Origin of the sequence: Rhodococcus sp. WB1 (assembly GCF_001700945.1) — a bacterium.
GTDB classification, from domain to species: Bacteria; Actinomycetota; Actinomycetes; order Mycobacteriales; family Mycobacteriaceae; genus Rhodococcus; species Rhodococcus aetherivorans.
Genome location: NZ_CP015529.1, coordinates 3,154,240 through 3,210,268, shown reverse-complemented (window position 1 = coordinate 3,210,268; position 56,029 = coordinate 3,154,240). Strand labels below are relative to the sequence as shown.

The 56,029-nt window shown below is 71.0% G+C and carries 53 protein-coding genes and 3 tRNA genes (2 of these 56 running past the window's edge); 30 read left to right on the top strand and 26 right to left on the bottom strand.

Features of this window, described 5'->3' with window-relative positions:
• Together A4U64_RS14210 and acpS are read left to right on the top strand one after the other, a co-directional pair.
• Nucleotides 1-2,425, top strand: the end of a protein-coding gene (locus tag A4U64_RS14210) for a type I polyketide synthase (RefSeq protein ID WP_006937558.1). 6,830 nt of this gene lie to the left of the window's left edge; 2,425 of the gene's 9,255 nt are visible here — the last part of the coding sequence; its start codon lies off the left edge, out of view; the stop codon is at nt 2,423-2,425.
• 40 nt (nt 2,426-2,465) lie between these two features.
• On the top strand, nt 2,466-2,867 hold the full coding sequence (acpS, locus tag A4U64_RS14205) for a holo-ACP synthase AcpS (protein ID WP_006937559.1): 402 nt from the start codon (nt 2,466-2,468) through the stop codon (nt 2,865-2,867).
• A gap of 22 nt (nt 2,868-2,889) precedes the next feature.
• Here the strand turns inward: acpS and A4U64_RS14200 are convergent, their stop codons facing one another.
• Nucleotides 2,890-3,663, bottom strand: coding sequence for a TetR/AcrR family transcriptional regulator (locus A4U64_RS14200; protein ID WP_373566480.1), 774 nt, complete (start codon nt 3,661-3,663; stop codon nt 2,890-2,892).
• Nucleotides 3,664-3,798: 135 nt separating this feature from the next.
• On the bottom strand, nt 3,799-4,674 hold the full coding sequence (locus A4U64_RS14195) for a cyclopropane mycolic acid synthase family methyltransferase (RefSeq protein ID WP_006937561.1): 876 nt from the start codon (nt 4,672-4,674) through the stop codon (nt 3,799-3,801).
• Between the two features lie 184 nt (nt 4,675-4,858).
• Here A4U64_RS14195 and A4U64_RS14190 point away from each other — a divergent pair, with 184 nt between their 5' ends.
• Nucleotides 4,859-6,193, top strand: coding sequence for a dipeptidase (locus A4U64_RS14190; RefSeq protein WP_065923495.1), 1,335 nt, complete (start codon nt 4,859-4,861; stop codon nt 6,191-6,193).
• A gap of 8 nt (nt 6,194-6,201) precedes the next feature.
• Here A4U64_RS14190 and bcp read toward each other — a convergent pair whose 3' ends face one another.
• The gene (bcp, locus tag A4U64_RS14185) at nt 6,202-6,678 is read right to left on the bottom strand and encodes a thioredoxin-dependent thiol peroxidase (RefSeq protein WP_006937563.1); all 477 of its coding nucleotides are present in this window, start codon (nt 6,676-6,678) and stop codon (nt 6,202-6,204) included.
• A gap of 74 nt (nt 6,679-6,752) precedes the next feature.
• Between bcp and A4U64_RS14180 the strand changes: the two genes are divergently transcribed.
• The 3 genes from A4U64_RS14180 to A4U64_RS14170 all read left to right on the top strand — a co-directional run bounded on the left by A4U64_RS14180 (nt 6,753) and on the right by A4U64_RS14170 (nt 8,680).
• Nucleotides 6,753-6,974, top strand: coding sequence for a DUF3618 domain-containing protein (locus A4U64_RS14180; protein WP_006937565.1), 222 nt, complete (start codon nt 6,753-6,755; stop codon nt 6,972-6,974).
• 175 nt (nt 6,975-7,149) lie between these two features.
• A complete protein-coding gene (locus A4U64_RS14175) occupies nt 7,150-7,917 on the top strand; it encodes a L,D-transpeptidase (protein ID WP_006937568.1) in 768 nt (255 codons plus the stop codon).
• 28 nt (nt 7,918-7,945) lie between these two features.
• Nucleotides 7,946-8,680, top strand: a complete 735-nt coding sequence (locus A4U64_RS14170; protein ID WP_231771710.1) for a dienelactone hydrolase family protein — start codon at nt 7,946-7,948, stop codon at nt 8,678-8,680.
• Here the strand turns inward: A4U64_RS14170 and A4U64_RS14165 are convergent.
• On the bottom strand, nt 8,673-9,509 hold the full coding sequence (locus tag A4U64_RS14165) for a mycofactocin-coupled SDR family oxidoreductase (protein WP_006937571.1): 837 nt from the start codon (nt 9,507-9,509) through the stop codon (nt 8,673-8,675). The genes A4U64_RS14170 and A4U64_RS14165 overlap by 8 nt on opposite strands.
• A gap of 249 nt (nt 9,510-9,758) precedes the next feature.
• Here A4U64_RS14165 and A4U64_RS14160 point away from each other — a divergent pair, with 249 nt between their 5' ends.
• Genes A4U64_RS14160 through A4U64_RS14150 form a run of 3 tightly spaced genes read left to right on the top strand, consistent with a single transcriptional unit; the run spans nt 9,759 to nt 11,698 of the window.
• Nucleotides 9,759-10,415 carry a TetR/AcrR family transcriptional regulator gene (locus A4U64_RS14160; protein WP_065922692.1) on the top strand — a complete coding sequence of 219 codons (657 nt, stop codon included), beginning with the start codon at nt 9,759-9,761 and terminating at the stop codon, nt 10,413-10,415.
• A 42-nt stretch (nt 10,416-10,457) separates the two neighbouring features.
• Nucleotides 10,458-11,129, top strand: coding sequence for a hemerythrin domain-containing protein (locus A4U64_RS14155; RefSeq protein ID WP_231385891.1), 672 nt, complete (start codon nt 10,458-10,460; stop codon nt 11,127-11,129).
• Nucleotides 11,129-11,698: an SRPBCC family protein gene (locus A4U64_RS14150; RefSeq protein WP_065922691.1), complete on the top strand. Its 570-nt coding sequence runs from the start codon at nt 11,129-11,131 to the stop codon at nt 11,696-11,698. Before A4U64_RS14155 ends, A4U64_RS14150 begins: the two co-directional genes overlap by 1 nt.
• A gap of 126 nt (nt 11,699-11,824) precedes the next feature.
• On the opposite strand, the gene A4U64_RS14145 is transcribed toward A4U64_RS14150, so the two are convergent.
• Nucleotides 11,825-11,897: transfer RNA gene (locus tag A4U64_RS14145), tRNA-Lys, on the bottom strand.
• Between the two features lie 350 nt (nt 11,898-12,247).
• Here A4U64_RS14145 and A4U64_RS14140 point away from each other — a divergent pair.
• Complete coding sequence (locus A4U64_RS14140) at nt 12,248-13,390, top strand: L,D-transpeptidase (protein ID WP_050036335.1); 1,143 nt, start codon at nt 12,248-12,250, stop codon at nt 13,388-13,390.
• 270 nt (nt 13,391-13,660) lie between these two features.
• Nucleotides 13,661-15,121: a selenium-binding protein SBP56-related protein gene (locus A4U64_RS14135; protein WP_065922690.1), complete on the top strand. Its 1,461-nt coding sequence runs from the start codon at nt 13,661-13,663 to the stop codon at nt 15,119-15,121.
• Nucleotides 15,122-15,268: 147 nt separating this feature from the next.
• Here A4U64_RS14135 and A4U64_RS14130 read toward each other — a convergent pair.
• A tRNA-His gene (locus tag A4U64_RS14130) sits at nt 15,269-15,346 on the bottom strand.
• Between the two features lie 83 nt (nt 15,347-15,429).
• Nucleotides 15,430-16,029, bottom strand: a complete 600-nt coding sequence (orn, locus tag A4U64_RS14125; protein ID WP_029543010.1) for an oligoribonuclease — start codon at nt 16,027-16,029, stop codon at nt 15,430-15,432.
• Nucleotides 16,030-16,112: 83 nt separating this feature from the next.
• Here orn and A4U64_RS14120 point away from each other — a divergent pair, with 83 nt between their 5' ends.
• Nucleotides 16,113-17,861 carry a helicase HerA-like domain-containing protein gene (locus A4U64_RS14120; protein ID WP_065922689.1) on the top strand — a complete coding sequence of 583 codons (1,749 nt, stop codon included), beginning with the start codon at nt 16,113-16,115 and terminating at the stop codon, nt 17,859-17,861.
• 6 nt (nt 17,862-17,867) lie between these two features.
• On the opposite strand, the gene cmrA is transcribed toward A4U64_RS14120, so the two are convergent.
• From cmrA to A4U64_RS14105, 3 genes are read right to left on the bottom strand one after another with little or no spacing between them, the layout of a single operon-like run.
• On the bottom strand, nt 17,868-18,671 hold the full coding sequence (cmrA, locus tag A4U64_RS14115; RefSeq protein WP_043798995.1) for a mycolate reductase: 804 nt from the start codon (nt 18,669-18,671) through the stop codon (nt 17,868-17,870).
• A 26-nt stretch (nt 18,672-18,697) separates the two neighbouring features.
• Nucleotides 18,698-20,725 carry an NADPH-dependent 2,4-dienoyl-CoA reductase gene (locus A4U64_RS14110; RefSeq protein WP_050035028.1) on the bottom strand — a complete coding sequence of 676 codons (2,028 nt, stop codon included), beginning with the start codon at nt 20,723-20,725 and terminating at the stop codon, nt 18,698-18,700.
• Nucleotides 20,722-21,267, bottom strand: coding sequence for a PadR family transcriptional regulator (locus A4U64_RS14105; RefSeq protein WP_065922688.1), 546 nt, complete (start codon nt 21,265-21,267; stop codon nt 20,722-20,724). Before A4U64_RS14105 ends, A4U64_RS14110 begins: the two co-directional genes overlap by 4 nt.
• A 165-nt stretch (nt 21,268-21,432) precedes the next feature.
• Here A4U64_RS14105 and A4U64_RS14100 point away from each other — a divergent pair, with 165 nt between their 5' ends.
• Entirely contained in the window at nt 21,433-22,764 is a 1,332-nt protein-coding gene (locus A4U64_RS14100) for an MFS transporter (protein WP_065922687.1), read from the top strand.
• Here A4U64_RS14100 and A4U64_RS14095 read toward each other — a convergent pair.
• Nucleotides 22,749-23,570 (bottom strand): acyl-CoA thioesterase, encoded by an 822-nt coding sequence (locus tag A4U64_RS14095; protein ID WP_006939009.1) that lies wholly within the window; start codon nt 23,568-23,570, stop codon nt 22,749-22,751. The genes A4U64_RS14100 and A4U64_RS14095 overlap by 16 nt on opposite strands.
• Nucleotides 23,571-23,665: 95 nt before the next feature.
• Here A4U64_RS14095 and A4U64_RS14090 point away from each other — a divergent pair, with 95 nt between their 5' ends.
• A complete protein-coding gene (locus tag A4U64_RS14090; RefSeq protein ID WP_065922686.1) occupies nt 23,666-24,265 on the top strand; it encodes a TetR/AcrR family transcriptional regulator in 600 nt (199 codons plus the stop codon).
• Here A4U64_RS14090 and A4U64_RS14085 read toward each other — a convergent pair.
• Genes A4U64_RS14085 through A4U64_RS14075 form a run of 3 tightly spaced genes read right to left on the bottom strand, consistent with a single transcriptional unit; the run spans nt 24,249 to nt 26,759 of the window.
• A complete protein-coding gene (locus A4U64_RS14085; RefSeq protein ID WP_084648642.1) occupies nt 24,249-25,190 on the bottom strand; it encodes an SGNH/GDSL hydrolase family protein in 942 nt (313 codons plus the stop codon). The genes A4U64_RS14090 and A4U64_RS14085 overlap by 17 nt on opposite strands.
• Nucleotides 25,191-25,194: 4 nt before the next feature.
• Complete coding sequence (locus A4U64_RS14080) at nt 25,195-26,034, bottom strand: alpha/beta fold hydrolase (protein WP_006939012.1); 840 nt, start codon at nt 26,032-26,034, stop codon at nt 25,195-25,197.
• A 23-nt stretch (nt 26,035-26,057) separates the two neighbouring features.
• Entirely contained in the window at nt 26,058-26,759 is a 702-nt protein-coding gene (locus A4U64_RS14075; RefSeq protein ID WP_029543027.1) for a TetR family transcriptional regulator, read from the bottom strand.
• A 95-nt stretch (nt 26,760-26,854) separates the two neighbouring features.
• On the opposite strand from A4U64_RS14075, the gene A4U64_RS14070 reads away from it, so the two are divergent.
• From A4U64_RS14070 to A4U64_RS14060, 3 genes are read left to right on the top strand one after another with little or no spacing between them, the layout of a single operon-like run.
• Nucleotides 26,855-27,967 carry a ferredoxin reductase gene (locus tag A4U64_RS14070; protein WP_029543029.1) on the top strand — a complete coding sequence of 371 codons (1,113 nt, stop codon included), beginning with the start codon at nt 26,855-26,857 and terminating at the stop codon, nt 27,965-27,967.
• A 26-nt stretch (nt 27,968-27,993) separates the two neighbouring features.
• The gene (locus A4U64_RS14065; RefSeq protein ID WP_029543030.1) at nt 27,994-29,199 is read left to right on the top strand and encodes a fatty acid desaturase family protein; all 1,206 of its coding nucleotides are present in this window, start codon (nt 27,994-27,996) and stop codon (nt 29,197-29,199) included.
• A 13-nt stretch (nt 29,200-29,212) separates the two neighbouring features.
• The gene (locus A4U64_RS14060; protein WP_006939021.1) at nt 29,213-29,440 is read left to right on the top strand and encodes a hypothetical protein; all 228 of its coding nucleotides are present in this window, start codon (nt 29,213-29,215) and stop codon (nt 29,438-29,440) included.
• Nucleotides 29,441-29,533: 93 nt separating this feature from the next.
• On the opposite strand, the gene gdhA is transcribed toward A4U64_RS14060, so the two are convergent.
• Both gdhA and A4U64_RS14050 read right to left on the bottom strand, forming a co-directional pair.
• The gene (gene gdhA, locus A4U64_RS14055; protein ID WP_029543032.1) at nt 29,534-30,877 is read right to left on the bottom strand and encodes an NADP-specific glutamate dehydrogenase; all 1,344 of its coding nucleotides are present in this window, start codon (nt 30,875-30,877) and stop codon (nt 29,534-29,536) included.
• Between the two features lie 138 nt (nt 30,878-31,015).
• The gene (locus A4U64_RS14050; RefSeq protein WP_010596353.1) at nt 31,016-31,699 is read right to left on the bottom strand and encodes a GntR family transcriptional regulator; all 684 of its coding nucleotides are present in this window, start codon (nt 31,697-31,699) and stop codon (nt 31,016-31,018) included.
• 152 nt (nt 31,700-31,851) lie between these two features.
• Between A4U64_RS14050 and A4U64_RS14045 the strand changes: the two genes are divergently transcribed.
• A complete protein-coding gene (locus A4U64_RS14045; RefSeq protein WP_043798987.1) occupies nt 31,852-33,510 on the top strand; it encodes an L-lactate permease in 1,659 nt (552 codons plus the stop codon).
• Nucleotides 33,507-34,898 carry an FAD-binding oxidoreductase gene (locus A4U64_RS14040; protein ID WP_065922684.1) on the top strand — a complete coding sequence of 464 codons (1,392 nt, stop codon included), beginning with the start codon at nt 33,507-33,509 and terminating at the stop codon, nt 34,896-34,898. The genes A4U64_RS14045 and A4U64_RS14040 overlap by 4 nt, the downstream gene beginning before the upstream one ends.
• A gap of 137 nt (nt 34,899-35,035) precedes the next feature.
• Here A4U64_RS14040 and A4U64_RS14035 read toward each other — a convergent pair whose 3' ends face one another.
• On the bottom strand, nt 35,036-35,332 hold the full coding sequence (locus A4U64_RS14035; protein ID WP_232334081.1) for a hypothetical protein: 297 nt from the start codon (nt 35,330-35,332) through the stop codon (nt 35,036-35,038).
• A 156-nt stretch (nt 35,333-35,488) separates the two neighbouring features.
• Nucleotides 35,489-35,653: a hypothetical protein gene (locus A4U64_RS28230; RefSeq protein WP_157127585.1), complete on the bottom strand. Its 165-nt coding sequence runs from the start codon at nt 35,651-35,653 to the stop codon at nt 35,489-35,491.
• Between the two features lie 546 nt (nt 35,654-36,199).
• Here A4U64_RS28230 and A4U64_RS14030 point away from each other — a divergent pair.
• Nucleotides 36,200-38,551: a heavy metal translocating P-type ATPase gene (locus A4U64_RS14030; RefSeq protein ID WP_065923493.1), complete on the top strand. Its 2,352-nt coding sequence runs from the start codon at nt 36,200-36,202 to the stop codon at nt 38,549-38,551.
• Between the two features lie 73 nt (nt 38,552-38,624).
• Here the strand turns inward: A4U64_RS14030 and A4U64_RS14025 are convergent, their stop codons facing one another.
• A complete protein-coding gene (locus A4U64_RS14025; RefSeq protein WP_029543039.1) occupies nt 38,625-39,209 on the bottom strand; it encodes a hypothetical protein in 585 nt (194 codons plus the stop codon).
• A complete protein-coding gene (locus A4U64_RS14020; RefSeq protein WP_006946633.1) occupies nt 39,196-39,714 on the bottom strand; it encodes a hypothetical protein in 519 nt (172 codons plus the stop codon). Before A4U64_RS14020 ends, A4U64_RS14025 begins: the two co-directional genes overlap by 14 nt.
• A 179-nt stretch (nt 39,715-39,893) precedes the next feature.
• On the opposite strand from A4U64_RS14020, the gene A4U64_RS14015 reads away from it, so the two are divergent.
• On the top strand, nt 39,894-40,205 hold the full coding sequence (locus tag A4U64_RS14015; RefSeq protein WP_065922682.1) for a DUF6191 domain-containing protein: 312 nt from the start codon (nt 39,894-39,896) through the stop codon (nt 40,203-40,205).
• An 18-nt stretch (nt 40,206-40,223) separates the two neighbouring features.
• On the opposite strand, the gene otsB is transcribed toward A4U64_RS14015, so the two are convergent.
• The 3 genes from otsB to A4U64_RS28520 all read right to left on the bottom strand — a co-directional run bounded on the left by otsB (nt 40,224) and on the right by A4U64_RS28520 (nt 44,187).
• On the bottom strand, nt 40,224-43,475 hold the full coding sequence (otsB, locus tag A4U64_RS14010; RefSeq protein WP_065922681.1) for a trehalose-phosphatase: 3,252 nt from the start codon (nt 43,473-43,475) through the stop codon (nt 40,224-40,226).
• 121 nt (nt 43,476-43,596) lie between these two features.
• Nucleotides 43,597-43,878, bottom strand: coding sequence for a hypothetical protein (locus A4U64_RS14005; RefSeq protein ID WP_006946629.1), 282 nt, complete (start codon nt 43,876-43,878; stop codon nt 43,597-43,599).
• 141 nt (nt 43,879-44,019) lie between these two features.
• Nucleotides 44,020-44,187 (bottom strand): hypothetical protein, encoded by a 168-nt coding sequence (locus A4U64_RS28520; RefSeq protein WP_198163297.1) that lies wholly within the window; start codon nt 44,185-44,187, stop codon nt 44,020-44,022.
• 100 nt (nt 44,188-44,287) lie between these two features.
• Here A4U64_RS28520 and A4U64_RS14000 point away from each other — a divergent pair, with 100 nt between their 5' ends.
• Both A4U64_RS14000 and A4U64_RS13995 read left to right on the top strand, forming a co-directional pair.
• Entirely contained in the window at nt 44,288-44,818 is a 531-nt protein-coding gene (locus A4U64_RS14000) for an NUDIX domain-containing protein (RefSeq protein WP_044476531.1), read from the top strand.
• Nucleotides 44,815-45,684: an SDR family NAD(P)-dependent oxidoreductase gene (locus A4U64_RS13995; RefSeq protein ID WP_006946625.1), complete on the top strand. Its 870-nt coding sequence runs from the start codon at nt 44,815-44,817 to the stop codon at nt 45,682-45,684. Before A4U64_RS14000 ends, A4U64_RS13995 begins: the two co-directional genes overlap by 4 nt.
• 152 nt (nt 45,685-45,836) lie before the next feature.
• On the opposite strand, the gene A4U64_RS13990 is transcribed toward A4U64_RS13995, so the two are convergent.
• A tRNA-Arg gene (locus A4U64_RS13990) sits at nt 45,837-45,910 on the bottom strand.
• A gap of 35 nt (nt 45,911-45,945) precedes the next feature.
• Entirely contained in the window at nt 45,946-46,668 is a 723-nt protein-coding gene (locus A4U64_RS13985; RefSeq protein WP_006946624.1) for a dienelactone hydrolase family protein, read from the bottom strand.
• A gap of 120 nt (nt 46,669-46,788) precedes the next feature.
• Between A4U64_RS13985 and A4U64_RS13980 the strand changes: the two genes are divergently transcribed.
• The 7 genes from A4U64_RS13980 to A4U64_RS13950 are packed head-to-tail and all read left to right on the top strand — an operon-like array spanning nt 46,789 to nt 55,640.
• Complete coding sequence (locus tag A4U64_RS13980) at nt 46,789-47,670, top strand: FAD binding domain-containing protein (RefSeq protein ID WP_006946623.1); 882 nt, start codon at nt 46,789-46,791, stop codon at nt 47,668-47,670.
• A gap of 4 nt (nt 47,671-47,674) precedes the next feature.
• Nucleotides 47,675-48,154, top strand: a complete 480-nt coding sequence (locus A4U64_RS13975; RefSeq protein ID WP_029543050.1) for a (2Fe-2S)-binding protein — start codon at nt 47,675-47,677, stop codon at nt 48,152-48,154.
• Nucleotides 48,151-50,547, top strand: coding sequence for an aerobic carbon-monoxide dehydrogenase large subunit (locus tag A4U64_RS13970; RefSeq protein ID WP_065922680.1), 2,397 nt, complete (start codon nt 48,151-48,153; stop codon nt 50,545-50,547). Before A4U64_RS13975 ends, A4U64_RS13970 begins: the two co-directional genes overlap by 4 nt.
• Nucleotides 50,548-50,575: 28 nt before the next feature.
• Nucleotides 50,576-51,463: an XdhC family protein gene (locus A4U64_RS13965; protein WP_006946618.1), complete on the top strand. Its 888-nt coding sequence runs from the start codon at nt 50,576-50,578 to the stop codon at nt 51,461-51,463.
• Between the two features lie 25 nt (nt 51,464-51,488).
• A complete protein-coding gene (locus tag A4U64_RS13960; protein WP_065922679.1) occupies nt 51,489-52,358 on the top strand; it encodes an AAA family ATPase in 870 nt (289 codons plus the stop codon).
• Nucleotides 52,355-53,575, top strand: coding sequence for a vWA domain-containing protein (locus tag A4U64_RS13955; protein ID WP_065922678.1), 1,221 nt, complete (start codon nt 52,355-52,357; stop codon nt 53,573-53,575). The genes A4U64_RS13960 and A4U64_RS13955 overlap by 4 nt, the downstream gene beginning before the upstream one ends.
• Nucleotides 53,576-53,606: 31 nt before the next feature.
• Nucleotides 53,607-55,640: a cytochrome c oxidase assembly protein gene (locus A4U64_RS13950; RefSeq protein ID WP_029543056.1), complete on the top strand. Its 2,034-nt coding sequence runs from the start codon at nt 53,607-53,609 to the stop codon at nt 55,638-55,640.
• On the opposite strand, the gene A4U64_RS13945 is transcribed toward A4U64_RS13950, so the two are convergent.
• On the bottom strand, nt 55,637-56,029 hold the 3' portion of the coding sequence (locus A4U64_RS13945; protein ID WP_065922677.1) for a tryptophan-rich sensory protein. 441 nt of this gene lie beyond the right edge of the window; only the last 393 of its 834 coding nucleotides appear in the window; its start codon lies off the right edge, out of view — the gene reads right to left on this strand; it ends in the stop codon at nt 55,637-55,639. The two genes, A4U64_RS13950 and A4U64_RS13945, sit on opposite strands and share 4 nt — an antisense overlap.

Genomic DNA, 56,029 nt, shown 5'->3' with positions numbered 1-56,029 from the left:
GCTGCCGGGTTCGCCGAACCGCGGCAAGTTCGGTGGCGACGGCGCCTACGGCGAGGCGAAGGCCGCGCTCGACGCGATCGTCAACCGCTGGCACGCCGAGCGCATCTGGGCCGAGCGGGTCACCCTCGCCCACGCCCTCATCGGGTGGGTGCGCGGCACCGGCCTGATGGGCGGCAACGATCCGCTGGTGGAGGCCGCCGAGGCCGCCGGTGTGCGGACCTGGTCGACCGACGAGATGGCCGTCGAGCTGCTGAAGCTCGTCACCGCCGGCTCCAAGGAGGCCGCCGCGGTCGAGCCGCTGGTGGCGGACCTGACCGGGGGTCTGTCGGAGGCCGACATCGACCTGCCGGCCCTGGCCAAGCAGGCGCAGGAGGAGGCCGAGGCCGCGAAGGACGCCGCGGCGGAGCCCGAGCACGCGACGATCGCGGCGCTGCCCGCACCGCCGCGCCTGGACGCGACGCTGCCGGCACCGGAGTGGAACACGCTCGACGTCGACCCCGCCGATCTGGTGGTCATCGTCGGCGCCGGCGAGCTCGGCCCCTACGGGTCGGCCCGTACCCGCTTCGAGATGGAGGTCGACGAGGAGCTGTCGGCCGCCGGTGTGCTCGAGCTGGCGTGGGCCACCGGCCTGGTGGCGTGGGAGAACGATCCCAAGCCGGGCTGGTACGACGCGGAGACCGGCGAGCTGGTGCCCGAGGCGGAGATCGCCGACCGGTACCACGACGCGGTGGTCGAGCGCTGCGGCATCCGCCGCTACGCCGACGACGGCGCGATGGTCGACAACGCGGCGCCGCTGCTGACCTCGGTGTTCCTGGACAAGGACCTGTCGTTCGTGGTGGGTTCCGAGGCCGAGGCCCGCGCGTTCGTCGACGCCGACCCGGAGAACACCGTCGCGCACTCGGTTCCGGACAGCGGTGACTGGACCGTCACCCGCAAGGCCGGCACCGAGATCCGGGTGCCCCGCAAGATGAACCTGACCCGCACGGTCGGCGGCCAGATCCCGACCGGGTTCGACGTCACCAAGTGGGGCATCCCCGCCGACATGGCCGAGTCCGTGGACCGGGTGGGCCTGTGGAACATCGTGACCACGGTCGACGCGTTCCTCTCCAGCGGTTTCACCCCGTCGGAGCTGATGCGCTGGGTGCACCCCTCGTACGTGGCGAACACCCAGGGCACCGGCATGGGCGGCATGACCTCGATGCGGTCGCTGTACATCGACACGCTGCTCGGCGAGTCCCGCGCGAACGACATCCTGCAGGAGGCCCTGCCGAACGTCATCGCCGCGCACGTGGTGCAGTCGTACGTCGGTGGCTACGGCGCGATGGTGCATCCGGTGGCGGCGTGCGCGACGGCCGCGGTGTCGGTCGAGGAGGGCGTCGACAAGATCAAGCTGGGCAAGGCGCAGCTGGTCGTCGCCGGCGGTTTCGACGACCTCGGCATCGAGGGCATCGTCGGGTTCGGTGACATGTCGGCCACCGCGAAGTCGGACGACATGACGGCCAAGGGCATCAGCGATCGCCGGTTCTCCCGGGCCAACGATCGCCGGCGCGGCGGTTTCGTCGAGTCCGCCGGTGGCGGCACGGTCCTGCTCGCCCGCGGCGACCTGGCGCTGGAGATGGGCCTGCCCGTCCTCGGTGTGGTCGCGTGGGCAGGGTCCTTCGCCGACGGCGTGCACACCTCGATCCCGGCTCCGGGCATCGGTGCCCTCGGCGCCGGTCGCGGCGGGCTCGAGTCGGGCCTGGCGCGGGAGCTGCGCAAGCTCGGCGTCACCGCCGACGACATCGCGGTGATCTCCAAGCACGACACCTCCACGGCGGCCAACGACCCGAACGAGGCGGAGCTGCACGAGCGTCTGGCCGGGTCGCTGGGCCGCAGCGAGGGCGCGCCGATGTTCGTGGTGTCGCAGAAGTCGCTGACCGGTCACGCCAAGGGCGGCGCGGCGGCGTTCCAGCTGATCGGCCTGTGCCAGGTCCTCAGCCAGGGCGTCGTCCCGCCGAACCGCAGCCTGGACTGCGTCGACGACAAGATGGCCGAGTTCGAGCACCTGGTGTGGCCGCGCACCCCGCTGCGCTTCGGCGAGCGGTACGCGCTCAAGGCCGGTCTGCTGACCAGCCTCGGGTTCGGTCACGTGTCGGGGCTGATCGCGGTGGTCCACCCGCAGGCGTTCGTCGAGGCGATCCCGGCGGAGCGCCGGGAGGCCTACGTGGAGCAGGCTCAGGCCCGCGCCGTCGCCGGTAAGCGCCGCCTCGCGGAGGCGATGACCGGGGGTGCGGCCCTGTACCAGCGGCCCGCCGACCGTCGCTTCGGCGGGGACTCGGTGCCGGCCAAGGCGGCACGCCAGCTCGAGGCCGACGTGCTGCTCTCGCCGGAGGCACGACTGGGTGACGGCGACGTGTACCGTTCGGGTCTGCCCGGCTGCAAGTAGCCGCCGGCCGCACGGTCACAGAGAGCGGGTCACGGGACGGATGGGAGTTGCGGGGATCGGGTTCGACCTGGTCACGGTGTCGGAGTTCGAGGAACAGCTGGGCCGGGCAGGCACGGCGATGCTCTCGAACTTCACCCCGGGCGAGCGTCGCGACGCGAACACCCGCAGCTCCCGTCCGGGCCGGCACTTCGCCGCCCGGTGGGCGGCGAAGGAGGCGCTGATCAAGGCGTGGTCGGCGTCGCTGTTCGGCAGCCCACCGGTGCTGCCGGAGACCGTGCACCGGCAGATCGAGGTGGTCTCCGACGCGTGGGGCCGACCCGGGATCCGGCTGCACGGCGACGTCGCCGAGCACCTGACCGGGGTGCGGATCCACGTCTCGCTCACCCACGACGGAGACATGGCCGGCGCGTTCGTCGTGCTCGAGGACGACCCGCAGGCGTAGGAGTCTGCGGGAGAATTCCGCGTCAGGCGGGGGAGGCGTGCGTCTCCTCCGCCTGACGCGTTTCCACCTGGCCGTCGTCCTCCGGGACCGGCCGCTCGGTCTCCTCCGCCCGGGCGGCGGCCTCACGGCGCCTGCGCCGCTTGGCGCTGGTGCGTGACTCCTTCTCCGCCACCATCAGATACGCACCCATCAGCCGCTTGAGCTCGACGACCGCGTCGGCGTGGCTCTGGTCGTCCTGCACGGAGAAGTTCAGCATCGAGTAGACGACGTGCACGAGCACCTCGGCCATCAGCGTGCGACGCTCGCGCGGGGTGTCGGGCATGAGCGGAGCCAGCATCCGCGCGATCTGCTCGGCGAACTCCTTCTCGTGGATCGCGCCGGTCGCCCGGGTCGACGGGGTGGACTGCATCGCGAGCCACACCTCCCGCCGCGAGGGGTCCGACATCCACAGCCCGGCGAGATGGTCGACGAAGGCGTTGAGGAACCGCAGCCAGTCCACGGAGGGGATGACGCCGTCGAACTTGGCGAGCTCGTCCTGCACACCCACCAGGTCCTGCCGGTTCAGTTCACACACGATGACGTACTTGTTGGCGAAGAACTGGTAGAGGGTTCCGATGGGGACATCGGCACGGGCAGCCACCTCTTCGCAGGTGAACGACTCGAAGCCGACCTCGGTGAGCAGTTCGCGGGACGCGGCGAGCAGCGCGTCGAACTTGCGCCGGCTGCGCTCCTGCGTCGGGCGACGGCGCGGCACGAGTTCCTGGGGCGCCGCCTGGACCTCCAGCGCCGGATCGATACGGCGTGGGGTGCGGCCGCGCTTCGTTGCAGACTCCACGCGCCCAGGCTAACCGGAGGTTGTCCGAATTCCGAACTTTTAGCTGTGAGGGCGAGTCTCAGCTAACACCGCCGGTGGCGCCGCGGTCGCCGGCGCTCACTTGACGAGTGTGAACTGCATGACGTCGATGTGGCCCGTGCGGAAGTGTTCGGCGGAACCGTTCAGGTACTTCATGAAGCGCTCGTACATCTCCTCCGACGACAGGGCGACCGCCTCGTCCCGGCGGGCCGACAGCGCCGCGGCCCAGTGTTCGAGGGTGCGGACGTAGTGCGGCGCCAGGGCCTGGATGCGTTCGACCCGGAACCCCGCCCGCTCCGCGCCGTCGACCACCGTCTCCGGCTGCGGCAACTGCCCGCCGGGGAAGATCTCGCGCTTGATGAAGATGTGGAACAGCGCGTTCTCCCGGGTCACCGGGATTCCCCGCTCGCGCAGCGTTGCGAGGCGGTGCCCCACGATGGTGTGCAGCAGCATCCGGCCGTCCGGGGGCAGCATGTCGTGGCACTTGGTGAAGAACCGGTCGTAGCGTTCGCTCCGGAAGTGCTCGAACGCGCCGATGCTCACGATGCGGTCCACGCGCCCGTCGAACTCCTCCCAGCCCTGCAGCCGCACGTCCACGGTGCGGGGGCCGGGCAGCCCCGCCGCGAGGTCGCGGACGTGCTCGTACTGGTTGCGGCTGAGCGTGAGCCCGATCGTGTTCACGTCGTAGTGCGTGGCGGCGCGCAGCATCGTCGAGCCCCAGCCGCATCCGACGTCGAGCAGTGTCATGCCCGGGTGCAGGTCGCACTTGCCGAGCGACAGATCGACCTTCGCGGCCTGGGCCTGCTCGAGCGTCATGTCGTCCCGCTCGAAATACGCGCAGCTGTAGGTCATCGACGGGTCGAGGAACAGCGTGAAGAACTCGTCCGAGAGGTCGTAGTGGGACTGGACCTGCCGATAGAACGGCGTGAGCGCGCTCTGCGGGCTGGGTGGCATCGCTGTGCCTTCCGTTCGAGGGCCGTCCGGCCCCGCTTCCTGGACCGTTCCGCCCGATGGCAACCTCGATATCGCGGAATCTACGCCGGACGCGGCCGCTGCGAGCATGCTTCGATCTCGAGGGGCGGTACCCGTAGCGAAAACGAGACACGACGATCGAGGAGGCGCGGTGGACGTCGCGGACATGCGGGAGCGGGTGCGCCGGCTGATGCCCGGGGCGCGCAGGGACCTCGGGGAACTGGTGGCGTTCCGGTCGGTGGCCGATCCGCGGCTGTTCCCGGCCGAGGAATGCGTCGCTGCCGCCCGATGGGTGCGCGATGCGTTCGCCGCGGTCGGCGTCGACAACACCGCGCTGATCGAGACGTCGGACGGCTCGCTCGCGGTGCTCGGGCACACGCCGGCCCCGGCGGGAGCGCCGACCGTGCTCCTCTACAGCCACTACGACGTGCAGCCCCCGGGCGACGAATCGCTCTGGCACACTCCGCCGTTCACGCTCACCGAACGCGACGGCCGCTGGTACGGGCGCGGCGCCGCGGACTGCAAGGGCAATCTCGTGATGCACCTGCTCGCGCTGCGCGCGCTGCGGGAGCGGGGACCGCTTCCCGTCGGGATCCGGATCGTCGGCGACGGCTCGGAGGAAACCGGTGGCGGCGGGCTCGAGAACCTGGCCCGCGAACGGCCCGATCTGTTCGCCGCCGACCTGGTGCTCGTCGCGGACTGCGGCAACGCCGAGGTGGGACGGCCGACCCTCACGACGTCGCTGCGCGGCCTGGCGAACGTCGTCGTCCACGTCGAAGCCCTCGCCGGGGAGATCCACTCGGGCCAGTTCGGCGGCGCAGCCCCCGACGCGCTCGCCGCGCTGGTGCGCCTGCTGTCGAGCCTGCGCGACGAGGCCGGCGACACCGTGATCGACGGGCTCGACCCCACCGGAATCTGGAGCGGCGAACCGTATCCCGAGGAGGTGTTCCGCGCCGACGCCGGTGTGCTCGACGGGGTCTCACTGCTGTCGGCCGGGTCCGTGGCCGACGCCGTGTGGGCGCGTCCCGCGCTGACGATCCTCGGCATCGACGCCCCACCGGTGGTGGGGTCGGCGGCGGCGGTCGTGCCCCGCGCGTCGGCCCGGCTGAACCTCCGCGTCCCGCCGGGGATGGATCCGGCCACCGCTCAGGACGCCCTCGTCGCCCACCTGCACGCCCACGCCCCGTGGAACGTGCGGGTGCGGGTCGACCGGGAAGGCGTGAGCGAACCGTTCCGGGCCGCGACCGACGGACCGGGATACGCCGCGCTGCGCAGCGCGCTCGGCGCCGTCTACGGACGCGAGGTCGGCACGGTCGGGCAGGGCGGATCGATCCCGCTGTGCACGGTGCTGCAACAGGTGCTGCCGGACGCGGAGATCGCGCTGCTCGGCGTGGAGGAGCCGAGCGCCCGGATCCACGGGCCCGACGAGAGCGTCGACCCGTCCGAGCTCGAGCACATGGCCGTCGCGGAGGCGCTGGTGCTCGCCTCCCTCACGCGGTGAGCCGCCGCTCAGACCGACAGGTCGCGGCGCAGCTTCGCGACGTGCCCGGTGGCGCGCACGTTGTACTGCGCAACCTCGATCCGGCCGTCCTCGTCGACGACGAACGTCGAACGGATCACTCCGGTGACGGTCTTGCCGTACATCTTCTTCTCGCCGAACGCCCCCCACGCCGTGAGCGTGGTCTTGTCCGGATCCGACAGCAACGGAAACGTCAGCTGCTCGGCGTCCCGGAACTTCGCGAGCTTGGCCGGCTTGTCGGGGGAGATGCCCACGACGGCGAGCCCGGCGCCGTTCAGGTCGGCGAGGCTGTCGCGGAAATCGCAGGCCTGCTTGGTGCACCCGGGGGTGCTCGCGGCGGGGTAGAAGTACACGATCACCTTGCGTCCGCGGTAGTCCGACAGCGACACCTCGTTGCCGTCCGCGTCGGGGAGGGTGAACTCGGGAGCCGTATCGCCGGGGGCGAGCCTGCTGCTGTTTTCCGTCACCTCCGAGAGGGTAACGGACCCGTGCGTCCACTACCGTGGTCGCAGCACAGTGCAGCGACCAACTGGAGGATCACGTGGGTAGGGACACCGAGGCCATCGAACGGGACATCGAGAACGCCCGCAACCAGCTTGCGAGCACCCTCGACGAATTGAGTGTGCGCGCCAGCCCGAAGAACGTGATGGCCCATGCCAAGCAGACCGTGATGGAGAAGGTGAACCAGCCCAACGTCAAGTACGCGCTCGCGGCGGTCGGTGTCGTCATCGGCGCCCTGGCGCTGCGCAAGCTGCTGCGCTGACAGCTGATCCGAAGGGCACCGTCGTCCGGTTCGCCGGACCGCGGTGCCCTTCGTCGTTTCCCGGCGTCGTGGTCGTGCCCGCCGGGGGAGTGACAAAGGACCCGTTTCGAGTTCGATCTTGGCGTGGTTGACTGGTAACGAGCCAACCGCGCCATCTTCGAGGGGGCTGACGGCCATGCCGAACGCACAGCGGGTTGCACGACTTCTTCTCGTCTCGATCCTGACCGCCATGGCCCTGCTCGGTTCGGGGGCCGCGGCCGCGGCGGGAACCGTCGGCGGTGCGCCGCCGGCCAGGCTGCCCGCGTCGGCGCTCGAGCCGGCGAACGGCGCGGTGGTGGGGGTGGGACATCCCGTGACCGTCCGGTTCGGCGCACCGGTCGGTGACCGCGCCGCCGCCGAACGTGCCGTCGAGATCACCACGTCGAAGCCCGTGAGCGGCCGTTTCGCGTGGCTCGACGACAGCCGCGTGCAGTGGGTTCCCGACCGCCTCTGGCCGGGGCACACCACCGTGACCGTCGCCGTGGCCGGGGCGCGCACCGAGTTCCAGGTCGGCGACGAGTTCGTCGCCGTCGCGAACCGGTCGACGCACCAGTTCACGGTCATCCTCAACGGCGAGGTGGTGCGGACGATGCCGGCGTCGATGGGCAAGCCCGGCTACGAGACCCCGGTCGGCACCTTCTCGGTTCTGGAGAAGTTCCGCGATCTCGTCATGGACTCGTCCACCTACGGCGTCCCGATCGACTCGCCGGAGGGTTACCGCATCGACACCGAGTACGCCGTGCGGCTCACCTGGGGTGGCATCTTCGTGCACGCGGCGCCGTGGTCGGTGGACTCGCAGGGCTACGCGAACGTCAGCCACGGCTGCATCAACCTGAGTACCGAGAACGCGCAGTGGTACTTCGACCGGGTGAAGATCGGCGACCCGGTGATCGTGGAGGGCTGACCGGCAGGAGGGACGCACCGTGACGGACGTGACCATCCCCACGGAGCGCGGGCCGATGCCCGCCCACCTCGCCACGCCCGCAGGCCCCGGTCCGTGGCCCGGGGTCGTCGTGATCCACGACGCGCTGGGCATGAGCCGCGACATCCGCGCCCAGGCCGACTGGCTCGCCGGCGAGGGCTTCCTTGCCGTCGCGCCGGACCTGTTCCACGGGTCCAGGCGGTCCACCTGCCTGTTCTCTCTCTTCCGGGGCTGGGTGCCGCGCGGCGACCTGGACGCCGCGCGGAACTGGCTCGCGGACCGGCGGGACTGCACGGGCCGCATCGGCGTGATCGGGTTCTGCATGGGCGGCGGCTTCGCCCTCGCCGTCGCGTCCGACCACAACTTCGCCGCGGCGAGCGTCAACTACGGCGGCCTCACGAAGGAAGTCGAGCGTGCCCTGCCGCGGGCGTGTCCGATCGTCGGCAGTTTCGGGACGAAGGACCGATGGCCCGGCGTGCGCGAGGTGCCCGACCGGCTCGAACCGGTACTGACGGCCGCGAACATCGACCACGACATCGAGCGATACCCGAACGTGGGGCACGGCTTCATGAACGACCACGACCCCGGTGATCTGTCGATCGTGGACAGGACCATCGCCAAGGTCGTGGCCGCCCGCTACGACGAGCCGGCCACCCGCGACGCGCGCGCCCGCATCGCCGCCTTCTTCCGCAGGCACCTCGGCGACGCTCCGCGCGCGAGCGACGGGCCCGGGGCGGCTACTTGATCACCGAGCCCGCGTCGATCGGCAGCTGCACGCCGGTGACGTAGCGCCCCGCGTCGCTGACCAGGAACAGGATCGCATTGCTGATGTCGACCGGTTCGACCCATTCGATCGGCAGGGCGTTCATGGCCTTGAACGACTCGGCCGCTTCCTCGCGGGTGATCTCCGACGGCTTCTTGTCCGGCAGGAAGACCGAGTAGGTCTGCTCGTTGTGGATCATGTCTGTGTTCACTGCCGTGGGATGCACCGAGTTCACGCGGATCATGTGGGGAGCGAGCTCGTTGGCGAGTGTCTTCGTCAACCCCACCACTCCGTGCTTGGCGGCGACGTAGTGGGCAAGGTTCGCCAGGCCCTTGATGCCGGCGGTGGAACTGGTGAGCACGATTGCGCCGCCGTCGTCGTTGGCCTTCAGGTGCGGCACGGCTGCTCGCACCGTCTTGAACACCCCCGTGAGATTGATATCGATCATGTCGTCCCACATCTCGTCCGTCAGGTCCTCGACCGGCGCGAAGCTGGCGATGCCGGCGTTCGCGAGGACGATGTCGAGCCGGCCGAGCTGGGCGACGCCCTCGTCGACCGCCGATTTCAGGGCGGCGCTGTCGCGGACGTCGGCCTGGCCGGCGATGATCCGCCGGTCCAGCGCCTCGACCTGCCGGACGGTCTCGGCGAGGTCGTCGGCCGTCGCGAGTGGGTATCCCACCGTGTCGACCTGGGCGCAGAGGTCGACGGCGATGATGTCGGCCCCCTCCTGGGCCAGCCGGACGGCGTGACTGCGGCCCTGTCCGCGTGCGGCACCGGTGATGAACGCGACCTTGCCCTCGAGCTGACCCATGGCGACACTCCTTCGACGGTCGATGTGATCCGCCTCCGAGGCTAGAGGGGTTCGCTGGTGGTCGGACCGAAATCGCAAGGTGGATCGGCATACTCGGCGTCCGGTCCGGTCGTGGAGAACATTCCCGGTGGGCAACGGACGCCGGGCGCCCCGGCGCGGTAGGAGTCTCCGATCGGTGCGGGCAGCGTGCACGAAAGATTTGGCCTGAAGCTACTTGTATTGAAAACGGAACGGTTCTACCGTTGGAGTATGAGCGCAGAAGCGCGCGACGTGGGCCCGGTGGAGGAGAAGCCGCGGCGGTACGACTCGACCCTTCGCCGGCGCCAGGCCGAGCAGAACCGGCGGGCCGTCCTCGACGCCGCCACCACCCTGTTCTCCGAGGGTGGGTGGTCGGTCACGGTCCGAGACGTCGCGCGCTCGGCGGGCACATCGGTCGAAACGGTGTATGCCCACTTCGGTTCCAAGGCGGGACTCCTCATGCAGGTGCTCGACGTCGCCGTTGTCGGGGACGACGAACGGGTGGCGCTGATGGACCGGCCGGAGTTCGCCGCCCTGTCGCAGGGCACCCCTCGGGATCGGGCCGCCGCGGCAGCCGCCCTGGTGACCGGCATCAACCGACGAACCGTCGGCCTGCAGCGCACCCTGCGCGCGGCAGCCGTCGTGGAGCCGGACCTCGCGACATGGCTGGAACAGGCACGGGAGCGCCAGCGCCTGAACGTGCGGGTCGGCGGTGCGATGATGGCCGGCCGTGAACTGAGCCCGGTCGAGGCCGAGGGGCTGTGGGCCGTGCTCAGCATGGAGGTGTACGAGCTGTTGACCGGCAGCACCGGCTGGAGCCCTGAGCAGTACGAGAACTGGCTCACCGGAGCCATCATCCGGCTCCTGGGCCTGGAGAGTGGAAGGTGATGGGCCATGACTACCGACCATGGACCCGCAGACACACGCAGCATGGGAATAGTGCACAGCGCACTTCGCCGTGACCTGGAACGCACCCGGATCGTGCTCACCACCGAGCCGTACCCGGACCCTCGGCGTCGACGCGGACTGGCGGAGCACGTGTTGTGGATGATGCGCTTCCTGCACATCCATCACACCGGCGAGGATGTCGGGCTGTGGCCCTTGATCCGGGTGAAGAACCCCGACGCCGGCGCCCTGCTGGACCAGATGGACGCCGACCACCAGCGGATCGCACCGGCGATCACCGCCCTGGAAGACGCAGCGCTGGCCTACCGCGACGACGCGAACGCTCGGCAACCGCTGCTCGAAGCGCTGGCCGGGCTCACCGACGTGCTCCTTCCCCATCTGCGGCGTGAAGAGCTGGAGATGATGCCGGTCGTGGCCGCGACCCTCACCACCGCCGAGTACCACGACGTGGAACAGGAGTATTTCGTCAGGCCCAAGAGCTTCCTGGAACTCGGCGCGGAGGCCCACTGGGTCATCGACGGGCTCGGCGAGGACGACCGTGAGCTGATCATGCACGTGGTCCCCGCCGTGCCGCGCTTCATCCTGCTGCACGGCTTCGCGCGCACCTACCGGCGCAAGTCCAGCTTGCGGTGGGGCCACGGGCCCGCCGCCGCGCTGCCGTCGCTCAACCTCGCGCTTCTCGAGGGGCGATCCTGATGGGCACCTTGGCGCGGCACGGCAGGACCGAGACGGTGAGCCGCGCCCCGGCGGAGGCGGTGTGGCAGATCATCACCGACGTGACCCGGGTCGGTGAGTGGAGTCACGAATGCCGGGAAGCTCGCCTGCTCGGAAACGCCCGAGCGGCAGCGCCGGGAATCCGGTTCCGGGGCAGGAACCGCTCCGGCGGCCTCCGGTGGAGCCGGTCGTGCGTATTCACCGTTGTGGAGCCGCCGCGGACGCTGGCGTGGCGGACGGCGGGTCTCCTGGGCCGGGCGGACAGCACCGAATGGCGCATCGACCTCGAACCCGTCCCGGGAGGCACCAAGATCGTCCAGACCTACCGTGTGCTCCACGTGGCACCGGGCCTGGACCGGGTCTATTGGCGGCTGGTCAAGGCGCACCGAGACCGGCGCGCGGCACTGGAGGGCGACCTCCGCCGACTCGCCGAACTGGCGGCGGTCGAGGCCGAGTCGCACACGCCGGCCATGCGCCCGCCTCGCGAGGGAAACGCTGTGGCCGACGGTTCCCTCGGCCGCGGTACGGAACGTCGCCGGTACTCGGCGTAGTCCGGGCGGTCCCGCGGAGGCGCGGCCGGTGTTCGAGGCCGCGTCGAAGGCGGGGTGGCTGGTGGGGTGGCAAGGGCGTGGGTAAAGAAAAAGGCCAGACCTCGTGGGGAGGTCTGGCCTTTCTTGTGCGCCATCAGGGACTCGAACCCCGAACCCGCTGATTAAGAGTCAGCTGCTCTGCCAATTGAGCTAATGGCGCTTGGCGGTGCGTCTCCGGGCCGTTGTCCCGGCGACGAAGGAAAGATTACACACCTTCCAGTAGCGCACCAAATCGGCAGGTCATGCCGCATTTCGGTGGGAGCGACACGTAACGCCGAGGGGTCCGGCGGCGATTGGTATTCGAACGTTATTCGCGTCGTCGACGTCGCGACGGCTCCGCCTCGAGCGGGGCTGGCATCATCGAGCGCACACGCATCGACGTGCACTTTTGCGGCCCGGGGGAGGCCCGGAATCGGAGGGTGGAGAGTGGTTGGGAACAGTGCGGCGCCGCGCCGACGGCGGAATCGGCGCGCCGTCGCGGTGGTGCTCGGGACCGTGTTGGTCGGCGTCATGACCTTCGTCACGGCCTGCTCCGGTGCGAGCAGCGCCGGCGGGGCCGAGGAGGTGCCGATCGATTCGAATCCGCTCGCCGCGCTCATCAAGCCCACGGTGTCGGCGAGCGTCGTCGACGGAGGAGTCGGCTTCTCGCCCATCGAGCCCGTGACGGTCTCGGTGGTCAACGGCAAGCTCGAGTCGGTCACGCTGCTCAACCCGGACGGGGAACCCGTCGCCGGGGCGCTCGGCCCGGACGGAGCCACCTGGGCCAACACCGAGCCCCTCGGTTACAGCCGGCAGTACCGGCTCGAGGCCGTCGCGTACGGGCTCGGCGGAGCGACCACGACCGTCGCCTCCTTCGCCACCAGCGCCCCCGGCAACCTCACTCAGCCCTACGTGATGCCGGGCGAGGGCTCGGTCGTCGGCATCGGCCAGCCCGTCGCGATCCAGTTCGACGAGAACATCCCTGATCGCCTCGCCGTCGAGCAGGCCATCACCGTCGTCACCGACCCGCCGGTGGAGGGCGCGTTCTACTGGCTCAGCAACCGCGAGGTGCGGTGGCGGCCCGAGAACTACTGGGCGCCGGGCACGACGGTCACGGTGGACGTGAAGGTCTACGGCCGCGATCTCGGCGACGGTCTGTTCGGGCAGTCGGATGTGCATTCGACCTTCACCGTCGGCGACGCGGTGATCATCACCGCCGACGACAACACCAAGCAGGTCACCGTCAACCGCAACGGGGTCGACGTGATGACGATGCCCACGTCCATGGGCAAGGACAGCACGCCCACCCCGAACGGCGTGTACACGATCGGCGACCGGTTCGAGCATCTGGTGATGGACTCATCGACCTATGGCGTCGCCGTCGACTCCCCGCAGGGCTACCGGACCCCGGTGGACTGGGCGACGCGGATGTCGTATAGCGGCATCTTCTTCCACTCCGCGCCGTGGTCGCTCGGCGATCAGGGTTCCCGCAACGTCAGCCACGGCTGCCTCAACCTGAGCCCGGCCAACGCCAGGTGGATCTTCGACAACACCAAGCGCGGCGACATCGTGATCGTGAAGAACACCGTCGGCGGCATCCTCGAAGGCACCGAGGGGCTCGGGGACTGGAACATCCCGTGGTCGACGTGGAAGGCCGGAAACGCACGCGCCTGATCCGCCGCCGGGCCCCCGGCGGCGGCACCCCGGCGTGTGGCAGGCTGGGGCCGCCTCCTGTGGTAGGGGTTGGCACGAGACCCCCGGGATCGACGATCCCGGGGGTCTTCCCATGTCGAGCGGCGCCTTCCGGGCAGCCCGCCCCCGCGGAAGGTCGACATGCGGTCCTGCGCGGCGGACAATCAGGGAAAGGCATGCCTACCTGTGACGTCGACCGACCGTGGACCACCGAGGGTGGCCCGGCGGACAGGACCGAGTCGAGGAGGATTCATGTCTACGACGACAGATCCCACGTTCTACCGCACCCCGAGTGATGCCGTAGCAGCCGCGCCCGAGCGGCTTGCCTATGTGGCTGCTTTCGATCCGGCCGGCCGGGCGAAGGATGCGATCGCAGTGGTCGATTGCGAGCCGGGTTCGCCGACATACGGTGGTGTGGTCGGCTGGACCGAGTTGCCGACGGCGGGCAACGAGTTGCACCACTTCGGGTGGAACGCCTGCTCGAGCGCGCTGTGTCATGAGGGGCACGGTCATGAGGGGCACGGTCACGAGGGGCACGGCGATCACCACGCCGGGCATCACGGGCAGCCGCTCGAGCGGCGATACCTGGTGGTGCCGGGCATCCGCTCGTCGAGAACGTACATCCTCGACACCAAACCCGACCCGCGGCACCCGGTGGTGACCCGCACGATCGAGGCCGCCGAGCTCGCCGCGAAGGCGGGATACTCGCGGCCGCACACGGTGCATTGCGGACCGGGGGGCATCTTCATGTCCGCCCTGGGAGGCGCCGACGGCGCCGAGGGTCCGGGCGGTGTCGCGCTGCTCGACCACGACACGTTCGACGTCGTCGGAGCGTGGGAGGCGGAGCACGGCGAGCAGTTCTTGGCGTACGACGTGTGGTGGCACCTGAAGTACGACACGGTGATCACCTCCGAGTGGGCCACGCCGTCGATGATCGAGAACGGACTCGACGCCGAGGACCTCCTCGGCCGCAGGTTCGGACACCACCTGGACTTCTGGAGCATGTCCGAGCGCAAGCTGACCCAGCGCGTCGATCTCGGCGACGAGCACCAGATGGTTCTCGAACTCCGCCCGGCTCACAATCCCTCCGAGGCGTTCGGGTTCGTGGGAGTCGTCATCAGCGTGGAGGATCTGTCGGCCTCCGTGTGGATGTGGCACAAGAGCGACGACCGGTGGGTGGTCGAGAAGGTGATCACCATTCCGGCGGAGCCGGCCGAGGCCGACGATCTGCCGCCCGCGCTGAAACCCTTCGGCGCGGTACCGCCGCTCGTCTCGGACATCGATCTGTCGGTCGACGACCGTTGGCTGTACGTCTCGTGCTGGGGCACAGGAGAACTCAAGCAGTACGACGTCGGCGATCCGTTCCACCCGAGGGAGACGGGATCGGTGCGCCTCGGTGGGATCGTGCGGCGCGAGCCGCACCCGGCGGATCCGGGCCTCCGGCTCGCGGGAGCTCCGCAGATGGTGGAGGTCAGTCGCGACGGGCGCCGGGTCTACGCCACCAACTCGCTCTATGCGGCCTGGGACGAGGTCTTCTACCCGGACGGGGTGGGGGCGTGGATGGCGAAGTTCGATGCCGACGTCTCCGCCGGTGGTCTGGTCATCGACCGTGGATTCTTCCCGCACGGCGACGACTTCCGCGGACGCAGGGTGCACCAGACCCGCCTGCAGGGCGGGGATGCGTCCAGCGACTCGTACTGCTTCACCGGGTGATCGCCGTTGCACGGCGGGTCGATCGCGCGATTCGGCGGTCGTCCGCCCAAGCGCCGCATCTCGGGTCGGAGCGCTGGTGCAGAGCTGCGCGACGCCGAAAAAGACGAGTCCCTGACCGGCATCTCTGCTGGTCAGGGACTCGCCCTGTGGGGGTGAGTGACGGGACTCGAACCCGCGACAGCCAGGATCACAACCTGGTGCTCTACCAACTGAACTACACTCACCATCGCATTCGCGATCGGCCTGGGCCGGTTGCGCCTGCGGTACAGATACTAGCCTGACTTTGCCGGAAACGGCGAATCCGCAGGTCAGGCCGGACCCAACTCTTTCGTGACAGCGGCGATCTCGGCCGACGGAGGGCCCGGTGGGGCGACGAACGCGGTCCGCCGGTAGTACCGCAGCTCCCGGATCGACTCCTTTATGTCGGCGAGCGCCCGATGCGACAGGCCCTTCGCCGGCTGCCCGAAGTAGATCCGCGGGTACCAGCGCCGGCACAGCTCCTTGACGGAGCTGACGTCCACCATGCGGTAGTGGAGGTAGGCGTCGAGCTCGGGCATGTCGCGGGCGATGAACCCGCGGTCCGTCGCGATCGAGTTGCCGGCCAGCGGCGCGGTGCCGGCCTCCGGGACGTGGGCCCGGATGTAGTCGAGCACCATCTTCTCCGCCTCGGCGACGCTCACCGTGGACCGGCGCACCTCGTCGGTGAGCCCGGAGCGCTCGTGCATCTGGGTGACGACGTCCGGCATCGCGGCGAGCGCGTCGTCGTCGGCGTGGATGACGATGTCCACCCCGTCGCCGAGCACGTTGAGATCACTGTCGGTGACGAGGGCGGCGATCTCGATCAGCTTGTCGCTGTCGATCCGCAATCCGGTCATTTCGCAATCGATCCACACAAGTTTGTCCTGCACGAAACACAGAGTAGTCAGGCCGGTCGTGGCGATAAGGTCACGGTGACCATTCCGCGGCCGCACGTGGACGAGGAGGACACCGCATGACGGTCGATCCGACACCGCCGGCACCGTCGCCGGCCGAGAAGGCGGCGGCCGCCCGCGCGGCCGCGGAGGAAGCGGCACGGGTCGCCGAAGCGGCCCTGAAGGCGGCCGAGCAGGCACAGCGCGAGGCGGAGGCGGCCGCGCGGGCCGCCGAGGCGACGGACGCCGCGCCCGCCGGGCCGGCCCGGCAGATCGCACCCGCTGGGCCGGCCCGGCAGATCGCCGCGGGATACGCCGCCGCCGGGGTCGCCCTCGAACTCGGTGCGGTCGTCCACGACGGGGTGGTCGATTCGTCGGCCCGGGTACGGATCCCGCTCGCCACGATGAACCGGCACGGACTGGTCGCCGGTGCGACCGGCACCGGCAAGACCAAGACCGTGCAGGGCATCGCCGAGCAACTCTCGGCCGCCGGGGTCCCGGTCGTGATGGCCGACATGAAGGGTGACCTGTCGGGGCTGTCGGCGCCCGGTGAGGACGACGACGGGCTCCGGACCCGCGCCGCGGAGACCGGGGATTCCGGATGGGGACCGACCGCCTACCCGGTGCAGTTCTTCTCGCTCGGCACCGAAGGCTCGGGCGTGCCCGTCCGCGCGACGGTCACCGCGTTCGGTCCGATCCTGCTGAGCAAGGTCCTCGGCCTCAACCCCACCCAGGAATCGACGTTGGGGCTGATCTTCCACTGGGCCGACCGCCAGGGGCTGCCGCTGCTCGACCTCAAGGATTTGCGGCAGGTCGTCACACACCTGACCAGCGACGGGGGAAAGGCAGAGCTGAAAGGTATCGGCGGGGTCTCCCCGGCGACCGCCGGCGTGATCCTGAGGGCGCTCGTCAACCTCGAGGCCGGCGGCGGGGACACCTTCTTCGGAGAACCGGAGTTCGAGACCGAGGACCTGCTGCGCGTCGTCGGCGGCAACGGCGTGATCAGCCTGTTCGAGCTCGGCGCCCACGCGGCGCGGCCGGTGCTGTTCTCGACGTTCCTGATGTGGGTGCTCGCCGACCTGTTCCAGACGCTGCCCGAGGAGGGCGACCTCGACAAGCCGAAGCTCGTGTTCGTCTTCGACGAGGCGCACCTGCTCTTCGCCGACGCCTCGAAGGCGTTCCTGCAGCAGATCGAGCAGACGGTCAAGCTCATCCGTTCGAAGGGGGTGGGAGTGTTCTTCTGCACCCAGCTGCCCACGGACGTGCCCAATGCGGTGCTGTCCCAGCTCGGCGCGCGGGTGCAGCACGCGCTGCGCGCATTCACACCGAACGATCAGAAGGCGCTGGCCAAGACCGTCCGCACGTATCCGGAGACGGAGTTCTACGACCTCGAGGAGGCGCTGACCACCCTCGGAATCGGTGAGGCCGTCGTCACGGTGCTGTCCGAGAAGGGCGCGCCGACGCCTGTCGCGTGGACGCGGATCCGTCCGCCGCGTTCGTTGCTGGACACCGTCGGCGAGGAGGCGATCCGGTCCGCGGCGCGCGGGAGCGAGCTGTACGGCAAGTACGGGCAGACCGTCGACCGCGAGTCCGCCTACGAGAGGCTCACCGAGAAGGTGGCCGGCGCCCCCGACATGGACCCACGGGCGCAGGTCCCGCCGTTGCCGGACCTGCCCGGCACGCCACCGCCCCGGGACGCGGGGCCGAGCATGGTCGAGCAGGTCCTCGGCAGCGCGGCCGTCAAGGGTTTCCTGCGGTCCGCGGCGTCGGCCGCGGGGCGCGAGATCAGCCGCAGCATCTTCGGCACCGGCCGCCGCCGCAGGCGCTGACGGGGGCTACGCGCCCAGCTTCCGGTAGAAGGCGCCGACGATGGGCGCGACGACGCCGCGCGGGGTGTAGTTGCCGGCGACGGACATCGCCTTGCTGATCAGGCCCGGCACGATGCGCATCTTGTTCTCGGCGAGCGCGTCGAGCGACACCTTCGCGGTGTGCTCGCTGGAGATCCACAGGAAGTCCGGCACGAGCTTGTCGACGATCGAGGCCTCCGCCGGATCCGGGGTCTCCGTGCGCACCGGGCCCGGCGCCAGCAGCGTCACGTGCACGCCGCTGTCCTTCAGCTCCCCGCGCAGCGACTCGGAGAAGGTGTTGACGAACGCCTTCGTCGCCGCATAGGTCGCGTTGTGGGGGATCGGCATGTTGCCCGCCGCGGAACCGACCATCAGGATCGCCCCGGAGCGGCGCTCGACCATCTGCGGCAGCACCGCGAGGGTCAGGTCGTGCACCGCGACGGCGTTCAGCTCGACCTGGGCCCGCTCGTAGCCCGGATCCAGCTGGGCCACCGGGCCGAAGGTCGCGATGCCGGCGTTGTTGCACAGGATGCTGATCGGGCGCTCGCCGAGTTCGTCGACGAGCTTCGCCCGCGCGTCGCGGTCGGACAGGTCACACGCGCGGACCTCGACGGTGACGCCGTGCGTCGCCCGCAGCGTCGCGGCGAGCTCCTCCATCACGTCGCCGCGCCGGGCGACCAGGATCAGCGAGTGCCCGCGCGCGGCGAGCTCGGCGGCGAGGGCCTCGCCGATGCCGGAGGAGGCGCCGGTCACGACGGCGCGGGCGTCGGGGGTGGGGTTCGGCAGAGTCATGGTCGGTCAGCGTAGCCGCGGCCGGTTCAGATGCGGTCCGCGAGGCGCGTGCCCTGCTCGATCGCGCGCTTGGCGTCGAGTTCCGCGGCGACGTCGGCACCGCCGATGACGTGCGTGGTCACGCCCGCGGCGGTGAGCCGCTCGACGAGGTCACGGACGGGTTCCTGCCCGGCGCAGATCACCACGTTGTCCACGTCGAGCACCTTCGGGTCGCGGCGGTCCTCGCCGAAGCTGATGTGCAGGCCGGCGTCGTCGATCCGCTCGTAGTTCACGCCCGAGATCTCGTGCACCTTCTTGTGCTGCAGCGACGCCCGGTGCACCCATCCGCTGGTCTTGCCGAGCCGCGCGCCGATCCGGCCGGGCTTGCGCTGCAGCAGGAACACCTCGCGCGGCGACGGCGACGGGCGGGGCTCGGTGAGCGCTCCCGGGGCGGCCTTCGGGTCGGTGACGCCCCACTCGCGCTTCCATTCGGCCAGGTCGAGGGTGGGGGAGTGGTCGTGGGTGAGGAACTCGGAGACGTCGACGCCGATGCCGCCCGCCCCGATCACGGCGACGCGGGCGCCGACGGGCGCACCCTCGCGGACGACCTGCGGGTACGACAGCACGCTCGGGTGGTCGATGCCGGGGATTGCGGGCACGCGGGGGGTGACGCCGGTCGCGACGACCACCTCGTCGTAGGCACCGATCAGGTCGTCGGCCGTCGCGCGGGTGCCGAGTTCGACCTGCACCTTCGTCAGCTCCAGCTGGCGGCGGTAGTACCGCAGGGTCTCGGCGAACTCCTCCTTGCCGGGGATGCGGCGGGCGATGCCGAACTGGCCGCCGATCTCGTCGTCGGCTTCGAACAGGGTGACGGCGTGCCCGCGGCGGGCCAGGTTCACCGCCGCGGCGAGCCCGGCGGGCCCGGCGCCGACGACCGCGACGGCCTTGCGGCGGCGGGTGGGGGCGAGCAGGAGCTCGGTCTCCCGCCCGGCGCGGGGGTTGAGCAGGCACGAGACGTGCTTGTTGACGAAGGCGTGGTCGAGGCAGGCCTGGTTGCAGGCGATGCAGGTGTTGATCTCGTCGGCGGCGCCGGCGGTGGCCTTGCGGACCCACTCCGGGTCGGCCAGCATCGGCCGGGCCATCGAGACGAGTTGTGTGTCGCCGCGGGCCAGGATCTCCTCGGCGGTCTCGGGCATGTTGATCCGGTTGGACGCGGCGACGGGGATTGCGACGTGCTTCGCCAGTTCGGCCGTGACGTCCGCGAACGCGGCGCGCGGAACGGACGTGACGATGGTGGGCACCCGCGACTCGTGCCAGCCGATGTCGGTGTTGATCAGCGTTGCGCCCGCCCGCTCGACCTCCTGGGCGAGGGCGACGATCTCGTCCCAGCGCTGGCCGCCTTCGACGAGGTCGGCCATGGACAGCCGGAAGCAGATCGCGAAGTCCGGGCCGACGGCCTCGCGGGTGCGGCGGACGATCTCGACGGGCAGCCGGCGACGGTTCTCGGGGCTGCCACCCCACTCGTCGGTGCGCCGGTTGGTGCGCTCGGCGAGGAACTGGTTGATGAAGTAGCCCTCGCCGCCCATGATTTCGACGCCGTCGTAGCCGGCCCGCTGGGCGAGGCGGGCGCAGCGGACGTAGGCGCGGATCTGCCGGCGCACGCCCCAGGAGGTGAGCCTGCGCGGCCGGAACGGGTTGATCGGCGCCTTGATCGACGAGGCGGACACGCTCAGCGGCCAGTAGCTGTAGCGCCCGGCGTGCAGGATCTGCAGCAGGATGCGACCGCCCTCGGCGTGGACGGCATCGGTGATCGTCCGGTGCCGCCGGGCCTCGAACCGGTTGGTGAGCTTGGCGCCGAACGGCAGCAGCCACCCGGTCCGGTTGGGTGCGTAGCCGCCGGTGACGACGAGGCCGACCCCGCCGCGGGCACGCTCGGCGAAGTACGCGGCGAGGCGGCCGGTGTTCTTGGCGCGGTCCTCGAGTCCGGTGTGCATCGAGCCCATGACGACGCGGTTGGGCACCGTGAACGGTCCGAGGTCGAGCGGTGAGAGCAGGTGGGGGTAGGGGTTCGTCACGAGTGGTCCTCGGTGGTGAGGGCGTCGAGCACTTCCTGGCACCAGTCGGCGAAGCCCTGTTCGACGCGGATGCCGCCGCGCAGGACGAGGTACTGGTGCAGTGAGGGCCCGGTGAGCCGGTGGGGTGCGGGGAAGTCGCGTTTCTCGATGGTGCGATACACGTCGAGGCGGGCGGCGTGGGCGTCGCGGTGGCGGGTGAGCTCCGCGAGGAGGGCGGGCAGGGTGCCGGGCCCGGCGGCGCGGATCTTCACGGCCAGGTCGCTGCGCAGCTGCTCGGGGTCGGAGGGGTGGGCGATCCAACGGTCCAGCTCGGTGCGTCCGGCGGAGCTGACGCGGTAGACCTTCTTGTCGGGCCGACCGTCCTGCGGCACGGTGCGGCCGGTGATCCAGCCGTGGTCCTCCATTCGCCGCAGCACGCGGTAGATCTGCTGGTGCGTCGCGCTGTGGAAGAAGCCGATCGACTTGTCGAACCGGCGGGCCAGTTCGTAGCCGGAGCCGGACCGCTCGTCGAGCGCGGCGAGCAGCGCGTGTTCCAGGGCCATGCCGAGAGTATGCACCGAGGTGCATATGCAATCAAGTGCACAGCTGGGGTGACGGTCGCGAATCTCTCGGTCAGCCGCGAACGCGGAGTGCGGTCGCGGCTGACCGGAAATTGCGCGGATCACCGGAGGCCGGTTCTCGGCGCGACGATCTCCTAGGCTGCGGGCATGAGCGCGCACACGGACGCCGCCGGGATCGGGGAGGCCACCTCGCGACGGCAGGTCTTCGCCTGGGGAATGTGGGACTTCGGGTCGTCGGCCTACCACGCGGTGGTGCTGACCTTCGTCTTCTCCGTGTATCTCACCGACGCCGTCGGCGACGACCTGCCGGGGTCGATGTCGGCGAGCACGTGGCTCGGGTGGGCGCTGGGCATATCGGGGTTCTTCATCGCGGTCACCGCCCCCGTCTCGGGCCAGCGCTACGACGCGGCCGGCCGGCGCAAGCGGTCCCTGGCGGTGCTGTCCTACGCCGGTGTCGCGCTGATGGCGGCGATGGTGTTCGTGCGCGACGACTACCACTACCTGTGGCTCGGCCTCGTGCTGCTGGGTGTGTCGTCGGTCGTCGTCGAACTCGCGCAGGTGCCCTACAACGCGATGCTGCGTCAGGTCTCCACCGAGGAGAACATGGGCCGGGTCTCCGGTTTGGGTTGGGCCATGGGCTATTTCGGTGGGCTGCTGTTGTTGCTGCTGGGGTACTTCGGGTTCATCGCCGGCGACGGCGACACCCGCGGCTTCCTCGGCGTGAGCACCGAGGGCGGCCTCAACATCCGCCTGGTCGTGGTGGCCGCGGCGGTGTGGTTCGCGGTCTTCGCCGTCCCGGTGCTGCTGGCGGTGCCGGAGGTTCCGCCCACCGGTGCCGATCCCGGCGCGGAGCGGGCCGGGATCGTGCAGTCCTACCGGGTGCTGCTGCGCGACCTGCGCGAGCTGTGGGCGATGGATCGGCGCACCGTCGGCTACCTCGGCGCCTCGGCGCTGTTCCGCGACGGCCTGGCCGGGGTGTTCACGTTCGGTGCGGTGCTCGCGGTGAACGTGTACGGCATCGATGCCGCCGACGTGCTGCTGTTCGGCGTGGCCGCGAACGTGGTGTCGGCCCTCGGTGCGCTGGCCGCGGGGCGCTTCGACGACCGGGTCGGCCCCAAGGCGGTGATCGTCGCCTCGCTCGCCGCGATGATGGCCGTGGGGGTCGTGCTGCTCGTGGTGTCGGGGCCGCTGATGTTCTGGATCTTCGGTCTGCTGCTGTGCCTGTTCGTCGGGCCCGCGCAGTCGTCGGCCCGCACCTTCCTCGCGCGCATCACCCCGGCCGGGCGGGAGGGGCAGATGTTCGGGCTCTACGCGACGTCGGGCCGCGCCGTGTCGTTCCTGGCCCCGACCCTGTTCGGGCTCTTCGCCTGGACGTTCGACGCGGACCGGGCCGGGATCGCCGGCCTGCTCGTGGTGCTCGGCGCGGGGCTGGCGGCGCTGCTGGCGGTGCGGGCCCCGGAGGGTCAGTCCTTGAAGTAGACGAGCTGGTGGGTCGTGGCGAGCAGCGTGCCGTCGCGGCCCCACAGCTGGGCGGCCTGATCGAAGTAGCCCTGCGAGAAGCGGTGGGTGCGCGCGGTGCCCAGGACGAAATCGTCGCCCTGGGCCTCGAGCTGCCCGGCGTCGGCGTGGAAGTACACCGTCAGGGACACGGTCCCGGCCGGCATGTACCGGCCGCGGCGCAGGAACACCCTCGGGTAGAACACGTCGCACAGCGCCGTCAGCGCCGGGAAGTCGAGCGGGCGGGCCGGGGTGTCGCGCACCCACAGCGTCGTGGTGGAGTCGGGGTGCTCGCCGGCGTCCTGCTGGGGCACCGCGCCTTCGACGAACCGCATCTCGTAGTTGCGGGCCCACGCGATGAAGTCCGGGAAGGTCCGGGTGGGAACCGCATCCGCCGACGGGACCGCCGGCATGTCGAGCTCGGTGTCCGACCAGGTGTCGCGGCGGGTGCCGAACACCGCGGTGGCGGTGGTGGTGACCACACCGTCCTGCGTCAGCTCCAGTAGCCAGTGCTGGTTGGTGCGGTTGGTGCGGACCGCCCGCACGGTGATGTCGAACTCGCCGTCGGCGACCGGGCCGGCGTAGTTGACGGTGAGGGAAATGGGATCGCCGAGCCGGTCCGGGTGCTGCTGGACGGCCCGCAGCAGGGCGGCGGCGGTGACGCCGCCGAACGGACCGACCATGTTCGTGTACTCCGGGCTGGTCCGCCCCCGCGCGTGACCGTCCTCCGCGGGCTCGAGCGCCACGGCGGCGTCGAAGGGGTGGGGCGGGGCGGCGATCTCGGTCACGACGACTCCTCGGGAAGAACGGGTCCGTTCCGGCACGGTCCGGACCTAAGTATGACAACATACATAGAAACCGACGGCAAGAGCGGAGCACGGACATGGCGAGGCGAAGCGACCCGACCACCGGCCCTCGCGCCGCGATGATCCGCAGCGCGATCCGGCTCATCCGCGAGCGGGGCGTCGCGGCGACCTCGTTCGCCGACGTGCTCGCCCACAGCGGCGCGCCGCGCGGGTCGGTCTACCACCATTTCCCGGGCGGAAAGGCGCAGCTCGTCGAGGAGGCCACCCGCAGTGCCGCGGACCACCTGGGTGACGGGATGGCGCGGGTGCTGGACTCCTCGGACACCCCCGGCGCACTGCAGGCTCTCGCCGACCTGTGGCGTCGCGGTCTCGAGGCCGGCGACTACGCGGTCGGCTGCCCGATCGTCGCGGCGGCCCTGGGCACCGAGCGCGGCGCTCGTGACGTCGCCGCGGAGGCGTTCGAGCACTGGTGCGGCCTGCTCACCGGCACGCTCGTCGCGGACGGGGTGGGCCCGGAACGCGCCCGGTCGTTGGCGGTGCTCATCGTCGGCGCGCTCGAGGGTGCGCTGGTGCTCGCCCAGGCGCAGCGCAGTTCGGCGCCGCTCGACGCGGTGGTCGACGAGCTCTCGGCCCTGTGCCGATCGGCGATCGACCCCGCGGCTAGTCCGCGATCGTGACCAGGACCTGTTCGGCGGCGTTGCGGTGGCCGTCGGCGTTGGGGTGCAGCGGGGCGGCCGGCTGGGACGGGAACAGGCCTTCGGTCCAGCGCTGCGCGGAGGGCTGGCACGCGTCGTGCCCGACGGTGGACTCGCGCAGGTCGACGTAGTCGACGCCCGCGGCGTCGGCCTGCTGTTCCATCGCCGTGTTGAGCCGGTCGATCTTCGCCTGCAGGTACGTCGCGTCGTCCGGCAGGATCGGCTGATCGGGATAGCATCCGCCGTCCCGGATCCCGGTCGGGTAGCCGACGAGCAGGATGCGCGCGTCCGGGGCGCGGTTGCGGATCTCCCGCACGATCACGCCGTAGGTGGGGGCGAAGTCGTCGATCGCGCGGTCCACGAGGTCGAGGCCGTCGCGGACGTTCGCGGTCGCGCACAGGGGTCCGGCCGGTGCCGCGGCCCTGCCGGACGAGCGGTCGAGCGCGAGACACGATCCGGCCAGGGCGACCAGGCCGATGTCGTTGCCGCCGATCCCGACGGTGACCAGCTCGGTCTCGGGGGTGAGCGCATCGTATTGCGCAGGGACGGTGGCGCCCGACGAAACCACTTGGGGCCCTGTCAGGTTCGCTGTCGTCGCGGAACTGCACGACGCGTCGCGGAAGTTGTCGATGCCCAGCGTCTCGGCCACCGCATGGGGGTAGTTGCTCCCCGAGCGCGCGCACGCCGAGTCGATCTGGGGCGGGATCATCGGGCCGGCCGTGAACGAGTCACCCAGGGCCACATAGGAGCTGTAGGCGGGGCCGGGCTCGGGCTCGGAATCGGCGGGCGACCCGGGATCGGTGCAGGCCGTGGCGAGCACGGTGAGGGAGGCGGCCGCGACCGCGCCGAGCCGGCGACGCATACGGCGGTGGCAGGCTGCGGTGGTCACGGCCCCTCCTGTGGTCATGCTCTTACGGCCGGTCGCCGATGCGGGCGAGGATCGCCTTCGCCAGCGCGTCCGGTGCCTCCTCCGGCACCCAGTGGCTGACGTCGTCGAGGACGACGAATTCGTAAGGCGCGTCGACGAACTCGCCGCAGCGCTCCGCGCCCACCCGGCCGAGGGCCGAATCCTCGGTGCTCCACACGTAGGTGGTGGGCACCCGCACCGGTGCCAGTTCGGAGAGCTCCCGGGTCATCGCGCGGTACCAGTTGAGCGCGGCGGTCAGGGCGCCGGGCTCGGACAGCACGCGCACGTATTCGTCGATCGACTCGGGGCTCACCCGGTCGCCGTACATCGCGCGCAGGCGACGGGCGTCGTCCTCGAGCAGGACGTGCTCGGCCTTTCCCTCCTGCCGGAGCAGCTTGATGTAGGCGGCGCGGGCCTGCTGATCGGCGTCCTCGCGCAGGGCCCAGCCGTAGGCCGCGAGGTGCGGCACGGACACCGCGGTCAGGGTGCTGATGCGGTCGGGGTGCCGCGCCGCGACCTGCCAGGCCACGGCGGCGCCCCAGTCGTGTCCCACCAGGTGGGCCTGCCCGAGACCGGTCGCGTCGAGCAGCCCGATCACGTCACCGACCAGCAGGTCGATGGTGTATGCCGACACGCCGTCCGGGCGGGCACCGGGGGAGTACCCCCGTTGGTCCGGCATCAGCACTCGCAGACCCGCCTCCGCGAGCTGCGGCGCCACGGCCTCCCAGCTGCGGGCGGTCTCCGGGAAGCCGTGCAGCAGCACGACGGGCGTGCCGTCGGCGGGACCGGTGACGTGAACGTCGAAGGTGAGGTCTCCGAGGGTGACGTGAGTGGTCTCGAACATGGCGCCCACCGTACGGGTTGCCGTTAGCGGTGGGAAGGTTTCCACGCGCCCATGCCGAGAACGATGAGACGCATCTGCTTTTCGGCGCGCGCGAGGACCTCGGCCTCCGCCGGCCCGCCGGGCCGGTCCACGTCGAGCAGTTCGAGCACCACCTCGAGCATGGCGGTCACCAGCAGGTCGGCCGCCATCTCCAGGTCGTCGACGTCCCAGTCCGCCATGCCGGGCATGCGGGAGAGATCGACGGAAAGCTCGCCCGTGATCAGCCGCAACTCGACGGTGACGGTGCGCGCGACGGCCGGCTGGCCGCCGTAGCGCTCCCGGGCCAGGAATCGGAACGCCTGTTCGTGGGCGCGGACCTGCCGCACCAGGGCCTCGAGCGACGCCCGCGCCGAGGACGGGCCGCGCGTGCGCCGGGCCTCGCGCAGCAGCGTGCGGAGCATGCGCATGGTGTCGGCGGCGAGGGCGACGCCGAGTTCCTCCATCGAGCCGAAGTGGCGGTAGAACGCCGTGGGCACGATCCCGGCTCGGCGGGCCACCTCGCGCAGGCTCACCGTCGCGAAGCTGCGATCGGCGGAGAGTTCGAGCGCCGCGTCGAGCAGGGCCTGGCGGGTGCGCTCCTTGCGCGCAGCTCGCGTCGCGGGTTCGGGAACGGGGGCTGCGGACACGGCTCCGAGTCTAGGCAGTGCGACGCGGCGGCGGTCGGGGACCGTGGTGACGGCCGCCACAACATCGTTGACAGCCCACCGGGCGACCCTGGCACACTGAACTCAGTGCACATTTGTGCACTGACTTTGGATTCTCGCTCGAGAGGAGCGACGCCATGACCCTGCTTCACCGCGCCCGACGCGGGCCGGGGCCGTCGATCGGACGCAAAGCCCTGATCAAGGCGCTGCATGTACTCTCCGCGCCGCACCACCCGGATCGGTACCTCGAACTGGCCGATCCGCTCCTGGCCGTGCAGCACACGCGCGCCCGGATCACGAACGTTGACCGAAATGTCCCGGGTGCGGTGACGCTCGAGCTGCGCCCGGGCCGGCCCCTGGAGTTCCGGGCCGGTCAGCACCTGCAACTCGGCGTGGTGGTGGACGGTGTGCGGCACAGCCGCAGCTACTCGCCGGTGAGTTCCCAGCATCGAGCCGACGGGCGCATCCAGCTCACGGTCGGGGTGCGACCGGACGGCGTCGTCTCGCGGCACCTGCACGAGCACGCCACCGCGGGCGACGTGGTCGACCTCGCGGCGGCCGCCGGCGAGTTCTGTCTCCCGGCGGAGCGGCCGGAGCGGCTGGTGCTCGTCAGCGGCGGCAGCGGCATCACTCCGGTGCTGTCGATGCTGCGCACCCTCGCCGACGAGGGCCACTCCGGAACCGTCGCGTTCCTGCACTACGCGCCCACCGCCGCGCACGTGCCGCACCGCGACGCGATCGAGTCCCTGGCCGGCGCCCACGCCGGCGTCGACGTGGCCTTCGCCTACACCCGGGCGGACGACGGTGCGTTGCGTGGCCGCTTCGACCGGAGTCATCTCGAGCGGGTCGCCCCGTGGTTCGCCGGCGCACCCGCCTACGTCTGCGGCCCGGCCGGGCTCGTCGACAGCGTGCGGGAGGTCTACGGCGACGCCGGCGCCGCGCACCTGCTGCGCACCGAGCAGTTCACCCCGCCCGTCGTCGTCCGCGACGACGACGCGAGCGGCACCGTCACCTTCGCCGCGTCCGGGGTCCGCGCCGAGAACAGCGGCGTCACCGCCCTCGAACAGGCCGAGGCGGCCGGGCTCACCCCGCAGCACGGGTGCCGCATGGGAATCTGCCACTCCTGCACCGTGACCCGGCTTTCCGGCGGCACCCGCGACGTGCGCACCGGCGAGATCGACGACGAGCCCGGCGCCGAGGTGCAGATCTGCGTGAACGTCCCCGTCGGCGACGCGGCCTTCGACCTCTGACCCACTCGAAACAATTGGAGGACACCATGTTCGGTTTGTCCATCCCCCTGTCCCTTCCGCTGCCGGCGTTCCTGTCCGGCCGTCGCGATCCCGACCCGTCGCCGGTCGTGCTGCGCCGCGAGCAGGTCGAGGAGATCGGCCGCGAACTCGACGCCCTGCGTGAGCGCACCGTCGCCTCGCTCGGCGCGGCCGACCGCGAGTACATCTACCGCATCGTCGGGGCGCAGCGGCGCTTCGAGATCGCCGGTCGTGCCCTGTTGTTCGTGGGCTTCCTGCCGCCGGCATGGGTGGCGGGCGTGGCCGCGCTGAGCGTGTCGAAGATCCTCGACAACATGGAGATCGGCCACAACGTGATGCACGGCCAGTACGACTGGATGCGCGAGCCGGAACTGAACTCCCGCACCTTCGAGTGGGACACCGTATGTCCCGCCGACCAGTGGCGGCACTCGCACAACTACCTGCACCACACCTACACCAACATCCTCGGGATGGATCGCGACGTCGGCTACGGCATCCTGCGGATGGATCCGGCGCAGCGCTGGCACCCCTACTACCTCGGCAATCCCGTCTACGCGACGGGGCTGATGCTGCTGTTCGAGTGGGGCGTGATGCTGCACGACGCCGAGGTCGAGAACGTCGTCGCCGGCAAACGCAGCTGGCGCGACGTGATCCCGCTCGCCCGGGGGTGGTGGCGTAAGGCGCGCGGGCAGGTGGTCAAGGACTACGTCGCGTTCCCGCTGCTGTCCGGGCCGATGTTCGTGCCGACGCTGCTCGGCAACGCGGCCGCCAACCTGGTCCGCAACGTGTGGGCGTTCTCCATCATCTTCTGCGGGCACTTCCCGTCCGGGGTGCAGTCCTTCACCGAGGAGGAGACCGCGCACGAGACCCGCGGCGAGTGGTACGTCCGTCAGCTGCTCGGCAGCGCGAACATCACCGGCACGCCGCTGTTCCACATCATGTCGGGCAATCTCTCGCACCAGATCGAACACCACCTGTTCCCGGATCTTCCGGCGCACCGGTACCCGCAGCTCGCGCCGGAGGTGCGGGAACTGTGCGAACGCTACGGGCTGCCCTACAACACCGGGGGCCTGCTCGCCCAGGTCGGCTCGGTGTGGCGCAAGATCGTGAAGCTGGCCCTGCCGCCGAGCTGGGTCTCCGAGGAGCCCACGACGTCGGTGCTCATCGAGCGCGGCGTGCCGGTCGCGGGTACCCTCGCCCACGACAGCGCCTGAAGGGGGCACCGCCATGGTGGGTAGGTTCGAACGCAACAAGGACACGCTCCAGGAACTGACCGAGTCCGCGGCGACGCACGTCGGCAACATCGCCGGCATCATCACCGGCGCGGTCCGCGAGGTCACCCGGGAGGTCGGGGACTGGATCAGCGACGGCATCGAGATGCGGGAGGCCGCCCGCAAGGCGAGCGCCGACGACGAGCGCGTCGCAGAGCCGCCGTCCGAGCCGTCCGGCGGGTAGGCGAAGAACGCCGGGTAGCTGAAGAACACACAGACAGCGCGGGGCGGGCACCGGGATCCGGTGCCTGCCCCGCGCCGTCGGCGTGCGTTCGGATCAGATGACGCCGAGCGCGAACATTGCGTCGGCGACCTTCACGAAGCCGGCGATGTTGGCGCCGTGGATGTAGTCACCGGGCTTGCCGTACTCGGCTGCGGTCTCCACGCAGTTCTGGTGGATGTCGCGCATGATGCCGGCGAGGCGCTCGTCGGTGTAGTCGAAGTGCCACGAGTCGCGCGAGGCGTTCTGCTGCATCTCGAGCGCGGAGGTCGCCACACCGCCGGCGTTCGCCGCCTTGCCCGGGGCGAACGCGACGCCCGCCTCGCGGAACACCGCGATGCCACCGGGGGTGGTGGGCATGTTCGCGCCCTCGGCGACGACCCGCACGCCGTTGTTCACCAGGGTCTTCGCGGCGGTCTCGTCCAGTTCGTTCTGGGTGGCGCAGGGGATGGCGACGTCGCACGGCACGTCCCAGATCGAACCACCCGGGAAGTACTGCGCGTCGGGACGCTCGTCGAGGTACTCGGAGATGCGGCCGCGCCGGACCTCCTTGATTTCCTTGAGCAGCTCGAGGTCGAGGCCGTTCTGATCGACGATGTAGCCGGAGGAGTCGGAGCAGGCGATGGCGATGCCGCCGAGCTGGTGCACCTTCTCGATCGCGTAGATCGCCACGTTGCCCGAACCGGACACGACGACCTTGCGGCCCTCGAGGGAGGAGTTCACGGACTTGGCCATCTCCGCCACGAAGTAGGCGACGCCGTACCCGGTGGCCTCCCGGCGCACCTGCGAGCCGCCCCAGGTCAGGCCCTTGCCGGTGAGCACGCCGGACTCGTAGGAGTTGGTCAGGCGCTTGTACTGGCCGAACAGGTACCCGATCTCGCGTCCGCCGACGCCGATGTCGCCGGCCGGGACGTCGGTGTACTCGCCGATATGGCGGTGCAGCTCGGTCATGAAGGACTGGCAGAAGCGCATGATCTCCTGCTCCGAGCGACCCTTGGGGTCGAAGTCCGAGCCGCCCTTGCCGCCGCCGATGGGCAGGCCGGTGAGGGCGTTCTTGAAGATCTGCTCGAAGCCGAGGAACTTCACGATGCCGAGGTTGACGCTCGGGTGGAAGCGCAGGCCGCCCTTGTACGGGCCGAGCACGCTGTTGTACTGGACCCGGAAGCCGCGGTTGACGTGCACGTTGCCCTGGTCGTCGATCCACGGCACCCGGAAGATGATCTGCCGCTCGGGCTCGGTCAGCCGTTCGATGAGGCCGGCTTCGAAGTAGCGGGGGTGACGCTCGAGGACGACATGCAGGGACTCGAACACCTCGGCGGCTGCCTGATGGAACTCGGGTTCACCGGCGTTGCGCGCCTTCACCTGTTCGTAGATCTCTGCAATGCGGTCCCGGGTCGACACGCTCACCACCTGACTGTGAGGAAACTGTTACATGGCGTTAACACGTTGAATCATAGGCGCAGGCACCGGGCATCCGATAAAAGGGGGCAGTATGCCCGGGCTCCGGGCGTCGAGGGTGTCGGCCGAACCGGGGGACGGCTACGCGGGCTCGGGAAGGGTGGCTTCCGGGCCCGGGCTGCCGCCGAGCGCGGCGACGAGGCGTTCGCGTGCGCGTCCGAGGTGCCGGGTGATCACCTCGACCGCCGCATCGCCGTCGCCGGCCAGGACGGCGTCGAGGATCTGCTGGTGTTCGGCCGCGATGCTCGTGGTGGTGAGCAGCTGCTTGCCCTGCACCTGCACCATGCACAGCCGCACCTCGGACACGAGCGAACCGAACATGCGGCTGGTGCGCGGGCTGCCCAGCGCGTCCACCAGGGCGGTGTGGAAGCGCATGTCGGGTTCGACGACGGTGAGCGGGTCGGCCTCGGTCATGGCCGAGATCTCGGCGTTGGCGGCCGACGCCGCCGGAGGCACCGCCCGGGTCTCGGCGAGCGCGCGCAGCACTACCGATTCCAGGTGCGCGCGGGTGCGGTAGATGTCGCGCACGTCGTCGGGGCCCAACTGGGGCACGCGGGCGGTCTTGTGGGCGCTGCGCTGCAGTAGGCCCTCGCCGACGAGCTTCTCGATGGCGGCCTTGGCGGTCGGCCTGGCGACTTCGTAGGCGCGGGACACCTCGGCTTCGGTGAGGGCGTCCTCGTGCGTCAGCTCCCCGGCGAACACGCGCCGCCGCAGTTCCAGGGCGAGGGCGTCGACGATCGACAGGGCCTCGACGCGTCCGACCAATGCCCCGCTCCTTCCCGGCTCTCCGCGCACCCGCACGGACCTGCGCGAACACCAGCATTCTTGCACGACGCCGCACATGCATTCTTGACAGGAATGTGTACTTGTCTGACAATTCTCGGAACGGTGACAGGCATCACAACGAGAGGCGCGCTATGTACCAACAGACACTCGACCCGATCGGCGGCTCACTCGCCTGGTCGGCCGTGGTCGCGGCGATCCCGCTGGCCGCGATGTTCGTCATGCTCGGCGTCTTCAGATGGAAGGCGCACCGCGCGGCCCTCGTCGGTCTGGCGCTCGCCGTGCTCGCGGCGGTCGCCGGGTGGGGCATGCCGCTCGGCCAGGCCGCCGCCGCGACCGCCGAGGGAGCCTTCTACGGCCTGTTCCCGATCTTGTGGATCCTCGTCAACGCCCTCTTCGTCTACAAGCTCACGGTTGTCACCGGCTGGTTCGAGGAGCTCGGCCGGGTCATCCGGTCCATCTCGGACGACCAGCGCATCCTGGCCATTCTCATCGCCTTCTGCTTCGGTGCGCTGCTCGAGTCGCTCGCCGGATTCGGCGCGCCCGTCGCGATCTCCGCGGCGATGCTCATGGCCGCGGGCATGGCTCCGCTCAAAGCCGCGTGCACGTCCCTGCTGGCGAACACCGCGCCTGTGGCCTTCGGCGCGATGGGTGCCCCGATCCTCGCGCTCGCCGGGGTCACCGGGCTGCCGCTCGACGACCTGTCCGCGATGGCCGGCCGGCAGACGCCGTTCGTCGCGGCCGTCGTGCCGATGGTGATGGTGTTCCTCGTCGACGGCCGCCGCGGAGTTCGGCAGACCTGGCCCGTCGCGGTCGTCGCGGGCCTGACCTTCGGCCTCGCCCAGTTCGTCACCGCGAACTACCTCACCGTCGAGCTCACCGACGTCGTCGCCGCGATCGTCACGGTCGGCGCGGTGCTGGGCATGCTGAAGGTGTGGCAGCCGGGGGAGCGCCTGGTCGCCACGACCGACACCGCCCTCACCGCACCGGTCGGCGCCGGCACCGCGGTCGGCATCGCCGCCCCGCCGTCGCGTTTCGACGGATACAGCCGGACGCGGCGCACGCTGCTGGCCCTCGCCCCGTACCTGACGATCATCGCGATCTTCACCGTGGCGCAGATCCCGTTCGTCAAGACGTGGCTCACCGAGATCGGCACCGTGTCGTTCCGCTGGCCCGGACTCGACATCGTCGACGTCGACGGCAAGCCGCTGAGCGCGCAGACGTTCAAACTCGACCACCTCAAGGCCACCGGCACCCTGTTGCTGCTCGCCGGGGCCGTCACGGCCGGGATGTACGGGATCGGCGTACGCCGCGCCGTCCGCGCCTATGCCGACACCCTCGTGCAGCTGCGCTGGACCATCGTCACCGTCACCTCGGTGCTCGCGTTGGCCTTCGTGATGAACCTGTCCGGTCAGACCGCCGGCCTGGGCATGGCGCTCGCGTCCGCGGGCGGGGTGTTCGCCCTCGTCTCGCCGCTGATCGGCTGGATCGGCGTGGCCATCACCGGATCCGACACGTCGTCGAACTCGCTGTTCGGCGTCATGCAGATGACCGCCGCGCAGCAGGCCGGGCTCGACCCGGTGCTCATGGCGGCGGCCAATTCGTCCGCGGGTGTGCTCGGCAAGATGCTCTCGCCGCAGAACCTGTCGGTCGCGGTGGCCGCGGTCGGCCTGGCCGGGGCGGAGGGTGTCATCCTGCGCCGTCTGATCGGCTGGAGCCTCGGGTTGCTCGTGTTCCTCACCGTCGTCATCTACCTGCAGTCCACCCCCGTTCTCGATTGGATGGTTCCGTGAACACCAGCGTCGTGACTCCCGTCCCCGACACCGAGCCGGTCGTCGCCGCGCTCGTCGACGCCCTCGACGACGCCGTCGTCACCGATCCGGACCGGATGCTCGCCTATCGGCGCGACCAGTCGCTGCTCACGCCGGCCGGGATGCCGCTCGCCCTGGTCCGGGCGCGGGACACCGACGACGTCGTCGCCACCCTGACGATCGCGCACCGGCACGGCATCCCCGTCGTCACCCGCGGCGCCGGCACCGGTCTCGCGGGTGCGGCCAACGCCCTCGACGGCGGCATCGTGCTCAGCGTCGAGAAGATGAACGCCATCGTCGAAATCGACACCGAATCACGCACCGCCACAGTGCAACCCGGGGTGATCAACGGCGATCTCGCCGCCGCGGCCGCCGAGCGGGGGCTGTGGTACGTGCCGGACCCCGGCAGCCGCGCCGTCTCCACCATCGGCGGCAACCTCGCCACCAACGCCGGCGGCACCTGCTGCGCGAAGTACGGGGTCACGGCCGACCATGTCGCCCGCATCAAGGCGGTGCTCGCCGACGGGCGGATCATCCACACCGGCGCCGTCACCCGGAAGAACGTGGCGGGACTGAACCTCACGCAACTGCTCGTCGGGTCCGAGGGCACCCTCGCCGTCATCGTCGAGGCCACCGTGCGGCTGCGCGCCGCCGCCACCGCGGCCGCCACGGTGGTCGCGAGCTTCCCGGAAACCGCGCAGGCCGTCGCCGCGGTGCTGGCGATCCGGGAGCAGGCCGAGCCGTGCCTCGTCGAACTGATGGACCGCACCACCATCGCCGCCGTCAACGACATGACGCACATGGGACTCGACGACACGGCCGGTGCGCTGCTGCTCGTCCAGTGCGACGGGCGCGACGCCGCCGCCGAAGCGCAGGTGTGTGCGCGGGCCTGTACCGCGGCGGGCGCCACCGAGGTGTACGACACCGCCGACCCGGTGGAGGGGGAGGAGTTCATGGCCGCGCGGCGGGTCGCGCTCACCGCGCTCGAGCGATGTGGCAGCACCCTGCTCGACGACCTGGCCGTTCCCGTGCCGCGGCTGCCCGAGATGCTCGCGGCGATCGAGGCGATCGCCGCGCGGCACGAGCTGCTCATCGGCACGTTCGGGCACGCGGCGGACGGAAACCTGCATCCCACCATCGTGTTCGACGCCGCCGACGAGGTCGTCGCGGGGCGCGCCCGGCAGGCGTTCGACGAGATGGTCGCCGAATGCCTGGCGCTCGGCGGTTCGATCAGCGGAGAGCACGGCATCGGGGTGCTCAAGCAGCCGTACCTGGAAACCCAGGTCGGTACGGTCGAGCGTGCGCTCATGCAGCGCATCAAGGCGGCGTTCGACCCGAGCGGGATTCTCAACCCGGGGCGCGGGATCTGACCGGACGGCGACCCCGGGACGGACCCGTCGACGGATCTCCGTCCCTACCCGGCCACGAGACCGCCTACCGGGCAGGCACAGATCGGCTGATCGCGGTCCGTCCTGGGTCTGTCGGTAGCGAATCCCCTGCCCGGGGGTCAGATGCCGACGAAGGTCATCAGGCGGGACACGGTCGTTGTGGTGCCGGTCAAGGCCACCGCGGTCACCATCACCGCAGCAGCACCCGTGGACACCACGGCGCCGAGTGCACCCCCCAGATTCGAGCGCCAGCGGGATATCGCGGTATCGGCATCCCCGAACGACATTCCAGGTGGGTCAGCGGCGGGGCCGACGGTCGGCAAGCCGGGCGACTCCGAGGCGCCCGGATCGCGGATCGAGTCTTCGGTGTCCAATATGCAACCTTTCGTCGCTTCGACGGCCTTCACCTCGCACATCGAGGCATGAATCCGTTGTAGCCGAACAGGTTTCCGTGCGCCACCAGGACAACCGTCCAACGTCGGACGCGGCCGGGCCGGACCGGCCGCCTCGCCGTCGCGGATACCGGCCGGCCTGACGGACCAACACGTTCCCAGGGCGGCTGGGGTTCGTGCCTACCGCGTACCGCCGCGGTTGTGCGTGCCGGGGCGGCTGGGGCGGTGTTTCCGCTGGGGGACGAACTCGGACGTCGGCATTGCGAACACCGCGGGCAGTGCGGAGCGGATCTCGAACAGGACGAAGCGCCGGCCCGCCGCGGCGTGGAACTCGTCCAGGTGCATACCTCCTCGGTAACATGTTCGATTCGGTGATCGCCGGAGTCGCGACGTTCATATGGCTGACCGCGTTCCCGGTGCCGTGCGCGCCGTTGTTGGGGATATTCGTCGCGGTGCTGGTTCTGGTGCCGCTGGTAGGGTCGACGATCGCCGGAATCGCGGTCGCAGCGGTGGCCCGACGGTGTCGGTGCCGCTCTGCGTGGCGACGGTCGTGTCCTTCGTCGCGTTCCGGCTCGGCGAGGGCCACCTGTCGTGCCCAAGAACGTCGGCAGATCGGTGCGGGTACCGGCGTTGAGCACGCTGACAGCCGTCTTGATCGGGGGCGCGCTCGTGGGCCTGGTCGGAGCGGTGGTGGCGATCCCGGTCGCCGCCGCACGGCACCTGATCGCGCAGGAGGTGCTCTTCCCCCGCCTGGACCGGGGCGTAGTCACCACGCAACGGGACAGAGTGCATCGGCGGACCGCGTGCGCACTCCCGTGCACCACCGTGGCGGTAGCGTCGGTGATACCGGAGCAGTCCGACCAGAACCGAGACGAAGTAGGGAGCGGCGTCATGGCTGTTGCGTCGTCGGCACCGAAGGCTCCGTGGCGTGAGCGAGTGCGTACGTGGGTCGAGCCGATATTTCTCGCCGTGACCCTCACGGCGCTGGTAGCCGGCGGCATCGCCTGGCTGTTCGATGCGGGCGCCGTCGCCGACGCCTTCTGGATCGCCGGCACCATCGTCGCGATCGTGCCCGCGACCTGGTGGGTGATCGACGCGCTGCGCCGCGGCCGCGTCGGGGTGGATCTGATCGCGGTGCTCTCCCTGGTCGGCACCCTGCTGGTCGGCGAGTACGTCGCCGGGGCGCTGATCGGCGTGATGCTCGCGTCGGGGCAGGCCCTCGACGCCGCCGCGGAACGCCGCGCCACCAAGGACCTGCGGGCCCTGCTCGAGCACGCCCCGCACACCGCGCGCCGCCGCGTCGGCGACGAGGTGCAGGTGGTGCCGCTCGGCGACGTCGTACCCGGGGACACCCTGGTCGTCGGGCCGGGCGAGGTGGTGCCGGTCGACGGCTGGATCACGTCCGAACTCGCGGTGCTCGACGAGTCCGTCCTCACCGGCGAGCCGATGCACGTGCAGCGCCGCACCGGGGAGGCCGTGCGCAGCGGCGTCGTCGCCGCCGGCGGCGCCTTCGAGATCCACGCCCGTGCCACCGCCGAGGACAGCACCTACGCCAGCATCGTGCGCCTGGCCCGCGAGGCCGCCGCCGAGAGCGCCCCGGTGGTGCGGATCGCGGACCGGGTCGCCGCGTGGTTCCTGCCGCTGTCGCTGACGGTGGCGGGGCTCGCGTGGCTACTCAGCGGGTCGGCGACCCGTGCCGTCGCCGTGCTGGTGGTGGCCACCCCGTGCCCCCTGCTGCTCGCCGCGCCCGTCGCAATCGTCTCCGGTCTCTCCCGCGCTTCGCGCCTGGGGGTGGTGATCCGCAGCGGCGGCGCACTCGAGAACCTCGGGCACGCGACGACGCTGGTGATGGACAAGACGGGCACGCTCACCAGCGGCCGGCCCGCCGGCGCCGACATCGTCACCGCACCCGGGGGCGACGGCGCCGAGCTGCTGCGCCTGGCGGCCTCCGCCGACCAGCTCTCCCCGCACGTGCTCGCCGAGGCCATCGTGCAGGAGGCGAAGATGCGCGGGCTGACCCTGTCGCTGCCCACCGACGTCGCCGAGCAGGCCGGCACCGGCGTGGCCGCGACCGTCGACGGCCGGCGCGTCACCGTCGGCAGCCTGCCGCTGCCCGCCGACGCGCCCGGCTGGGCCCGGGCGGTGCTCAGCCGTGCCGCGCTCGACGGCGCCGTCGTCGCCTGGGTCACCGTCGACGGCGACCTGGCCGGCGCCCTGCTGCTCGTGGACCCGCTGCGCCGCGACGCCGCCCGCACGCTGCGGCGGCTGCGCTCGGCCGGGCTGGACCGGCTGGTCATGCTCACCGGCGACCGTCGCGAACCGGCCGAGGAGATCGGCTCCGTCCTCGGCCTCGACGGGGTCTATGCCGAGCAGACCCCGGCGGACAAGGTGAACGGTGTGCGTGCCGAGCGGGAGTCGGCGGTGACGGTGATGGTCGGCGACGGCGTCAACGACGCCCCCGCCCTCGCCGCCGCGACCGTCGGCGTCGCGATGGGCGCCCGCGGATCCACGGCGAGCTCGGAGGCGGCGGACATCGTGCTCACCACCGACCGCCTCGACCGGCTCGCCGATGCCATGGAGATCGCGCGTCGCTCCCGGCGTATCGCCGTGCAGAGCGCCACGGTCGGCATGGGCCTGTCGCTGGTCGCCATGGGCTTCGCCGCGTTCGGCTACCTGCCTCCCGCGGTGGGTGCGCTGCTGCAGGAGGGCATCGACGTCGCGGTGATCCTCAACGCCCTGCGCGCCCTGCGCGGCGACCGGGACCGGGAGCTGGCCCTGCCCGACGACACCGAGGCGATGCTGCACCGGTTCTCGGCCGAACACGACGTCCTGCGTGACGAGCTGTCGATCCTGCGCGACACCGCCCAGCTGCTCGCGTCCGGCGATCGGCCCGCCGCCCACACGGCGCTGCGCCGCGTCGACGCGTTCCTGTTCGACACGCTGCTGCCGCACGAGCAGGCCGAGGACAGCGAGCTGTACCCGGCGCTCGCGGTGCCGCTCGGCAGCGGGGAGGCGACCGCGACGATGAGCCGGATGCATGCCGAGATCGACCGGCTCAGCCGCCGCCTGCGCACGCACCTGGCGCAGGCCGACGCCGCCGGCGGGCTGCGACCGGACCAGTGCGACGACCTGCTCGCCTGCCTGTACGGGCTGTACGCGCTGCTGCGGCTGCACTTCGTGCAGGAGGAGGAGAACTACTTCACCCTCGCGCCCGAGGCCGAACGGGCGGACGGCTCGGCATGACCGGTCCGGGCGGACGGCTGCGGCCGTACGTATCCGGTTCTGCCGGTGCGACGTTCGCGGTGGGACGGCCGGGTCAGCGCCGGGCTTCGGCCGCGATCATCGACAGAGTCGGCCGTGCCATGGCCCGCACGAACGGCCCGACCGCCGTCCAGTAGCGGCGGAAGAGTCTGCGGGCCTTTTCGTCGGTGCCGTGCACCCGGATCTCGGTGAGCAGGACGCAGGTCTGCGCGTCGTACGGCAGGACGGTGAAACTCCATGTGCCGACCCCGCATTCGGGAATCGCGATGCTCGACAGGGGCGCCCCGGGATCCCAGTCGACGCGGCCGTAACCCGGCTCCCACCACCGACCGACGAAGCCGAGCACGAGTTCCCGCCCCGGTTCCTCGGCGACCACCTCGAAGCCGCCCTGCGGACCGATCAGGTCACCGAGGCGGATCGAGCGGTGCGCCCGCACCTCCCGACGCCGCGGCGCGCGCACGGCGTCGAAGGCCATCCGGGCCAGATTGGGGGCGGCGATCACCGGGGACCGCATGAAGTCGATGCGCCGGATCGCGGCGAACGTGTCCCCGGCCGGGGCGTCGACCACCCGCGCGCGTACGACCCGCTGCTCGAAGACCGGCAGCTGCCGTTCGGTCGCGGTGGATTCACCGTCCGGCATTGTTGCTCCTCGGAAGCTGCGCGGTTCGAGTCGCCGACAGTTGCCGGACCATCACCCAGCGCGCGACGAGGTAGCCGAGGACACCGCCGTAGACGGCCTTCAGCACCAGGAACCATCCCGTCGACAGCCCCGACACACCGAGGAGGTGCAGCACCCAGATCGCGAGCACGGAGACGGCCGCGGCCGCCACCCCGAGCGACAGGCCCAGAGACCAGGTGCCGGACGGCAATCGCGCCAGCCACCGACCGGCCTGCGGGGCGTCGGCGGTGGTCGCATCGAGCCCTGCGCGCAACGCCCGTCGCACCCCGGCAGCGGAGAACCAGGAGACGAGCACGGAGAGGATGATCGCGGTCAGCGCGATGTCGACGACGATCCCGTCGGCCGACCACAGCGGCACGAACGACGTGCCGCGCTTGCCCGCCCACGCCAGCAGCGGATTGACGACGACGTTCACCAGGCCGGTGACGACGGCCTGCTTCCGGACGTACGAGGCAGCAGAATCCACGGCGCGTCCTCCTGATCACGGCCCGCGGAAGCGGGCCCCCTCTCATCGTGGACGCGGAGCCGTGCTCGTTCCAGGGCCGTAGGTCCCGAGCGGTCGGCGACACCGACGCGGGCGCAGGCGCGGTTTCGGCCCTCTATCCTCGGTGTGGAGATGCCGTCCGCCGCGCCACAAGGAGAATTGTGTATCTGCTGGCAGGTGCAGTCGCGCTCGTCGCCGTCGTGCTGCTGCTCGATCGGATCGGGCTGTGGGCAGAGCGCCGAGGTTGGGTCTACTGGCGCCGGAATCGGCCACCGGTGCACGGGAGTGGCGCCGCGGGCCTGTTCGGTGAGATGCAGGCACTGTTCTCGCCTTCGCATCGGCACGTGATCGACGAGGGTCGGTCCAGGCAGATGTCGCGGTCGGACACGGCCACCGGGGAAACCGAACGGATGACCCTCGACCTGCGCGCGGGAATCGTGGCGATCGACGTGCGGCGGAACTCGCACGAGTGAGCCGCGGTCGTCGTCGCACTAGCTCAGGCGAACCGTGCCTCCCGGGTGCAGTTGGGCGACCCGGCCGCGGCATTCGATCTCGATCGGCGCCTGCATCCCGGGACCGGCGCTCACCTGCACCTCTGTGCCGCTGATGCGCAGGCGAAGGCGGTGCCCCCGGTAGAAGATCGGGAATTCGAGGGCACCGAGTGGTTCGGGCCACTGCGGGGCGAACACGAGCCGGTCGCCCCGGGTCTCGAGGCCGGGGACGCACCGCTGCAACAGATCGACGCTGCCGGCCATGGCCGCCAGGTGGATGCCCTCCATCGTGGTGCCGCCCTGGATATCGGCGATGTCGGCTCTCAGCGCCTGGTAGAAGAAGTCGACGGCCTCGTCCCGGTGGGCGCGTGCCAGCACCCAGGAATGGACGACCCCGCTCAGGGTGGAACCGTGCGACGTTCGCGCCATGTAGTAGTCGATGGTCCGCGGGATGTCCTCGTTCGGGAACCGGTAGCCGAGCCGTTCGAGCAGTTCCCGCAGTTCGTCGGAGGACAGCAGATAGAACAGCATCAGCACGTCGGCCTGCTTCGACGCCTGGTAGCGGTTGACGTCGTCGCCCTCGGCCTCGAGGATCCGGTCGAGGCGCTGGATGTCGCCGTAGCGCCGCCGGTAGCCGTCCCAGTCCAGTTCGGCGAGGCGTTCGTACCCCTCGAACTGGCTGAGGACACGATCGTGGAACGGGACGAACATTCTGCGGGTGACGTCCTCCCAGCGCGCCGTCTCCTGCGCGTGCAGCCCCAGGGCCTGGGTCAGGTACGAGCGGATCTGCAGCGGGATCAGCTCGAGCGCCTCGAGGGCGCGCAGGATCACCCAGACCGACATGACGTTGGTGTACGCGTTGTTGTCGATTCCGTCGTACGGTGCGTCGGGGTAGCCGGAATGGAACTCGTCGGGGCCGATGACGCCGCGGATGCTGTACCGTCCGCGTTCCTCGTCGTAGGACGCGAGATCGGCGTAGAAGCGGGCGATCTCCACGAGCATCTCGGCGCCGTACTCGATCAGGAACTCCAGGTCGCCGGTCACCTGGTAGTACTGCCACACGTTGTGGGCGATCGCGATGCCGGTGTGGTGCTGGCGCCGGCTGGGGTCCGGGTTCCAGCGGCCGGATCTGGGATTGAGGTGCAGTTGCGGGCTCTCCTCGCGGCCGTCGCTGCCCGACTGCCACGGGAACATCGCACCGCGGTGACCGGCTTCGCGCGCCATCCGGCGGGCCTCCCGCAGGCGGCGGTAGCGGTAGCGCAGCAACGACCGGGTCAGCGTGGGCAGCCGCAGGTTCAGCACCGGGAACACGAACAGCTCGTCCCAGAAGACGTGCCCGCGGTACGCCTCGCCGTGCAACCCCCGTGCCGGCACGCCCACGTCGAGGTCGGCGGTGTTCGCGGAGACCGTCTGCAGCAGGTGCAGAAGATGGAACCGGAGGACTCGCAGGGCGTGGCCGTGACCCGGACCCTCGTACTCGATGCCCAGGTGGTCCCACAGATATCCCCAGGCGAGCACATGGCCGTCGAGCAGTTCGTCGAACCGGCCCAGCCGGGGAAGCCAGCGGGCGGCTTCGTCGGCCGGCTCGGAGACCGCCTGATCGCGCCCGGTGAACACCGCCACCATCTTCTCCAGCGTCACGGGCCGGTCCGTCTCGACGTCGACGGTGATGTCGTGTCCGATCCGATCGTCGCCGTCGACCAGCCGGTACTCACCGGCAACGGGCTCCCCGTCGCACCACACCGTGTTCCGGGCCGCCATCGCCACCGGTATCCGCGACTGGTTGGTCTGCACCGCCAGCAGCACCGAGTCGACGGACAGCGCGGTGGCTTGCAGCGGCTCGAGGTGCTGGTCGGCGAGGTCGCGATAGCGCTCGACGAGGGAGTTCCGGACCGCGCCGTCCAGCAGCGAGCGGATCTCGAGCCGGCCCGACCAGTCTTCGGCCACGATCGTCGTCTCGAGGGCGCAGGCGTGCGGCAGATGCATGGCAACCAGGCGCCGCTGCCGCACCGACGTGGTGCGCCCCGCCGCGTCGCGGAATCGGAACCGCCGGATGAGGACGGCGCGGCGGAGGTCGAGGTATTGGCGGTAGTCGAGCAACTCTGCAGTGTCGAGGTCGAACCACTGCCCGCCGTCGACCCGGAAGGTCACCGGCAACCAGTTCGGCAGGTTCACCAGGCTCTCGTGGTCGATGGCACTCCCCGCCACCTCGTCCTGGAGACGGTTGAAGATGCCGGCCACATAGGTGCCGGGGTAGTGCACGCCGTCCGCGCGGGATTCGGGCGCGCAGCCTCGGGTGGCGAAGAAGCCGTTCCCGACGGTGCAGAGGGCCTCGCGCAGCTTCTCGGTGAGCGGGTCGTAGCCCTCGAAGAACATCGTCCAGGCGTCGTCGGGGGGCGGCGCGATCCCCGGGTCGCTGCCGAGCAGATCCGCCAGCCGCTCCAGTAGCTCACGAACCCGGTCCGGACCGTCGACCGCGAATTGTGCCGTCGACCGCCGATCGCCTTCCTCGCTGTAGCGCACGACGATGCCGATCCCGGTCGATGTCAGGGTGCCGAACGCGTCGTCGTCGGTGAGGTCGTCGCCGATGTAGACCGGCATCGGGTCCTCTGCGCCGCGGAGGTGCTCGAGCACCCAGGCCACCGCCCGCCCCTTGTCCCAGTCCACATCGGGGCGGAGCTCGGTGACCTTGCGTCCGCTCGTGACGCGGAGCCGGCCGTCCCGGTCGGCCGCATCGTGCACCGCTGCGACGACCTCCTCGATCCGGTCCTCGGCGACGTTGCGGTGATGAACTGCCACGGCGAAACGCTTGTGCTCCACCAGAACGCCGGGCACGCCGGCCAGGCGGTCCCGCAGGGCGCCGGCGATTCGCTCGAGGTCGGGCACCGCGGGGACGGCGGCATCGTTCCGGTGGTACTCGCCGTCCGGCCCGACGAGTTCGAAACCGTGGTTACCCGCATACCAGAGCCCGGGCACGCCGACCCGTGCCTGCACGTCGGTCACGTCGCGGCCGCTTATCACGCCGACGGGGCAGTAGCGGGCCAGCCGGGCAAGCTCTTTCGCCGCGCCCTCGACCAGGGTGGCAGCGGTGGGATCGTTCACGAGGTGGGCGAGGGTGCCGTCGAAGTCCAGGAACACGGCGTAGCGCCGGGTGCGCAGGATGGCGGTCGCCTGGTGACGAGATGCCAAGGCGTCCGGGATTTCCGACAGCCGGCGCTCGCGGGGGCGCGGTTCGACCGTGGGGGTGGTCATCGGCTCGGCTCGGATGATGAGTGCATGGCAGTCTGTCCCTCCGCACCGTTGCAGGACAGGCCCACAAGGGGTTCCCCATTCTATGACGGGACCGGCGGCGTGCAGTCCGTTTCGGTGCAGGCTACGACCAGGTCCTCGGATTGAAGACGACGTAGAACCAGGCGTTCGTCGTAGGGTCCCACGAACAGGACACGAGGACGACGGCGCCGATGGACCGATCGAACGCCTCGGCCTTGGGACAGACGGCGTCGCCGTCCGGTCCGGCGAACTCGGCGCGGTAGAGCGGACCGATGCGCCACGGCGCGGCGGTGGCCGTTCCGGCTCCCACGGTGGCCCCCAGGACGATCGCGGCGACGACGAGACCGGCGAGTGCTGCGGCCCTGTGGGCGACGTTCTTCGACACGAGGACTCCTTCGGCGTGGGAACGGTCCGGGCGCAGGCACACCGTCGCGACCCTGAACTCTGCCGAAGCCCGCTCTCGATGATCACCGGTGGGTGCCCGGCGCGCAGGCGTTCGCACGAACCGGTACGTATGTATCCGGTCTCAGTCCTCCAACCGCTCGGCCTCCTCGATCGCCGCCTGCAACTGGTCCAGCAGTGCCTTCGCCTGCACGATGTCGAGGGCGACGCCGAGGCCTTCCGGCAGGTCGAGCACGACGCTGGGTCCGTTCGCGCGGGCGGTGACGGGATGGTCGCCGGTCGTATCGGTCATTGAGAGTCCTTCCGGTTCGGGGGCGCGCTTGCCGGGTCTCAGTGTGCCCGGAAGAACTACCGTGTGGGGCGGGAGCGTACGGCGACGGGAAGGGGGAGCGATGGCAGTGACCAGCGCCGGCCTTCTGCTGTACCGGATCGACGCCGACGGCGTGCTCGAGGTGTGGATCGTGCACCCGGGCGGGCCGTACTGGGTCGGCAAGGACGAGGCGGCCTGGTCGATCCCCAAGGGGGTCTACGGCGACGACGAAGACCCGTTCGCCGTGGCCTTGCGAGAGTTCGAGGAAGAATGCGGGATGCCCGCGCCCCAGGTGAACTACGAGATGCTCGGGCGGTTCAAGCAGCCCTCCGGCAAGATCGTCACCGTCTACGCCGGTGAGACCGCCGACGATCTGGCCTTCGTCGGCAGCAACACCTTCGACCTGGAGTGGCCGCCGCGGTCCGGAAAGGTGCAGAGCTTTCCCGAGGTGGACGACGCTCGCTGGTTTCCGCCCGCCGTCGCGGCCATCAAGCTCGTGAAGGGGCAACGCCCGATCCTCGCCCGGCTCGGCGAGCGCGTGCACGCTGCCGGCCGGTCGTTCGCGTCCGGTCCGCCGGTGCCCGGTGCAGGAACGGAAGAACCGGGCATATGAGCAAGACCGTGCTCGTCACCGGAGGAGGGCGGGGGCTCGGCCGGGCCACGGCCGAGAAGCTCGCCGCTCGGGGACATCGCGTCCTGCTCACCGCGCGAACCCGCGCTGCCGCGGAGGACGCAACCGAAGCGATACAGCGGACGGATCCCGACGCTCGGGTCGAGCCGCGCTGGGTCGATCTGTCTTCTCTGGAGCAGGTCCGGTTCTTCGGCGTCGCGGAAGCCGAGCGGGGCGAACCGATCGACGTGCTGCTGCATGTCGCCGGCATCCTGCAGACGAGCAAGGAACGCCGGCTCACCGTCGACGGGTACGAGGAGACCCTCGCCGTCAACGTCCTGGCTCCGTTCCTGCTCACCGCCCTGCTCCTGCCCGCACTCGAGCGCAGCCCGTCGGCGCGTGTGGTCACCGTCGGCTCGCGGCTGCACCTGCCCGGCTCCCGCGGAGCGCCGGTGGACTTCGACTTCGCCGACGTCCAGCTCGAGCACGGCTACAACCCCGAGCGGGCATACAAGAATTCCAAGCTGGCGGTGATGTGGTTCACCTACGAGCTCCAGCGCCGCCTCGCCGGGCGGCCGATCACTGCGAACGCCGTGTGTCCCGGTTTCGTGCCCACCACCGCTGCTGCGAGCACCCGCGGTCTGATGCGGCTGTTCATGGCGCACGTGTTGCCGCACATGCCCTTCGCCACGTCCGTCGATGCGGCTACCGATTCGCTGGTGTTCACGGCGGTCGACCCGTCGCTCGACGGGGTGGGCGGAAAGTTCTTCGGCGAGTGTCACGAAATCGACTCCAGCGCGCAGTCCCACGACGTTGCCCAGGCCGGACGTTTCTGGACGATCGCCGAACATCTCACCGGTCTCGCCTGACCTGTCGCGCCGATGGTGGGACGTGGCCGGCCCCGCGAGGACGCGAGATCTCCGTGCAGTGCTTACGGGCGGTGAGTGGAGTGTGATGCGCCTTCGTGGATCTTGTTCGAACCCTGCAGGCGCACCCCGGCCGGAGGCCGGCAGTGTCACAGTGCCCCCGGCAGGACTCGAACCTGCGACCTAGAGATTAGAAGGCTCTTGCTCTATCCAGCTGAGCTACGGAGGCGCGGCCAGAATCTTAACCGTTCGCCGCGGCGGCTCTCACGGGCGGCCCGCGGCGAGGGTCTGCGCCATGAAGTTCAGCGCCTGCGGCCACGACAGGGCGTACGCGTCGGCGTTGACAGGGTTGCCGTGCCGGGCGCGGGTGCTGAAGCCGTGTTCGGCGCCGGGGTAGACGTGCACGATCGTCGCGCCCGAGGTGCGGGACAGCAGCGACCGCTGCAGGTCGGCGAACACGTCGGCCGTCATGATCGTGTCGGCGCCGGCGTGCAGCACCATCACCGGTGCGGCGATGCGCGCGGCGTCGGCGACGGTGTCGTGAGTGTGGTTCGCGGCCGGGACGGCCGGGATCGACGGATGGTAGGCGATCACGTTCGCAAGCCGCTCGTCGCGCGCGCCGGCGAGCAGCGCGAGGCGCCCGCCGAGGCAATAACCGAGCACGCCGACGCGTTCGGCGCCGAGCTCGCCCAGCAGGTGGTCGGTCAGCCCGCGGATCTCGGCGAGCGCGGCATCGTCGTCGAGGCCGTTCATGAGTTCGTAGAGGCGTTCCCTCGGGGTGTCGTCGGCGTTCGGGCCGTGGAACGGATCCCACACCAGCGCGGTGATCCCGGTGGCTGCGATGTCCTCGGCGTACTCGCGCACCTGCGCGCCGATTCCGGTGATCATCGGCAGCAGCACCATGCCCACGCCGCTGCCGTCCCGGGGCGCCGCGAGGTAGCCCTGCAGCGGCCCGACCGCGACGACGGAGGTGCGGATCTCGTTCATTCGGGCAGACGTCCTTCCGGCCGGGTGATTGCGTCCGAATCTATCGGGCGGCGAATCCGCCCGTCGCGCCGCAAGCGCGGGCATACACTCCGTAGGTAGCTGAAATGTGAGGTATGCCACATGCAAGTACCTTCGGCTTTCGAATACGAGCGCGCCACCGGCATCGATCACGCCATCGCACTCCTCGACGAACGCGGCGAGGAAGCCCGGGTCGTCGCGGGCGGGCACAGTCTCCTGCCGATGATGAAACTGCGGCTCGCCGCCCCCGAATGCCTGATCGACATCAACGACCTGGCCGGCGAGCTCGGCTACATCGCCGTCGAGCCCGACGTCGTGCGGATCGGCGCGCTGGCGCGGCACCGCGAACTCCTCGAAAGCGAGGCGCTCGCCGAGATCTTCCCGATCTTCCGCGACGCCGAACGGGTCATCGCCGATCCCGTCGTGCGCAACCGCGGCACGATCGGCGGGTCGCTGTGCCAGGCCGACCCCGCCGAAGACCTGTCCACCGTGTGCGACGTCCTCGACGCCTCGGTCGTGCTGCGCGGTCCGCACGGCAGCCGGACGCTGACGATGGACGAGTTCCATCTCGGCCCCTACGAGACGACCGCCGCCCCCAACGAACTGCTCGTCGAGGTCCGGCTGCCGCGACGGGGCCGCGGGTCGAGCGCCTACGCCAAGGTCGAGCGACGAACGGGGGACTGGGCGATCGCCGCGGCCGGCGCCGCCGTGTGGATGGGCGACGGTGCCATCGACGACGCCCGCGTCGGTCTCACCGCGCTCCGGGCGGACCCGCAGGCTTTGGCCGGCATCTCCGACCGGCTGCGCGGCGCGACGCCGTCCGAGGACCTCTACCGCGAGGCCGGCGAACTCGCCGCCGCCGCCAGCGACCCGGTCGCGGACCAGCGCGGCACCGTCGACTACAAACGCCACCTCGCCGCGGAGCTCACGGTGCGCACCCTGCGGCGCGCCGTCGAGCGGCTCACCACCTCCGAAAGGGGTTGACCCGATGCGTGTTTCGATGACCGTCAACGGTGACGAGGTCAGTGCCGAGGTGGAACCGCGGCTGCTGCTCGTCCACTTCCTGCGCGATCACCTCGGCCTGACCGGCACGCACTGGGGCTGCGACACCAGCAACTGCGGCACCTGCGTCGTCGCGGTCGACGGCGAGCCCGTCAAGTCGTGCACCATGCTCGCCGTCATGGCGAGCGGCCACGACGTGCGCACCGTCGAGGGACTCGAGCGCGACGGCGTGCTCGACCCCGTGCAGGAGGGCTTCATGCGCTGCCACGGGCTGCAGTGCGGCTTCTGCACCCCCGGCATGATGATCACCGCCCGGGCCCTGCTCGACCGCAACCCGGACCCCGACGAGCAGACCATCCGCGAGGCGATCTCCGGGCAGATCTGCCGCTGCACCGGCTACACCACCATCGTGCGGTCCATCCGCTGGGCCGCCGAGCACCCCGCCACCGAGAAGGCGCCGTCATGACCGCCGTCGACCCGACCCCCGAGCTGCTCGACACCGTCGACAACGACAAGAAGCCGTGCGGTCACGGCCGCATGCTGCGCAAGGAGGACCCGCGCTTCATCCGCGGCCACGGCCGCTTCGTCGACGACGTGCAGCTGCCGGGCATGCTGCACCTGGCGATCCTGCGCTCACCCGTGGCCCACGCGAAGATCCTCGGCATCGACACCACCGCCGCGCAGGCCCACCCGAAGGTGAGGGCCGTCGTCACCGGCGCCGACCTCGCGGACAAGGGCCTGGCATGGATGCCGACCCTGTCCAACGACGTCCAGGCCGTCCTCGCCACCGACAAGGTCCGATTCCAGGGCCAGGAGGTCGCCTTCGTCGTCGCCGACGACCGCTACTCGGCGCGCGACGCCCTCGAGCTCATCGACGTCGAGTACGACATCCTCGCCCCGGTCGTCGACGTCCGCCGCGCGCTCGCGCCCGAGGCGCCCGTGATCCGCACCGACCTCGAGGGCAAGACCGACAATCACTGCTTCGACTGGGAAACCGGGGACGCCGCCGCCACCGAGGCCGCGTTCGCGAAGGCCGACGTGATCGCCCGGCAGGAGATGGTCTATCCCCGCGTGCACCCGGCGCCCATGGAAACCTGTGGCGCCGTGGCCGATTACGACCGCATCAGCGGCAAGCTCACGCTCTGGTCGACCAGTCAGGCGCCGCACGCCCACCGCACCCTCTACGCCCTCGTCGCCGGCCTGCCCGAACACAAGATCCGGGTGATCGCCCCGGACATCGGCGGCGGGTTCGGCAACAAGGTGCCCATCTATCCCGGGTACGTCTGCGCGATCGTCGCCTCGCTCGTGACCGGCAAGCCGGTCAAGTGGATGGAGGACCGCAGCGAGAACCTGGTGAGCACCGGCTTCGCGCGCGACTACGTGATGGTCGGCGAGATCGCCGCGACCCGGGAGGGAAAGATCCTCGCGATCCGCACCCAGGTCCTCGCCGACCACGGCGCGTTCAACGGCACCGCCGCCCCGGTGAAGTACCCGGCCGGGTTCTTCGGGGTGTTCACCGGCAGCTACGACATCGAGGCCGCCTACTGTCACATGACCGCCGTCTACACCAACAAGGCGCCCGGCGGCGTGGCCTACGCGTGCTCGTTCCGCATCACCGAGGCCGTCTACCTCGTCGAGCGGCTCGTGGACTGCCTCGCCTACGACCTCGAGCTGGATCCGGTGCAGCTGCGGCTGCGGAATCTGCTTCGCCCCGAACAGTTCCCGTACACGAGCAAGACCGGTTGGAAATACGACTCCGGCGACTACGAAACCACCCTGCGCAAGGCCGTGGAGATGGTCGGCTACGACGAACTGCGCCGCGAGCAGGCCGAACGCCGCGCGCGTGGCGAGCTGATGGGCATCGGCGTGGCGTTCTTCACCGAGGCCGTCGGCGCCGGCCCCCGCAAGGACATGGACATCCTCGGCCTCGGCATGGCCGACGGCTGCGAACTGCGCGTGCACCCCACCGGCAAGGCGGTGGTGCGACTGTCGGTACAGACCCAGGGGCAGGGCCACGAGACCACGTTCGCGCAGATCGTCGCCGAGGAACTGGGCATCCCACCCGAGGACATCGACGTCGTGCACGGTGACACCGACAACACCCCGTTCGGTCTGGGCACGTACGGCAGCCGGTCCACCCCGGTCTCCGGCGCGGCCGCCGCCCTCGTCGCCCGCAAGGTGCGCGACAAGGCCCGGATCATCGCCTCCGGCATGCTCGAGGTGTCCGTCGCCGACCTCGACTGGGTCAAGGGCGCCTTCCACGTCAAGGGCGATCCGACCGCGTCGGTGACCATTCAGGACATCGCGATGCGGGCGCACGGCGCCGGCGATCTGCCCGAGGGCGTCGAGGGCGGACTCGAGGCGCAGATCTGCTACAACCCCGAGAATCTCACCTACCCGTACGGGGCGTACTTCTGCGTCGTCGACATCGATCCCGGGACGGCGGAGGTGACGGTGCGCCGGTTCCTCGCCGTCGACGACTGCGGCACCCGCATCAACCCGATGATCATCGAGGGGCAGGTGCACGGCGGGATCGTCGACGGCATCGGCATGGCACTGATGGAGATGATCGAGTTCGACGAGGACGGTAACTGCCTCGGCGGCTCGCTCATGGACTACCTGATCCCCACGGCGATGGAGGTGCCCCACTTCGAGACCGGCTTCACCGTCACCCCGTCGCCGCACCACCCGATCGGAGCGAAGGGCATCGGCGAGTCCGCGACCGTCGGCTCGCCGCCCGCGGTGGTCAACGCCGTCGTCGACGCGCTGCGCCCCTTCGGGGTGCGGCACGCCGACATGCCGCTGACCCCGTCGCGGGTGTGGGAGGCGATGCAGGGCCGGCCCACCCCGCCGATCTGACCGACCGGCCCGAACCAGGGAGAGCCACATGGATCTGACGGTGCGCGCCGCGGAACTGACCCGCCGGCGACGGGCGTTCGTCCGCGCCACGGTGGTGCGCGCCCAGCGGCCGACGTCCGCCCGCGCCGGCGACTGCGCGCTGGTGCTCGACGACGGCACGATCGAGGGCTTCGTCGGCGGCCAGTGCACCGAGACCTCGGTGCGCGACGCCGCGCGGCAGGCCCTGAACACGGGGGAGAGCATCCTGCTGCGGGTCCTGCCCGGCGCGACGCAGACCTTCCCGGACACTCCGGGGGCGACCGTCGCGGTCAACCCGTGCCTGTCCGGCGGCGCGACGGAGATCTTCCTCGAGCCGCAACTGCCCACCCCGATCCTCGTCGTCTCCGGGTCGACGCCGGTGGCCGAGGCCGTCGCGGACATCGCCGCGCGGCTCGACTTCGCCGTCACCCGCCCCGGCCCGGGCGCCGCCCCCGACGCCGACGCCACCGCCGTCGTCGTCGCGAGCCTCGGCGGCGAGGAGGCCGGGATGATCCGGGCCGCCCTCGACGCCGGCATCGGCTACGTCGGCCTCGTCGCCAGCCGGCGGCGCGGCGCCGACGTGCTCGCGCAGGCCGAGGTGCGCCCCGACGAACGGGCCCGCGTGCACACCCCCGCGGGTCTCGACATCGGTGCGCGCACCGCCGCGGAGATCGGGCTGTCGATCGTCGCCGAACTGGTGCAGGCGATCCGCCGCGAGAGCCTCGGTGCGCCCGTCGCGCCGGCCGCGCCGCCGCACACCGCGGTGGACCCCGTGTGCGGGATGACCGTCACCGTCACCGCCGACACCCCGCACCTGACCGACGCCGGCACGGACGTGTGGTTCTGCTGCCCGGGCTGCCGCCGCACCTACCAGAAGGAACACGCCGCGTGTTCGTGACGGGACCGGCCCCGGGAGCCGGCCGATGAGCGTGTTCGGCGGCGTCGACGACGTCATCCGCCGGTTCGACGACCAGGACTACCTGCTCGACGAGGGCACCGCCACCGCCCTGTACCTCGCGGTGGAGCTCGGCCGGCCGCTGCTGCTCGAGGGCGAGCCCGGCGTCGGCAAGACCACCGCCGCCAAGGCCCTCGCCGCCGCCGTGGGCACCGAGCTGATCCGGCTGCAGTGCTACGAGGGCCTCGCCGCGAGCGAGGCCCTCTACGACTGGAACTACCAGCGGCAACTGCTCGCGATCCGGCTCGCCGAGACCCGGGGTGAGAGTCTGAGCGAGGCCGACCTCTACACCGAGGAGTTCCTGCTCGAGCGGCCGGTGCTGCGCTGCGTGCGGCACCGCGGCCCCACCGCGCCGGTACTGCTCATAGACGAGATCGACCGGGCCGACGACGAGTTCGAGGCGCTGCTGCTCGAGTTCCTCGGCGAGTTCTCCGTCACGATCCCCGAACTGGGCACCCTCACCGCCGTGCGGCCCCCGATCGTCGTGCTCACCTCCAACCGCAGCCGCGACCTGCACGACGCGCTGCGCCGGCGCTGCCTCTACCACTGGATCGACTACCCGGACCGGGACCGCGCCGTCGCGATCCTGCGCCGCACCGTCCCCGCCGCGAACCTCGCGCTCGTCGAATCGGCCGCCGACTTCGTCGCCTCCGTGCGCCGGCTGGACCTGGACAAGGCGCCGGGCATCGCCGAGACCATCGACTGGGTGTCCGCGCTCGTCGCGCTCGGGGTGGGGGATCTGGTCCACCCGGGCGCGGTGGCGACGCTGACCGCGCTCGCCAAGACCCCCGACGACCGGACCACGATCCGTGCCGAGTACGAGGAGTACCGGGCGTGAGCACCGCGCTGCTGCTGCGCGGCGTCGACCTCGCCGCGTTCACCGTGGCGCTCACCGACCGGTTGCGCCGCGCCGGCGTGCCCGTCGCCGCGACCGCCGCCGCGACCTTGGTGCGGGCGCTGCGGCTGTACCCGCCGCGCACCCGCAGCCGGCTGTACTGGACCGCGCGGGTGGCCCTCGTCGATCGGCAGGACGCGCTCGCGGCGTTCGACGCCGTGTTCGCCGAGGTCTTCGACCACCAGGTCCTCGCCGTCGACCCGCACGCCCGCCGCACCGGCCCCGACGGGACGGTCGGTGCCGGCGACGCCGTCGTGCAGGGTGCGGCGCCGAACCCGGCGCCGGCGTCGCCGCAGCCGGGCGTGCCGTGGCACACCCGCAGGCCGCGCCGGTCCGGCGAACCGCCCGAGACGGTCCGGCCCGGGCCGTGGGCCCCGAGCCCCGTCGAGATCCGCGCCGACCAGCCGTTCGCCGACCTGCGGCCCGAGGACCTGCGCACGCTGGGACAGTGGCTCGAGCAGGCCCGGGTGCGCTGGCCGCGGCGCCTCGGCCGCCGCCGCACGCCGCACCACCACGGCCGCCTCGACGTGCGCGCCACCCTCGACGCGTCCCGGCACACCGGGTTCGAACTGGTGCGCCTGCGCCGCGCCCGCCCGATCCGCCGTCCGCGCCGGATCGTGGTGCTGTGCGACGTGAGTCGCTCCATGCACGGCTACGCCGACATCTACCTGCACCTGATGCGGGCCGCGGTGCGCTCCGGCGACGCCGAGGTGTTCGCGTTCTCCACGAGCCTGACCCGGCTCACCGCGACCCTGGCGCACCGCTCCGCCGAGCACGCGGTCGCCCGCGCCAACGACACGGTCGTCGACCGCTACGGCGGCACCCACATCGCCGGCAGCCTCGAGGCGTTGCTCGCCTCCCACCACGGCAACCTGCTGCGCGGCGCCGTCGTGTTCGTCGCCTCCGACGGGTGGGACAGCGACGATCCGCAGGCCCTCGGCCGGGCCGTCGCGCGGGTGCGCCGCCGCGCACACCGGCTGATCTGGCTCAACCCGCGGGCCGGCCGGCCCGGGTACCGTCCCGAGACCGGGCCGATGGCGGCGGCGCTGCCGCACTGCGACGCCCTGCTGGCGGCCGACACCCTCGACGCCCTGCGCGCGGTGTTCGATCTCGACCCGGCCGCCGGCCGGGTGGCGCACGTCTCCGACGGCCCGTCGTAGCGGCGCTCGTCGAGGTCCTACCCTGTTAGGTATGGCATCACCCGAGCTCGCGTCGGCCGCGCCGACGTCCTCGCCGCCGGCCGGGCGGCGCAACACGTCGGCACTGTACGTCCTCCTCGGGCTCGTCGCCGCGGTCGTCGCGCCGATCGTGGTCGGCCTGTCCGCCGCGCAGGCGCTGGTGCTGCTGGGCATCCCCGACCCCGGTCCGCTCACCACCTACGGGCTGCCCGCGGTGCGGGCGATCGCGGAGGTCGCGGCCGTCGCCGCGGTCGGTTCGCTGTTCTTCGCCGCGTTCCTGGTGCCGCCGCAGCGCAGCGGGGTGCTCGACGTGGACGGCTACCGGGCCATGCGCACCGCGGGCGCCGCCGCCCTGATCTGGGCGTTCTGCTCGGCGGTGCTGGTGCCGCTGACCCTGTCCGACACGTCCGGGCAGCCGCTGGCCGAGGCGCTGAAGCCGGAGAACCTGTGGGGTGCGATCGGGCAGATCGACACCGCGCTCGCGTGGGCGTGGACGGCGGCGCTCGCCCTGATCCTGGCGGTGCTGATCCGCGCCGCGGTGCGCTGGTCGTGGGTGCCGTACCTGCTCCTGCTGTCCCTGGTGACGCTGATGCCGCTGGCCCTGACGGGGCACTCGTCGTCGGGCGGATCGCACGACATGGCCACCAACAGCCTGGTGCTGCACCTGGTCGCGGCCGCGGTGTGGGCGGGCGGCCTGTTCGCCCTGCTCGCCCACGGGTGGCGCCGCGGCGCGCACACCGACCTCGCCGCCCGCCGGTTCTCGTTCGTCGCCGGGGTGGCCTTCGCGGTGATGGCCCTGAGCGGCATCGTCAACGCCGCGGTGCGGCTGCCGGCCGACGAGTTGCTCACCAGCACCTACGGCCGGCTGATCGTGGCCAAGGCGCTGGCGCTGATCGCCCTGGGCGTCCTCGGATGGATGCAGCGGCGCCGCGCGCTGCCCGCCCTCGAGGCGAACCCCGACGACCGGGGCGCGCTCGTCCGGTTCGCGGCCGTCGAGGCCGTCATCCTGGCCGCCACCGTCGGACTGGCCGTGGGGCTGGGCCGTACCCCGCCGCCCCCGCCGGCGACGGTGCCGTCGCTGCTCGAGGTGGAGCTGGGCTACAACCTGGACGGCCCCCCGACGGTCGGCACCCTCTTCTTCGGCGCGTGGCGCTTCGACCTGATCTTCGGCACGATCGCCCTGGTTCTCGCGGTCGGCTACGCGATCGGGCTGTGGACGCTGCGCCGGCGCGGCGACAGCTGGCCCGTCGGCCGGTCGATCGCCTGGTTCTCCGGCTGCTTCGTGCTGCTGGTCGCCACGTCGTCGGGCGTGGGCATGTACTCGCCGGCGATGTTCAGCGTGCACATGGGCGCCCACATGGCGATGTCGATGCTGGCGCCCGTGCTGCTCGCCCTCGGCGGGGCGATGACCCTGGCGCTGCGGGCCTTCAAACCGGCGGGCCGCGACGGCTACCCCGGCCCGCGTGAATGGCTCCTGGCGTTCCTGCACAGCCCGCCGTCGCGGTTCTTCACCCATCCGGTCGTCGCGTCGGTGATGTTCGTCGGCGGCTTCTACGCGCTGTACCTGGGCGGGATCTTCGAGGCCAACGCCGACAGTCACGCCGCGCACGTGCTGATGAACCTGCACTTCCTGATGAGCGGCTACCTGTTCTACTGGGTCGTGATCGGCGTGGACCCGTCGCCGCGCGACGTGACGCCGGTGACGAAGCTGGCGATGGTGTTCGGCTCGCTGCCGTTCCACGCGTTCTTCGGTGTGACCCTGATGAGCATGGGCACGGTGATGGCCGAGTCCTACTACCGCGGTCTCGGCCTGGCCTGGAACAGCGACCTGTTCGCTGACCAGAAGGTGGGCGGCAGCATCGCCTGGTCGGCCGGGGAGATCCCGCTGGTGCTGGTGATGCTGGCCCTGCTGGTGCAGTGGTCGCGCAGCGACGAGCGCACCGCGCGACGGGTGGACCGCGCCGCCGAGCGGGACGACGACGCCGATCTCGCCGCCCACAACGCGATGTTCGCCGAGCTGGCGCGGCGGGACCGCGAGGGCCACTAGGGTCGCCGGCGCCGCGCGGTCTCGGTGCGCAGTCGCACGCCGACCGCGGAGAGCAGCGCGACGGCCGCCGCGCCGCCGGCCGCGACGGCGGCCGGGGTGGAGGTGAAGCCGGTGTAGCCGCTGCGGGCCACCGCGATCCACACCAGCCCCCACGCCATGGCCGTGGCGACGGCGAGCCGCCCGTGCCCGGCGACGGCGAGGAGCACCGACACCGCGGCGACCACGACCAGGACGAGCACCGCCCAGGTGTCGGCGCCCAGCGCGAACGGGTCGACCTCCGCGGCGCGCAGAGCCGCCGCGGTGTTCGCGACCGTGGCCACCGCCACCCAGCCCAGGTACAGGAACATGGTGCCGTCCACGACGACGCCCTCGAGGCGGGACGACGGCGC

Bases quoted from the DNA above. Each gene is read 5' to 3' on its own strand.
- acpS (WP_006937559.1), top strand. From the start codon at position 2,466: ATGGGAGTTGCGGGGATCGGGTTCGACCTGGTCACGGTGTCGGAGTTC.
- A4U64_RS14195 (WP_006937561.1), bottom strand. From the start codon at position 4,674: ATGCCACCCAGCCCGCAGAGCGCGCTCACGCCGTTCTATCGGCAGGTC.
- A4U64_RS14190 (WP_065923495.1), top strand. From the start codon at position 4,859: ATGCGGGAGCGGGTGCGCCGGCTGATGCCCGGGGCGCGCAGGGACCTC.
- A4U64_RS14175 (WP_006937568.1), top strand. From the start codon at position 7,150: ATGCCGAACGCACAGCGGGTTGCACGACTTCTTCTCGTCTCGATCCTG.
- A4U64_RS14165 (WP_006937571.1), bottom strand. From the start codon at position 9,509: ATGGGTCAGCTCGAGGGCAAGGTCGCGTTCATCACCGGTGCCGCACGC.
- A4U64_RS14160 (WP_065922692.1), top strand. From the start codon at position 9,759: ATGAGCGCAGAAGCGCGCGACGTGGGCCCGGTGGAGGAGAAGCCGCGG.
- A4U64_RS14155 (WP_231385891.1), top strand. From the start codon at position 10,458: ATGGGAATAGTGCACAGCGCACTTCGCCGTGACCTGGAACGCACCCGG.
- A4U64_RS14150 (WP_065922691.1), top strand. From the start codon at position 11,129: ATGGGCACCTTGGCGCGGCACGGCAGGACCGAGACGGTGAGCCGCGCC.
- A4U64_RS14140 (WP_050036335.1), top strand. From the start codon at position 12,248: ATGACCTTCGTCACGGCCTGCTCCGGTGCGAGCAGCGCCGGCGGGGCC.
- A4U64_RS14135 (WP_065922690.1), top strand. From the start codon at position 13,661: ATGTCTACGACGACAGATCCCACGTTCTACCGCACCCCGAGTGATGCC.
- A4U64_RS14120 (WP_065922689.1), top strand. From the start codon at position 16,113: ATGACGGTCGATCCGACACCGCCGGCACCGTCGCCGGCCGAGAAGGCG.
- cmrA (WP_043798995.1), bottom strand. From the start codon at position 18,671: ATGACTCTGCCGAACCCCACCCCCGACGCCCGCGCCGTCGTGACCGGC.
- A4U64_RS14105 (WP_065922688.1), bottom strand. From the start codon at position 21,267: ATGGCCCTGGAACACGCGCTGCTCGCCGCGCTCGACGAGCGGTCCGGC.
- A4U64_RS14100 (WP_065922687.1), top strand. From the start codon at position 21,433: ATGAGCGCGCACACGGACGCCGCCGGGATCGGGGAGGCCACCTCGCGA.
- A4U64_RS14090 (WP_065922686.1), top strand. From the start codon at position 23,666: ATGGCGAGGCGAAGCGACCCGACCACCGGCCCTCGCGCCGCGATGATC.
- A4U64_RS14085 (WP_084648642.1), bottom strand. From the start codon at position 25,190: ATGACCACAGGAGGGGCCGTGACCACCGCAGCCTGCCACCGCCGTATG.
- A4U64_RS14080 (WP_006939012.1), bottom strand. From the start codon at position 26,034: ATGTTCGAGACCACTCACGTCACCCTCGGAGACCTCACCTTCGACGTT.
- A4U64_RS14070 (WP_029543029.1), top strand. From the start codon at position 26,855: ATGACCCTGCTTCACCGCGCCCGACGCGGGCCGGGGCCGTCGATCGGA.
- A4U64_RS14065 (WP_029543030.1), top strand. From the start codon at position 27,994: ATGTTCGGTTTGTCCATCCCCCTGTCCCTTCCGCTGCCGGCGTTCCTG.
- A4U64_RS14060 (WP_006939021.1), top strand. From the start codon at position 29,213: ATGGTGGGTAGGTTCGAACGCAACAAGGACACGCTCCAGGAACTGACC.
- A4U64_RS14045 (WP_043798987.1), top strand. From the start codon at position 31,852: ATGTACCAACAGACACTCGACCCGATCGGCGGCTCACTCGCCTGGTCG.
- A4U64_RS14035 (WP_232334081.1), bottom strand. From the start codon at position 35,332: ATGTGCGAGGTGAAGGCCGTCGAAGCGACGAAAGGTTGCATATTGGAC.
- A4U64_RS28230 (WP_157127585.1), bottom strand. From the start codon at position 35,653: ATGCACCTGGACGAGTTCCACGCCGCGGCGGGCCGGCGCTTCGTCCTG.
- A4U64_RS14030 (WP_065923493.1), top strand. From the start codon at position 36,200: ATGGCTGTTGCGTCGTCGGCACCGAAGGCTCCGTGGCGTGAGCGAGTG.
- A4U64_RS14025 (WP_029543039.1), bottom strand. From the start codon at position 39,209: ATGCCGGACGGTGAATCCACCGCGACCGAACGGCAGCTGCCGGTCTTC.
- otsB (WP_065922681.1), bottom strand. From the start codon at position 43,475: ATGACCACCCCCACGGTCGAACCGCGCCCCCGCGAGCGCCGGCTGTCG.
- A4U64_RS28520 (WP_198163297.1), bottom strand. From the start codon at position 44,187: ATGACCGATACGACCGGCGACCATCCCGTCACCGCCCGCGCGAACGGA.
- A4U64_RS14000 (WP_044476531.1), top strand. From the start codon at position 44,288: ATGGCAGTGACCAGCGCCGGCCTTCTGCTGTACCGGATCGACGCCGAC.
- A4U64_RS13995 (WP_006946625.1), top strand. From the start codon at position 44,815: ATGAGCAAGACCGTGCTCGTCACCGGAGGAGGGCGGGGGCTCGGCCGG.
- A4U64_RS13985 (WP_006946624.1), bottom strand. From the start codon at position 46,668: ATGAACGAGATCCGCACCTCCGTCGTCGCGGTCGGGCCGCTGCAGGGC.
- A4U64_RS13980 (WP_006946623.1), top strand. From the start codon at position 46,789: ATGCAAGTACCTTCGGCTTTCGAATACGAGCGCGCCACCGGCATCGAT.
- A4U64_RS13975 (WP_029543050.1), top strand. From the start codon at position 47,675: ATGCGTGTTTCGATGACCGTCAACGGTGACGAGGTCAGTGCCGAGGTG.
- A4U64_RS13970 (WP_065922680.1), top strand. From the start codon at position 48,151: ATGACCGCCGTCGACCCGACCCCCGAGCTGCTCGACACCGTCGACAAC.
- A4U64_RS13965 (WP_006946618.1), top strand. From the start codon at position 50,576: ATGGATCTGACGGTGCGCGCCGCGGAACTGACCCGCCGGCGACGGGCG.
- A4U64_RS13960 (WP_065922679.1), top strand. From the start codon at position 51,489: ATGAGCGTGTTCGGCGGCGTCGACGACGTCATCCGCCGGTTCGACGAC.
- A4U64_RS13950 (WP_029543056.1), top strand. From the start codon at position 53,607: ATGGCATCACCCGAGCTCGCGTCGGCCGCGCCGACGTCCTCGCCGCCG.